At 38.7% G+C, this 57,671-nt stretch carries 56 protein-coding genes, 1 tRNA gene, 1 other RNA gene, 1 riboswitch and 1 other annotated feature (1 of these 60 running past the window's edge); of the genes, 40 read left to right on the top strand and 18 right to left on the bottom strand.

The window, feature by feature from the left end:
- The first annotated feature begins 398 nt into the window (after nt 1–398).
- The 3 genes from uvrB to PVK62_RS02815 all read left to right on the top strand — a co-directional run bounded on the left by uvrB (nt 399) and on the right by PVK62_RS02815 (nt 4,499).
- On the top strand, nt 399–2,429 hold the full coding sequence (uvrB, locus tag PVK62_RS02805; RefSeq protein WP_274443372.1) for an excinuclease ABC subunit UvrB: 2,031 nt from the start codon (nt 399–401) through the stop codon (nt 2,427–2,429).
- A 301-nt stretch (nt 2,430–2,730) separates the two neighbouring features.
- A complete protein-coding gene (luxO, locus tag PVK62_RS02810) occupies nt 2,731–4,152 on the top strand; it encodes a quorum-sensing sigma-54 dependent transcriptional regulator LuxO (RefSeq protein WP_274443371.1) in 1,422 nt (473 codons plus the stop codon).
- Nucleotides 4,153–4,166: 14 nt separating this feature from the next.
- Nucleotides 4,167–4,499, top strand: coding sequence for an Hpt domain-containing protein (locus tag PVK62_RS02815; protein WP_274443370.1), 333 nt, complete (start codon nt 4,167–4,169; stop codon nt 4,497–4,499).
- On the opposite strand, the gene yvcK is transcribed toward PVK62_RS02815, so the two are convergent.
- Nucleotides 4,492–5,370 carry a uridine diphosphate-N-acetylglucosamine-binding protein YvcK gene (gene yvcK, locus PVK62_RS02820; RefSeq protein WP_274443368.1) on the bottom strand — a complete coding sequence of 293 codons (879 nt, stop codon included), beginning with the start codon at nt 5,368–5,370 and terminating at the stop codon, nt 4,492–4,494. The genes PVK62_RS02815 and yvcK overlap by 8 nt on opposite strands.
- 255 nt (nt 5,371–5,625) lie before the next feature.
- Nucleotides 5,626–5,773, top strand: a riboswitch (molybdenum cofactor riboswitch).
- Between yvcK and moaA the strand changes: the two genes are divergently transcribed.
- From moaA to moaE, 4 genes are all read left to right on the top strand, one after another.
- Complete coding sequence (moaA, locus tag PVK62_RS02825) at nt 5,762–6,751, top strand: GTP 3',8-cyclase MoaA (protein WP_274443367.1); 990 nt, start codon at nt 5,762–5,764, stop codon at nt 6,749–6,751. Its footprint overlaps the riboswitch before it by 12 nt.
- 12 nt (nt 6,752–6,763) lie before the next feature.
- Nucleotides 6,764–7,243, top strand: coding sequence for a cyclic pyranopterin monophosphate synthase MoaC (moaC, locus tag PVK62_RS02830; protein ID WP_045101688.1), 480 nt, complete (start codon nt 6,764–6,766; stop codon nt 7,241–7,243).
- Nucleotides 7,240–7,485 carry a molybdopterin synthase sulfur carrier subunit gene (gene moaD, locus PVK62_RS02835; RefSeq protein ID WP_065591555.1) on the top strand — a complete coding sequence of 82 codons (246 nt, stop codon included), beginning with the start codon at nt 7,240–7,242 and terminating at the stop codon, nt 7,483–7,485. The genes moaC and moaD overlap by 4 nt, the downstream gene beginning before the upstream one ends.
- Before the next feature lies 1 nt (nt 7,486).
- Entirely contained in the window at nt 7,487–7,933 is a 447-nt protein-coding gene (gene moaE / locus PVK62_RS02840; protein ID WP_065591556.1) for a molybdopterin synthase catalytic subunit MoaE, read from the top strand.
- Between the two features lie 79 nt (nt 7,934–8,012).
- Here moaE and PVK62_RS02845 read toward each other — a convergent pair whose 3' ends face one another.
- The 5 genes from PVK62_RS02845 to cmoA all read right to left on the bottom strand — a co-directional run bounded on the left by PVK62_RS02845 (nt 8,013) and on the right by cmoA (nt 13,200).
- Complete coding sequence (locus PVK62_RS02845; protein ID WP_274443365.1) at nt 8,013–8,978, bottom strand: alpha-L-glutamate ligase-like protein; 966 nt, start codon at nt 8,976–8,978, stop codon at nt 8,013–8,015.
- Nucleotides 8,979–8,981: 3 nt separating this feature from the next.
- Nucleotides 8,982–10,490, bottom strand: coding sequence for an inactive transglutaminase family protein (locus tag PVK62_RS02850; protein ID WP_274443364.1), 1,509 nt, complete (start codon nt 10,488–10,490; stop codon nt 8,982–8,984).
- Between the two features lie 108 nt (nt 10,491–10,598).
- Complete coding sequence (locus PVK62_RS02855; protein ID WP_274443363.1) at nt 10,599–11,366, bottom strand: ATP-dependent zinc protease family protein; 768 nt, start codon at nt 11,364–11,366, stop codon at nt 10,599–10,601.
- 79 nt (nt 11,367–11,445) lie between these two features.
- Nucleotides 11,446–12,420 (bottom strand): tRNA 5-methoxyuridine(34)/uridine 5-oxyacetic acid(34) synthase CmoB, encoded by a 975-nt coding sequence (gene cmoB / locus PVK62_RS02860; RefSeq protein ID WP_274443361.1) that lies wholly within the window; start codon nt 12,418–12,420, stop codon nt 11,446–11,448.
- Between the two features lie 51 nt (nt 12,421–12,471).
- Complete coding sequence (cmoA, locus tag PVK62_RS02865; RefSeq protein WP_274443360.1) at nt 12,472–13,200, bottom strand: carboxy-S-adenosyl-L-methionine synthase CmoA; 729 nt, start codon at nt 13,198–13,200, stop codon at nt 12,472–12,474.
- Nucleotides 13,201–13,570: 370 nt separating this feature from the next.
- Between cmoA and aspS the strand changes: the two genes are divergently transcribed.
- The 16 genes from aspS (at nt 13,571) to nadA (ending at nt 28,026) form a co-directional block, all read left to right on the top strand.
- Nucleotides 13,571–15,346, top strand: coding sequence for an aspartate--tRNA ligase (gene aspS / locus PVK62_RS02870; protein ID WP_274443359.1), 1,776 nt, complete (start codon nt 13,571–13,573; stop codon nt 15,344–15,346).
- Between the two features lie 150 nt (nt 15,347–15,496).
- Nucleotides 15,497–16,018: a crossover junction endodeoxyribonuclease RuvC gene (gene ruvC, locus PVK62_RS02875; protein ID WP_045101697.1), complete on the top strand. Its 522-nt coding sequence runs from the start codon at nt 15,497–15,499 to the stop codon at nt 16,016–16,018.
- A gap of 91 nt (nt 16,019–16,109) precedes the next feature.
- Complete coding sequence (gene ruvA / locus PVK62_RS02880) at nt 16,110–16,733, top strand: Holliday junction branch migration protein RuvA (RefSeq protein ID WP_274443358.1); 624 nt, start codon at nt 16,110–16,112, stop codon at nt 16,731–16,733.
- A gap of 55 nt (nt 16,734–16,788) precedes the next feature.
- Entirely contained in the window at nt 16,789–17,802 is a 1,014-nt protein-coding gene (gene ruvB, locus PVK62_RS02885) for a Holliday junction branch migration DNA helicase RuvB (RefSeq protein ID WP_274443357.1), read from the top strand.
- A gap of 377 nt (nt 17,803–18,179) precedes the next feature.
- Nucleotides 18,180–19,766, top strand: coding sequence for a cytochrome ubiquinol oxidase subunit I (cydA, locus tag PVK62_RS02890; protein WP_274443429.1), 1,587 nt, complete (start codon nt 18,180–18,182; stop codon nt 19,764–19,766).
- A 17-nt stretch (nt 19,767–19,783) separates the two neighbouring features.
- Nucleotides 19,784–20,920 (top strand): cytochrome d ubiquinol oxidase subunit II, encoded by a 1,137-nt coding sequence (cydB, locus tag PVK62_RS02895; protein ID WP_274443356.1) that lies wholly within the window; start codon nt 19,784–19,786, stop codon nt 20,918–20,920.
- Nucleotides 20,921–20,932: 12 nt separating this feature from the next.
- Nucleotides 20,933–21,040 carry a cytochrome bd-I oxidase subunit CydX gene (cydX, locus tag PVK62_RS02900; RefSeq protein WP_012550467.1) on the top strand — a complete coding sequence of 36 codons (108 nt, stop codon included), beginning with the start codon at nt 20,933–20,935 and terminating at the stop codon, nt 21,038–21,040.
- On the top strand, nt 21,033–21,335 hold the full coding sequence (locus PVK62_RS02905; protein WP_274443355.1) for a cyd operon YbgE family protein: 303 nt from the start codon (nt 21,033–21,035) through the stop codon (nt 21,333–21,335). Before cydX ends, PVK62_RS02905 begins: the two co-directional genes overlap by 8 nt.
- A gap of 179 nt (nt 21,336–21,514) precedes the next feature.
- Nucleotides 21,515–21,925, top strand: a complete 411-nt coding sequence (gene ybgC / locus PVK62_RS02910) for a tol-pal system-associated acyl-CoA thioesterase (protein WP_274443354.1) — start codon at nt 21,515–21,517, stop codon at nt 21,923–21,925.
- A complete protein-coding gene (gene tolQ / locus PVK62_RS02915; RefSeq protein WP_122035425.1) occupies nt 21,915–22,598 on the top strand; it encodes a protein TolQ in 684 nt (227 codons plus the stop codon). The genes ybgC and tolQ overlap by 11 nt, the downstream gene beginning before the upstream one ends.
- A complete protein-coding gene (tolR, locus tag PVK62_RS02920) occupies nt 22,598–23,044 on the top strand; it encodes a protein TolR (protein WP_122035423.1) in 447 nt (148 codons plus the stop codon). Before tolQ ends, tolR begins: the two co-directional genes overlap by 1 nt.
- A 16-nt stretch (nt 23,045–23,060) precedes the next feature.
- A complete protein-coding gene (gene tolA / locus PVK62_RS02925) occupies nt 23,061–24,110 on the top strand; it encodes a cell envelope integrity protein TolA (RefSeq protein ID WP_274443353.1) in 1,050 nt (349 codons plus the stop codon).
- 10 nt (nt 24,111–24,120) lie between these two features.
- Nucleotides 24,121–25,473 carry a Tol-Pal system beta propeller repeat protein TolB gene (tolB, locus tag PVK62_RS02930; protein WP_274443352.1) on the top strand — a complete coding sequence of 451 codons (1,353 nt, stop codon included), beginning with the start codon at nt 24,121–24,123 and terminating at the stop codon, nt 25,471–25,473.
- A gap of 32 nt (nt 25,474–25,505) precedes the next feature.
- The gene (pal, locus tag PVK62_RS02935; protein WP_274443351.1) at nt 25,506–26,069 is read left to right on the top strand and encodes a peptidoglycan-associated lipoprotein Pal; all 564 of its coding nucleotides are present in this window, start codon (nt 25,506–25,508) and stop codon (nt 26,067–26,069) included.
- Nucleotides 26,070–26,094: 25 nt separating this feature from the next.
- A complete protein-coding gene (ybgF, locus tag PVK62_RS02940) occupies nt 26,095–26,865 on the top strand; it encodes a tol-pal system protein YbgF (RefSeq protein WP_274443349.1) in 771 nt (256 codons plus the stop codon).
- Nucleotides 26,866–26,976: 111 nt separating this feature from the next.
- A complete protein-coding gene (nadA, locus tag PVK62_RS02945; RefSeq protein ID WP_274443348.1) occupies nt 26,977–28,026 on the top strand; it encodes a quinolinate synthase NadA in 1,050 nt (349 codons plus the stop codon).
- A 65-nt stretch (nt 28,027–28,091) separates the two neighbouring features.
- Here nadA and PVK62_RS02950 read toward each other — a convergent pair whose 3' ends face one another.
- Nucleotides 28,092–28,682: a UPF0149 family protein gene (locus PVK62_RS02950; protein WP_274443347.1), complete on the bottom strand. Its 591-nt coding sequence runs from the start codon at nt 28,680–28,682 to the stop codon at nt 28,092–28,094.
- A gap of 331 nt (nt 28,683–29,013) precedes the next feature.
- Between PVK62_RS02950 and PVK62_RS02955 the strand changes: the two genes are divergently transcribed.
- The 5 genes from PVK62_RS02955 to PVK62_RS02975 all read left to right on the top strand — a co-directional run bounded on the left by PVK62_RS02955 (nt 29,014) and on the right by PVK62_RS02975 (nt 32,284).
- The gene (locus tag PVK62_RS02955) at nt 29,014–29,466 is read left to right on the top strand and encodes an L-alanine exporter AlaE (protein WP_274443346.1); all 453 of its coding nucleotides are present in this window, start codon (nt 29,014–29,016) and stop codon (nt 29,464–29,466) included.
- A 177-nt stretch (nt 29,467–29,643) separates the two neighbouring features.
- Nucleotides 29,644–29,731 (top strand) — tRNA-Ser (locus PVK62_RS02960).
- 159 nt (nt 29,732–29,890) lie between these two features.
- Entirely contained in the window at nt 29,891–30,277 is a 387-nt protein-coding gene (locus PVK62_RS02965; RefSeq protein ID WP_274443344.1) for a thiol-disulfide oxidoreductase DCC family protein, read from the top strand.
- A 141-nt stretch (nt 30,278–30,418) separates the two neighbouring features.
- On the top strand, nt 30,419–31,753 hold the full coding sequence (gene hflX / locus PVK62_RS02970) for a GTPase HflX (RefSeq protein ID WP_274443343.1): 1,335 nt from the start codon (nt 30,419–30,421) through the stop codon (nt 31,751–31,753).
- A gap of 105 nt (nt 31,754–31,858) precedes the next feature.
- Nucleotides 31,859–32,284 carry a GNAT family N-acetyltransferase gene (locus PVK62_RS02975; protein ID WP_274443342.1) on the top strand — a complete coding sequence of 142 codons (426 nt, stop codon included), beginning with the start codon at nt 31,859–31,861 and terminating at the stop codon, nt 32,282–32,284.
- A gap of 65 nt (nt 32,285–32,349) precedes the next feature.
- Here the strand turns inward: PVK62_RS02975 and PVK62_RS02980 are convergent, their stop codons facing one another.
- Entirely contained in the window at nt 32,350–32,667 is a 318-nt protein-coding gene (locus PVK62_RS02980; RefSeq protein ID WP_274443341.1) for a hypothetical protein, read from the bottom strand.
- Between the two features lie 63 nt (nt 32,668–32,730).
- A complete protein-coding gene (locus PVK62_RS02985; RefSeq protein ID WP_274443339.1) occupies nt 32,731–33,891 on the bottom strand; it encodes an MFS transporter in 1,161 nt (386 codons plus the stop codon).
- A 434-nt stretch (nt 33,892–34,325) separates the two neighbouring features.
- Between PVK62_RS02985 and PVK62_RS02990 the strand changes: the two genes are divergently transcribed.
- Nucleotides 34,326–34,469: a hypothetical protein gene (locus tag PVK62_RS02990; RefSeq protein WP_274443338.1), complete on the top strand. Its 144-nt coding sequence runs from the start codon at nt 34,326–34,328 to the stop codon at nt 34,467–34,469.
- 76 nt (nt 34,470–34,545) lie between these two features.
- On the opposite strand, the gene PVK62_RS02995 is transcribed toward PVK62_RS02990, so the two are convergent.
- The 3 genes from PVK62_RS02995 to PVK62_RS03005 all read right to left on the bottom strand — a co-directional run bounded on the left by PVK62_RS02995 (nt 34,546) and on the right by PVK62_RS03005 (nt 36,342).
- Nucleotides 34,546–35,400: a DMT family transporter gene (locus tag PVK62_RS02995; protein WP_274443337.1), complete on the bottom strand. Its 855-nt coding sequence runs from the start codon at nt 35,398–35,400 to the stop codon at nt 34,546–34,548.
- Between the two features lie 357 nt (nt 35,401–35,757).
- Nucleotides 35,758–36,120 (bottom strand): DUF333 domain-containing protein, encoded by a 363-nt coding sequence (locus PVK62_RS03000; protein WP_274443336.1) that lies wholly within the window; start codon nt 36,118–36,120, stop codon nt 35,758–35,760.
- Between the two features lie 30 nt (nt 36,121–36,150).
- The gene (locus PVK62_RS03005) at nt 36,151–36,342 is read right to left on the bottom strand and encodes a cystatin domain-containing protein (protein WP_274443335.1); all 192 of its coding nucleotides are present in this window, start codon (nt 36,340–36,342) and stop codon (nt 36,151–36,153) included.
- A gap of 16 nt (nt 36,343–36,358) precedes the next feature.
- Here PVK62_RS03005 and PVK62_RS03010 point away from each other — a divergent pair, with 16 nt between their 5' ends.
- Together PVK62_RS03010 and PVK62_RS03015 are read left to right on the top strand one after the other, a co-directional pair.
- Nucleotides 36,359–36,487, top strand: a complete 129-nt coding sequence (locus tag PVK62_RS03010) for a hypothetical protein (RefSeq protein ID WP_274443334.1) — start codon at nt 36,359–36,361, stop codon at nt 36,485–36,487.
- A 239-nt stretch (nt 36,488–36,726) separates the two neighbouring features.
- Entirely contained in the window at nt 36,727–39,210 is a 2,484-nt protein-coding gene (locus PVK62_RS03015) for a bifunctional diguanylate cyclase/phosphodiesterase (protein ID WP_274443333.1), read from the top strand.
- A 111-nt stretch (nt 39,211–39,321) separates the two neighbouring features.
- On the opposite strand, the gene PVK62_RS03020 is transcribed toward PVK62_RS03015, so the two are convergent.
- Both PVK62_RS03020 and ffs read right to left on the bottom strand, forming a co-directional pair.
- A complete protein-coding gene (locus PVK62_RS03020) occupies nt 39,322–42,192 on the bottom strand; it encodes a chitinase C-terminal domain-containing protein (RefSeq protein ID WP_274443332.1) in 2,871 nt (956 codons plus the stop codon).
- A 291-nt stretch (nt 42,193–42,483) separates the two neighbouring features.
- An RNA gene (ffs, locus tag PVK62_RS03025) (signal recognition particle sRNA small type) lies at nt 42,484–42,580 on the bottom strand.
- 369 nt (nt 42,581–42,949) lie between these two features.
- On the opposite strand from ffs, the gene PVK62_RS03030 reads away from it, so the two are divergent.
- Nucleotides 42,950–44,842 (top strand): sensor domain-containing diguanylate cyclase, encoded by a 1,893-nt coding sequence (locus tag PVK62_RS03030; protein ID WP_274449333.1) that lies wholly within the window; start codon nt 42,950–42,952, stop codon nt 44,840–44,842.
- Between the two features lie 54 nt (nt 44,843–44,896).
- Here PVK62_RS03030 and rsmS read toward each other — a convergent pair whose 3' ends face one another.
- From rsmS to dinG, 4 genes are all read right to left on the bottom strand, one after another.
- Nucleotides 44,897–45,052: a pleiotropic regulatory protein RsmS gene (rsmS, locus tag PVK62_RS03035; protein ID WP_443111755.1), complete on the bottom strand. Its 156-nt coding sequence runs from the start codon at nt 45,050–45,052 to the stop codon at nt 44,897–44,899.
- Nucleotides 45,053–45,092: 40 nt separating this feature from the next.
- On the bottom strand, nt 45,093–45,644 hold the full coding sequence (locus tag PVK62_RS03040; protein ID WP_274443330.1) for a primosomal replication protein: 552 nt from the start codon (nt 45,642–45,644) through the stop codon (nt 45,093–45,095).
- 14 nt (nt 45,645–45,658) lie between these two features.
- Nucleotides 45,659–46,429 carry a TSUP family transporter gene (locus PVK62_RS03045; protein WP_274443329.1) on the bottom strand — a complete coding sequence of 257 codons (771 nt, stop codon included), beginning with the start codon at nt 46,427–46,429 and terminating at the stop codon, nt 45,659–45,661.
- 104 nt (nt 46,430–46,533) lie between these two features.
- Nucleotides 46,534–48,618, bottom strand: a complete 2,085-nt coding sequence (dinG, locus tag PVK62_RS03050) for an ATP-dependent DNA helicase DinG (RefSeq protein ID WP_274443328.1) — start codon at nt 48,616–48,618, stop codon at nt 46,534–46,536.
- Between the two features lie 519 nt (nt 48,619–49,137).
- On the opposite strand from dinG, the gene PVK62_RS03055 reads away from it, so the two are divergent.
- The 8 genes from PVK62_RS03055 to hisH form a co-directional block, all read left to right on the top strand.
- Nucleotides 49,138–50,181: a porin gene (locus PVK62_RS03055; RefSeq protein ID WP_274443327.1), complete on the top strand. Its 1,044-nt coding sequence runs from the start codon at nt 49,138–49,140 to the stop codon at nt 50,179–50,181.
- A gap of 72 nt (nt 50,182–50,253) precedes the next feature.
- Entirely contained in the window at nt 50,254–50,877 is a 624-nt protein-coding gene (locus tag PVK62_RS03060; protein ID WP_274443326.1) for a DUF2057 family protein, read from the top strand.
- 484 nt (nt 50,878–51,361) lie between these two features.
- Complete coding sequence (locus PVK62_RS03065) at nt 51,362–52,366, top strand: porin (protein ID WP_274449334.1); 1,005 nt, start codon at nt 51,362–51,364, stop codon at nt 52,364–52,366.
- A 242-nt stretch (nt 52,367–52,608) separates the two neighbouring features.
- Nucleotides 52,609–52,735, top strand: a sequence feature (His leader region).
- A gap of 72 nt (nt 52,736–52,807) precedes the next feature.
- Entirely contained in the window at nt 52,808–53,704 is an 897-nt protein-coding gene (hisG, locus tag PVK62_RS03070; RefSeq protein ID WP_274443324.1) for an ATP phosphoribosyltransferase, read from the top strand.
- A 5-nt stretch (nt 53,705–53,709) separates the two neighbouring features.
- Entirely contained in the window at nt 53,710–55,029 is a 1,320-nt protein-coding gene (gene hisD / locus PVK62_RS03075) for a histidinol dehydrogenase (protein WP_274443323.1), read from the top strand.
- A 9-nt stretch (nt 55,030–55,038) separates the two neighbouring features.
- Complete coding sequence (gene hisC / locus PVK62_RS03080) at nt 55,039–56,079, top strand: histidinol-phosphate transaminase (protein ID WP_274443427.1); 1,041 nt, start codon at nt 55,039–55,041, stop codon at nt 56,077–56,079.
- A 63-nt stretch (nt 56,080–56,142) separates the two neighbouring features.
- Nucleotides 56,143–57,216 carry a bifunctional histidinol-phosphatase/imidazoleglycerol-phosphate dehydratase HisB gene (hisB, locus tag PVK62_RS03085; protein WP_274443322.1) on the top strand — a complete coding sequence of 358 codons (1,074 nt, stop codon included), beginning with the start codon at nt 56,143–56,145 and terminating at the stop codon, nt 57,214–57,216.
- Between the two features lie 8 nt (nt 57,217–57,224).
- Nucleotides 57,225–57,671 carry the 5' portion of an imidazole glycerol phosphate synthase subunit HisH gene (gene hisH, locus PVK62_RS03090; RefSeq protein ID WP_274443321.1) on the top strand. Its footprint extends 168 nt past the window's final position, so the window shows 447 of its 615 coding nt (coding positions 1–447); it begins with the start codon at nt 57,225–57,227; its stop codon lies beyond the right edge, outside the window.

A 57,671-nucleotide genomic window follows, 5' to 3' on the forward strand; every position in this document is an offset into this window, starting at 1 on the left:
ATGTTATCCCTAAATAGAGCAAAATTAATGAAAAATTCGTTGACATCACTCTTAGACTATATGTAGCAATGCTTGTGGGTAGTTATCCACTAAAACTGTGGATAAGTGTGTTAATGAAACTAGATTAACTCTCTTGAGGCCAATAGTCGCAATGCTTTTAGCATCATAAAAGTACTTATTTGAATGTTTAGTAGACAGTAAATCAATGTGTTATAGATTTAGTGTTGTTTGAATGTTCGATCTGTATGTTATTCGTTCATAAATAATAAAGAAAAGCAATACTGATTAATATTTGACCGTTTGTGAAGGGTGTTAACCATAACCGTTTCTATAAATGCAGGTTGTGATTAGATAGGGTATATTCATTTAAACGAATGAGCCTATGTGGAGTGCTTAAAATGGCCAATGCGTATGAATTAATATCGAATTATCAGCCTGCAGGTGATCAGCCAGAGGCAATTAAGAGATTGAGTGAAGGTTTGGATAATGGCTTAGCGCACCAAACGTTATTGGGGGTAACAGGATCTGGCAAAACGTTCACATTAGCCAATGTGATTGCTAAATCGGGTCGCCCGACGGTGATCATGGCTCATAATAAGACATTAGCAGCTCAGTTATACGGGGAAATGAAGGCTTTTTTCCCAAATAATGCCGTTGAATATTTTGTATCGTACTTTGATTATTATCAACCAGAAGCTTATGTACCGACCACAGATACTTTCATTGAAAAAGATTCGTCTGTAAATGAACATATCGAACAAATGCGTTTATCAGCAACCAAGGCCTTATTAGAGCGCAAAGATGCCATTATTATAGCGTCAGTATCTGCTATTTATGGCTTAGGCGACCCTAAAGCATACTTGAGTATGATGCTGCATCTACGCCGTGGAGATGTTGTTAATCAAAGAGATCTTTTACGCCGCTTGGCTGAATTACAATATAAACGTAATGACATGGCATTTGAACGTGGTACGTTTCGAGTTCGTGGAGAGGTATTGGATGTTTTTCCTGCAGAGTCCGAGTATGAAGCGATTCGAATTGAATTATTTGATGATGAAGTCGAGCGAATTAGTAAATTTGACCCATTAACGGGCTCTATTATTACGAAAGATATGCCTCGCTGTACGATTTATCCCAAAACACACTACGTGACACCAAGAGAGAAGGTGCTAGAAGCGATTGAGCAAATAAAGATCGATCTTGCTGAGCGTCAAAAAGAATTATTAGCCAATAATAAATTAGTAGAAGAGCAACGAATTACTCAACGAACACAATTTGATATTGAAATGATGAATGAGCTAGGCTTTTGTTCGGGAATTGAAAACTACTCTCGTTATTTAAGTGGTCGACCTCAAGGCGAAGCGCCACCAACCTTATTTGATTATCTTCCTGATGATGGTCTATTAATTATCGATGAATCGCATATTACCGTTTCTCAAATTGGAGCCATGTATAAGGGCGATCGCTCACGTAAAGAAAATTTGGTTGAGTATGGATTTCGATTACCTTCTGCTTTAGATAATCGTCCAATGCGTTTTGATGAATTTGAAGCGCTTGCACCACAAACCATCTATGTATCTGCAACGCCAGGTAAATATGAAATTGAAAAATCAGGTGGTGATATTGCGGAGCAAGTTGTTCGACCAACAGGATTACTTGACCCATTAATTGAAGTTCGCCCAGTTGATACGCAGGTGGATGATTTATTATCAGAGATCCGAATTCGAGTAAAAGTCGGTGAACGCGTTTTAGTGACCACATTAACTAAGAGAATGGCGGAAGATTTAACTGAGTATCTCGATGAGCATGGCGTTAAGGTTCGTTATTTACACTCAGATATTGATACGGTTGAACGTGTCGAAATCATTCGTGATTTACGTTTAGGTAAGTTTGATGTGTTAGTTGGTATTAACTTACTCCGTGAAGGTTTGGATATGCCAGAAGTGTCCTTGGTTGCGATTTTGGACGCAGATAAAGAGGGCTTTTTACGTTCAGAGCGATCGTTAATTCAAACAATCGGTCGTGCCGCTCGTAACTTAGAAGGTAAAGCGATTTTATATGCGAATAGAATTACAGGATCAATGGAAAAAGCAATTGGAGAAACAGAAAGAAGACGTGAAAAACAGATCTTACATAACAAAGCGTTAGGTATTGTACCAACAGCATTGAAAAAAGACGTTGCAGATATTCTAGAACTCGGTGATATGACCAAGAACAAACGTAAAGTGGTGGCACCTAAAATTAAGTTATCTGAAGTTGCAGAAGAGAGTGCTAACTATCGCACTATGACGCCACAGCAATTAGATAAAGAAGTTAAAAAATTAGAAACAAAAATGTATCAACATGCAAAAGATTTGGAGTTTGAATTGGCTGCGCAGGTAAGAGATGAAATAGAGACCTTAAGAGGTCAATTCATAACAAACAGTTAGTGATGGTTTTGTAAATTAAGGGGATTAGAAAAAAAAGAAGCCAACCGCAATATCCCGGTTGGCTTTATTGTTCATGTGAAAGTAAATTTCACTAACAACGTCAGTTGGCTAGGTGACCCTTTGGCTTAAAGGGTCACTATAGGTATAGCAGGTAGCGTGCCAACTTTCGAACTTAAGAAAATAGCCCTTTCAAGTCTAAAAAACAGACAAAACAGTTAAATATTTGCATTTTGCGAATTGTATTTTGCATTTTGCAATTGCATAATGCGAATATCGTGTTTGTTATTACTTATGGTCGTTCATGCAAAAGAAATATTTATTAATGGTCGAAGATACCGCCTCTGTCGCTGCTTTATATCGTTCATACCTAAATCCATTAGGTTTTGATATTGATGTAGTCGCTAAAGGTGTTGATGCTATTGAGAAAATTAAAGGGCGAAGACCTGATCTCGTTTTACTTGATTTACGTTTGCCTGATATGACTGGTTTTGAAGTATTAACCGAAATTCGAAAAACAAGTGTAGATATTCCAGTAATTTTAATGACCGCGCATGGTTCAATTGATGCTGCTGTTGAAGCGATGCAATTAGGTGCCCAAGACTTTCTAATTAAGCCATGTGAGGCTGACCGATTAAGGGTTACAGTAAATAACGCACTACGTCAGGCGCAGAAAAACTTAGGTAATAAAGAAGATAATCCGAATAAGCTAAACAAGCAGTATCAAGGTTTCATTGGCAGCAGCTCTCAAATGCATCAGGTGTATCGAACCATAGATTCTGCAGCACCAAGTAAGGCTACCGTGTTCATAACGGGAGAATCAGGTACGGGAAAAGAAGTGTGTGCAGAGGCTATTCATGCAGCAAGTAAGCGCTATGATGGTGCTTTTATCGCGATAAACTGTGCTGCAATACCGAAAGATTTGATTGAGAGTGAGTTGTTTGGTCATGTTAAAGGGGCATTTACTGGGGCCTCTGTTGATCGAAAAGGTGCGGCAGAACAGGCTGATGGAGGAACCCTTTTTTTAGATGAATTGTGTGAAATGGATTTGGATTTACAGACCAAACTATTACGTTTTATTCAAACAGGTACATTTCAAAAAGTGGGTTCTTCTAAAATGAGTCGGGTTGATGTGCGCTTTGTTTGTGCGACGAATAGAGATCCATGGCTCGAGGTTAAAGCGGGACGTTTTCGTGAAGATCTCTATTATAGATTGCATGTTATTCCTTTAATACTACCTCCGTTGCGTGAGCGCGGTAATGATATTATCGAAATAGCACACTCCATCCTAAGTCATTTTTCAAATGAAGAAGGACGTGAGTTTATTACGTTTAGTCCTGAAGTGGCTGACAGATTTTTGCATTATGATTGGCCTGGAAATGTCCGTGAACTACAAAATGTAATCCGTAATGTCGTGGTATTAAATCGCGGGAAGGAAGTACTTATATCGATGCTTCCTCCTCCATTGTCGATAGATAATAATCATGGTTCAAATATTGCATCATCAGAAGTAATGAGACATTCTGTCAAATTAGAAGATGAAAGTTCTGATGTCGTGGTTTTTAACCTAGAAAAAACAACGATTATACCATTATGGAAGTCTGAGAAAATGATCATTGAAGCAGCGATTGGATTATGTGATGGAAATATTCCCCAAGCCGCTAAGCAATTAGAGGTAAGTCCATCTACACTGTATAGAAAATTACAATCATGGAACGATAAATAGCAGAGGGTATTACCGTGAGCCAGTACATAAATCAAATAGCAGTGAATCAATTAATGCAAGAAGTCGGGGATGAGAATGTTCCTTTTCTTTTTGGTATTTTTTGTGACGAGTTAGATGACTTCATAAACTCGCTTACTGCTCACCCTGAAATTGAGAATATAAGAGAGATAAGTCATTGCTTAAAAAGCAGTGCGGGTAGCTTTGGTGCTGATAAATTAGCTAATATGGCTATTCATATTGAAGAAAAAGCAAAGCATAAACAGAAGGATTGGGTTGAGCGCAATATTTCTGAATTTGTCAATATTGCGCGTGGTACTGAGCTAGCGTATCGTCAAATGATCAATTAAGTAATTCTACAATAGCTTGTTTCAATTTATCTCTATCATGTCTCCAATCGTGATTTAATGAAGCAAGATCAGTGGTTTTACAATGGTATTCCTGTTGTAAAGCCACTAACTCTTTATCAGTTAAGATCACATCTACTTTTCTTCCTGAGCATGCACGCTCACACCAATCTAGCATCATTTTATGATCCATTTTACCAGCAGGACCAAATTCTTTTGATAGGTTATCAATAAAGACGACTTTTGCTTTTTTATTTGCCCCAATCGCCTTACCTAATCCTGGCAGAAGTAGTGGTGGCATAATACTGGTTAAAAAGCTTCCGGGCCCTAATAAAATCAAATCAGCCTTTTTAACCGCATCAATCGCTTCAAGGGTTGCAGGGACTTCAGGATCTAAGAAGAGTCGTAAAGGCAGTTCATCCATATCATCGATATTTGTCTCACCTGAAATCTTACGTAAATCAGTCGTTAGCGCTCCTAAATCAGAGGGATGCTCTGACATTGGAATGATATGGGTCTCTACTTTTAGCATGTTACGAATGAGATTAATCGCATCAAGCGGACGAACACTAAGATTATCTAACGCCGTTAACATCAAATTACCGAGGTTATGACCGTGAAGTTCACCTTGGCCTTTGAAACGGTATTCAAACATCATTGAGCTAATTGATGGATCGGTAATAAGTTGATTAATACAGTTACGAGTGTCTCCCCAAGCGATACCGCCTTGGCATTCTCGAATCCGACCTGTAGATCCACCATTATCTGTTGTGGCGACAATACCGGTAGCATGACTGCCAAAATCACTTAATGCAGCAAGAACACGTCCTAGGCCATGTCCGCCACCGATAGCAACAATTTTATGGTTACTCATAATATTTCTTATAGTGTAGTGGAATTAATAGCAGTGTGGTTGATCTGGAAAGTGACGACAAGTAGTGATTAGTGAAATGTTGAATTAATCACATTTTATAGGTTAAATAACAGCATAAAAATAACATCTAGCAAACAAAATGGAGAAATATCGACTAATTAGGAAAAAAATTGGAAAACCATAGAAATATTGAGTATTTTAATAAGAGCACCAACTTAGTCATTATCTGTTAATAAAATAATAGTGGATTAGGTTTGGTTGCCATAACTCCGAGCTTAAGCGGCTAAGTTGTTTTTAAGAAACACTCAATATGTAGCGTGAGCCAGTGACAATTCGGTCACAAGGGTTTGTTTGGAAATGAACAAGCCTCCCGTGTTTGGAAAGGTGTTCCGTGGCGAAACAATTTGAAGATAATTTTAATCGTAAGTTTTATTACTTACGGTTGTCGATTACAGACGTCTGTAATTTTAAATGTACTTATTGTTTACCAGATGGCTATAGGCCTGAAAATGGTAGACGTGAGTCCTTCCTAGAGCTTGATGAAATCAAACGTACTGTGAGTGCGTTTGCGCGTTGTGGTACGTCAAAAGTGCGCATCACAGGCGGAGAACCTAGCCTGCGTAAAGATTTTACTGAGATAATTCGTACTGTAGCCTCACAGCCAGGTATAACTAAAGTTGCTACCACGACAAATGGTTATCGTATGGAAAAGCATGTCGCTGAATGGCGAGAAGCAGGTCTTACGGATATTAATGTCAGTGTTGATAGTTTAAATCCCAATATGTTTTATCAGATCACAGGTGAAAATAAATTCGCCGATGTTATGGCTGGTATTGATAAGGCGATCGAAGTGGGCTTTAAGCAGGTAAAAGTGAATACTGTTCTACTTAAAGATCTTAATAGCACCGAATTACCTCTATTTTTAAAGTGGATTCAAACTCGCCCAATTCAATTACGTTTTATTGAATTGATGCAAACGGGTGAAATGAACGATCTATTTAAAAATCATCATCAGTCTGGTGTGTCTATTCGTAATCATTTAATTGCTAATAATTGGATACTAAAGCCACGTGGCGAAAGTGATGGTCCTGCTCAAGTCTTTACTCATCCAGATTATATGGGCGAGATTGGTTTGATCATGCCGTATGAAAAAGATTTCTGCCAGAGCTGTAACAGATTGCGTGTATCAGCAAAAGGCAAATTACATATGTGCTTGTTTGGTGATTATGGGGTTGATTTACGCGAACTATTGCAAGAAGACACACAGCAAGATGAATTAATTCAGCGTATTCAAACTCAGTTAGATAATAAAGCGGAAGGTCACTTTCTACATGATGGCCATGCAGGTATGACCCCACATTTAGCCTCTATTGGCGGATAATAAAGAAGAATTATGTCAAATTTTACTCATATTAATGCCTCTGGTGAGGCGAACATGGTTGATGTATCAGCTAAACAAGAAACGGTTCGTGAAGCGCGTGCAGAAGCATTTGTCCACATGGCTCCAGAAACCTTGAATCTGATTGTTTCTGGTTCTCACCATAAAGGTGATGTGTTTGCGACAGCACGTATCGCAGGAATTCAAGCGGCGAAGAAAACGTGGGATCTTATTCCACTGTGCCACCCATTACTGCTAACTAAAGTTGAAGTACAATTAGAAGCGATTGAAGCTGAAAATATGGTTCGTATCGAATCTGTATGTAAACTAGCGGGTAAAACCGGGGTCGAAATGGAAGCATTAACGGCCGCGTCTGTTGCTGCACTAACCATCTATGATATGTGTAAAGCCGTTCAAAAAGATATGGTTATTGGTCAAGTTCGTTTATTAGAAAAAACGGGCGGTAAATCTGGACACTTTAAGGCTGACGCATGATCACAGTATTATTTTTCGCTCAAACTAAAGAGCTAGTAGGCACTGGAAAATTGGAGCTTACAGGTGATTACGCAACTGCGGAAGCGATCCGTGAAGAGTTAAGTAAAAAAGAAGGTAAGTGGGATTTAGCGCTAGAAAAAGGTAAATTACTGGTTGCTATTAACCAAACGATTTCTAGCTTAGATTCAGCGGTTTCTGATGGTGATGAAGTTGCATTTTTTCCGCCAGTGACAGGTGGTTAATATGATTTCTGTTCAAGAGCATGATTTTAATGTTGGTGATGAATATCAATTATTAGCCGAAGGTACAGCAGCAGGGGCGGTTGTTACTTTTATTGGTAAAGTGCGAGATATGAATCTTGGTGATGATGTGACAGGGCTTTCTCTAGAGCATTACCCAGGAATGACGGAAAAGTCTCTGAATGATATCGTTGCTCAAGCAAAATCGCGTTGGCCATTGCTTAAAGTGAAAGTCATTCATCGTGTAGGTGATTTAGAGCTTGGTGATCAAATTGTGTTTGTTGGTGTATCAAGTGCCCATCGTGGGGCTGCGTTTGATTCATGCGAATTCATTATGGATTATTTAAAAACCAATGCACCATTCTGGAAAAAAGAACGAACAACCAAAGAAGTTCGTTGGGTTGAATCAAGAGATACGGATAAGTCAGCTGCGCAACGTTGGGAAAAGTAATTCTTTAATAGTAAAAGAATAAAAAAAGGGAAGAGAGCATATGCTGTCTTCCCTTTTTCGCTTCTGTATAGGTTTAGTATTATTTATTATAAATACCAAACTGCTCCATAGCATAAGCAACACGTGCTTCTGGTGTTGGGTAAGGGACGGTTTCTTCCAAGCTCTCAATATGTTTTAAGCGAGGCAGTAGCCCTGTGCCATTCGCTATTTGAATCGCTAAACCGGGGCGAGCATTAAGCTCAAGAACCATAGGGCCATATTTCTTATCTAGAACCATATCAGTACCCATATAGCCTAATCCTGTCATTTCCCATGCACTGGATGCAAGAGTTAGTAGTTTATGCCATTGTGGGACTTCTAAAGTACTTAATTGCTTACCAGTATCGGGGTGTTGTTCAATAGGTAAACCAAATTGGACAGCACGAACCGCTTTCCCCGTTCCGATATCAATACCAACACCAACCGCACCTTGATGTAAGTTGGCTTTGCCATCAGAGTTTGTGGTTGATAAACGCATCATTGCCATTACAGGGTAGCCCTTAAATACAATAATACGTACATCAGGTACACCTTCATAACTGAAGCCGTCAAACACATCATCAAACTCGATTAAGTTCTCAATCATGGCAACGTCATTTTTTCCACCAAGGGAGAAAAGACCAGCCAATGTATTGGTAATATGACGCTCAACATCTTGTCTGTTTGCTTCTGCGCCAGAAGGTTTGTAATACACACCGTCTTTATGAGAAGTAATAACCAAAATACCTTTACCGCCACTACCTTGGGCTGGCTTGATAACAAATCCAGGCCAATCTTTAACGATGTCGTGAATGTTTTTTACTTCAGCTTGGCTATCAATCACGCCGATAAGCTTAGGTACCGTAGCCCCAGCTTTTTCGGCAATAATCTTAGTTTTTAATTTATCATCAACTAATGGGTATTTACTGCGATCATTGTAACGGCCAATGTAGCTGCCGTTACGCTGGTTCATTCCCATAATCCCTTTCGCTTTTAGTTTTGCAGGAGACGTAAATCGACTAAACATAGGCTAGTCCTCCGCTAAAGGCTTAAAGCGACGAAGCTCACTTAAACGGTAACCCGTGTAATTACCTAGCATTAGAATTACCGCTAAGATAATTAATTGAACACCAATAAAGTTAAACGTTAAGTGCTGTACAAATGGGTTTGTCATTGCGATGTAGATTAATATTGCAGTCAGCAATGAACCACCACCTTGAGTTGCCACTTCTTTCCAACCTTCTTCTTCCCATAGGATAGACATACGTTCTACTGTCCAAGAAAGGATGATCATAGGGAAGAAAGTAATACTTAAGCCAGCAGTTAGACCAATCTTAAAGGCAACAATCGTAAAGATTGAAATGATCATAATGACGGTGATTATTACCGCGGAGATCCTGGCCACTAGAAGGAGGTTGAGCTTGGATAAATAGCTACGAATAACCAAACCTGTACCAACAATCAATAAGAAACCGACAATACCTGTGATGAGCTGAGTTTGTACAAAAGCGACGGCAATAAGTACAGGCATGAAAGTACCAGAAGTTTTTAAACCAATGATAACTCGCAAGAACACAACCATTAGTGCGCCAATTGGAATAAGCATGATGGTTTTAAACATCGATTGCTCTTCAAGAGGCAAGCTATGGATAGAGAAGTTTAGCAGGTTATCTGCTTCTACTTTTTTCTCGGTTGCAGCAGTCGGTGAGATATCTTGTGCAATCATTGAAAAGTTAATTTGGCTGTTCTTACCACCAACAACATCTAAGAGAGAGACATTCGTTTCATCCCAAAGTAGCAAGTTGTCTGGTTGACCTTGCTCACCTGTTGCAGGATTGAATAGGTGCCATTTCTCACCGTTCCATACTTCGACCATATGCTGAACAGATTGACGACGACGACCATCTTCTAACCAAAGTGACCCAACAATCTTATTATGAATTGCTTCATAACTTAATAATTTAGAGACGGCTTGAACTTTGGTTAAGTCATTAAGAAGTAAAGAAGCATTTTGATTATCAGGATCATTAAATTGCTTAATTAATTCACGAGTTAAGGTGATGTCATCAGAAGAACGAGCTCTTGCTTGATCCAATAATGAAATTGCAGCCGCTTCATGTGGACCTTCAAATGTAACGGCTTCAGGTTTATCAGATTTTGGTGGCTCAATGGTAGATTCGGCGTATGGGTCAACTAAAATTTGAGTTTTATAATACAGAGTCTGTGGGCCGTCAGCTTGGCGTATAGTCCATTCCGCGCGACGTCCGTGATCTGTTGTTAAATAAGCAATACCATAACCAGGAGAAGATGCGCTTTCATCGACAATAGTAAAACCGGTTTGATTTTGTGGTGCAGCCATAGATACCTTTACAGGTTTATTGACAGCATCAAATTGAATTCGGGCTTCTACATCCCAAACTTGGCTTCTTTCACCCGGAGTCCATGGCACTCCATATGAGTCATGGCGTAACCAGCTCAATGTAAGTCCTGCGACAATTAATAGTGAGATCAGAAAATAAAAAGGCACTCTTGATGGCATAACGTCCTCATTGTAATAGCGTATCGAAAAGATAATTATAATTGTAATTCAAGCGGTAATTTATGCTACTAACATGTTGAATAAGTTACCACTTATTTGAGGTGGGAGCTATTTTTTGCTTTGAACAAACTCTTTACTAACGTCAATAATAGCAATATCTTGAATAAACTCACGACCGAGTAAAACAGAATGGGTCATGTGAGAGCGATCAGCAAGCGTAAATTGAACTTTTTCATGGATTGCTCCAAGTTTGATCCATAGTTCAACGACTGGGCGGCGTTCTGCTTCTTCTGTGGTTGATTGACGAATCTTCACATTACGAATAACAGGAGCGGTAATCCATTCCAATTTGCCATCTTCTTGTGCATCTTGATTGATTAGATGGAAGCGTACCCATTGAGTACCATTTCGTTCAAATTCTTGAAGATCAACAGCATTGAGAGAGGAGGTTGTTGCTCCTGTATCAATACGAGCACTAAATTGTTGTTTAATATCGGCAATTTCAACATTTTCAATCGCACCTAAAATAAGTGTATCTTTTAGTGATTGAGTTTGCATAGAAACAGGAATAGGTGCTAGGCGAGTTTTTTTAGAGGTAGCTTGCTTTATGCTTACTTGAATTTTGGTTTGTTCAGTTCGAACCATTGATAGCTCTTCTGATACATTCGACAATTCTTTTTCTAATGTCGAAATATAGCCATTTTGCGTCTCAATTTTTGTTTTCATACCATCTAAACGAGTATTTAGATTAGTTTCCATGGACTTAATGGCAGCAACTGTTTCTGTATTATCTGAAGCGACAGGTGCGGCTTGTTGAGTCAGTGCGCAACCTGAAAGGCTTAAAATAGCAACCAATGGTAGAATTCGTTGGATCATTTTATGTTCCGTAGAGTTAAATTAACATGTGCATAGTAACGATAATAAATAGGGACTAATAGCCCCTAAATGTTAGCGTTTAGTCAGGTTTTCTTGCAATTAAGATCGCACGCTTAGGAGCAGGGTGGCCTTCAATTGTTTTTGTTGAGTCATTTGGATCTAGATATTCAGGTAATGAATTGTGTTTCATCCATTCTGTTGAACGCTGCTCGCCAGTAGTTGTGACACACTCATCTACAATTTTCACATCAACAAAGCCAACGCTTTCAAGCCAGACTTTTAATGCCCGAGCCGATGGGAAGAAATAGACATTGCGCATTTGCGCATAACGGTCAACTGGCATTAAAACGGCATTTTCATCCCCATCAATTACCAGCGTTTCTAATACTAATTCGCCACCAGCCACTAATTGATTTTTTAATTGAATTAGGTGATCTAATGGAGAGCGACGGTGATAAAGAACTCCCATACTAAATACCGTATCAAACGCATTTAATTCAGGAAGTTGTTCAATACCTAATGGTAATAGATGAGCACGTTGGTCATTCCCCATTAATTTACGGATAGCTTCAAACTGAATTAAAAATAGATGCGATGGATCGATGCCTACGCATAGGCGAGCTTCTTCACCAAGCATGCGCCACATATGATACCCGTTACCACAACCAACATCTAACACTGATCGATTTTTTAGTGGTGTAATGTGAGGCAGTAAACGATCCCACTTCCAGTCTGAGCGCCACTCTGTATCAATGTGGATATCGTGCACTGTAAAAGGCCCTTTGCGCCAAGGGTGGAAAGCTTGTAATAAGTTTTCTAATTTTTTACGCTGACCATCAGCTAAAGGGGTGTTATTTGATAACGTTACTGATGTTTTTAAATCAATGTTATCCGCACATCCATCAGGGATTTTTTTAAGTGCTTTAGTCCAGCGCTCAATATCACCATGCTCTGCATTTTGCCAATCAGTCAATTGCTGAGGAAGCGTATTCAACCATGGTTGAAGGATAGTATCTTGAGAGATAAGAGTATAAAAATTAGCAAAATTAATCATTGAAGTATCTTAAATTAATAAATAAGTAAAAAATAAAGGGCAATATTTTGATTATTTTATGGCAAACATAGAGCCGAAATTGAAGCATTGGAACCAGACTTCTGCACTCTTAAAACCAATATCATTAAAGCGTTGTTTATGAGTTTCAATGGTATCAGGCAGCATCACATGTTCGATAGCACTGCGTTTTTGACTGATCTCTAGTTCACTGTAGCCGTTTGCACGTTTGAAATCATGGTGCAGGTCGATAAGTAACTCGTTCGCACTTTCATCTTCAAATATGTATTTCTCAGATAAAATAAGAATACCGCCTGGACGTAAACCAGTATAAATTTTTTCAAGTAAAGCTCGGCGATCGATTGGCGCTAAAAACTGCAAGGTGAAGTTAAGGACTACAACAGATGCATCTTGAATATCAACATCTCGAATATCTGCTTCAATAATGGTCACTGGTGTGTCAGAGCGATACGCGTTAATAAGTAAACGACAACGTTCAACCATGGCTGAAGAGTTATCCACGCCAATAATTTGGCAACCTTCTTGATTAATATGACGGCGCATAGAGAGGGTTGCAGCCCCTAGTGAACACCCTAAATCGTACACATTTGAATGAGGTTTCGCATAACGTTCAGCCAGCATTCCAATCGCGGAAATAATATTACTATAGCCTGGGATGGAGCGCTGGATCATATCAGGAAAAACTTCAGCAACACGCTCATCAAACGTGAAGTCACCAATTTTATCAATTGGGGCGGAAAATATTGTGTCAGGGTTAGCCATGGGGTTCTCACAAAGGCAATGTTTACATCCATACTTACATCATACAATTCTAGGTAAATATTGGTGTACTGCTTACCTAGAATAGCATTTTTCTGCGCGCTCCTGCGCATTTAGGTCGCTATTGTAGTTAATTCTTATCTTAATGTCTTTAGGGCTGTGAACATTGAAAGTGAACTTTTTTTTCACCTTGCTATGTCGTTAAAGGGATTTTCCTTTATAATGCTGCTATATTTTTGCGTTTCGCTTATTAATTCAGCAAGCTAGCTGTTTTATTCGTCATTTTAGCAAACGTAAATCGGTTTATGAAAAATGCAGTGAGTCTTTTTACTGTATTTACTATTGATATCTATATTAGATTGGGAAAATCATCATGCGCACCCATTACTGTGGTAACCTGAACAAGTCCCTTGCAGGGCAAACTGTAGAACTTTGCGGCTGGGTAAACCGCCGCCGTGATTTAGGCGGTCTTATCTTTATTGATATGCGAGATCGTGAAGGTATCGTTCAGGTAGTTGTTGATCCAGATATGAAAGATATCTTTTCAATTGCTAACCAACTGCGTAATGAGTTCTGTATCAAATTTACTGGTGAAGTACGTGTTCGTCCTGACAGCCAAGTAAATAAAGACATGGCGACGGGTGAAGTTGAACTTTACGCAACAGGTCTTGAGATCATCAACCGTTCTGAAGCGCTTCCACTGGATTTCAACCAAACGAACTCAGAAGAACAACGCCTGAAGTACCGCTACATTGATTTACGTCGTCCAGAAATGAGTGACCGCATCAAGTTACGTGCTCGCGCATCTAGCTTCGTTCGTCGTTTCTTAGATGAGAACTTGTTCTTAGATATCGAAACACCAGTACTAACAAAAGCAACACCAGAAGGTGCTCGTGATTACCTAGTACCAAGCCGTGTTCATAAAGGCAGCTTTTATGCGCTTCCACAATCACCACAGTTGTTTAAGCAACTTCTGATGATGTCTGGTTTTGACCGTTACTACCAAATCGTTAAATGTTTCCGTGATGAAGATTTACGTGCTGACCGTCAACCTGAATTTACCCAAATCGATATCGAAACGTCGTTCCTTTCATCAACTCAAGTTCGTGAAATCACAGAGCGTCTAGTTCATGATATGTGGAAAGAGCTATTAGATGTTGAACTTGGTCAATTCCCAATCATGCCATTCTCTGAAGCGATCCGTCGTTTTGGTTCTGATAAGCCAGATCTACGTAACCCACTAGAATTAGTTGACGTTGCTGATCTTCTTAAAGACGTTGAATTCCAAGTATTCTCTGGCCCTGCTAACGATGAAAAAGGCCGTGTAGCGGTTATTCGAGTTCCTGGTGGCGCATCGCTTTCTCGTAAGCAAATTGATGAATACGGTAAGTTCGTAGGTATCTACGGTGCGAAAGGTCTAGCTTGGATGAAAGTGAACGATCGTGCTGCTGGCTTTGACGGTGTTCAATCACCTGTTGCTAAGTTCCTAAGCGAAGATATCGTAAACAGCATTTTAGAGCGTACTGAAGCTGAAACGGGCGACATCATTCTATTTGGTGCGGATAAAGCAGGCATCGTTGCAGAAGCAATGGGCGCTTTACGTATTAAATTAGGTGATGATCTTGAGCTTACAGATAAGAAAGCTTGGGCTCCACTTTGGGTTATTGATTTCCCAATGTTTGAAGAAGATGGTGAAGGTAACTTGCACGCAATGCATCACCCATTCACCTCTCCTTTAGGCGTTACAGCTGAAGAGCTTAAAGCAAACCCAGCAGCCGCTAATTCTGATGCGTACGACATGGTTATCAATGGCTATGAAGTGGGTGGTGGTTCTGTTCGTATCCACAATGCTGAAATGCAAACGGCAGTATTCAGTATTCTAGGTATTGAAGAGAAAGAGCAACAAGAGAAATTCGGTTTCTTACTTGAAGCGCTTAAATACGGTACACCGCCACACGCAGGTCTTGCATTCGGTCTTGACCGTTTAGCTATGCTTCTTTGTGGAACTGAAAACATCCGTGATGTTATTGCATTCCCGAAAACAACAGCAGCTGCGTGTTTACTAACGAACGCACCAAGTCTTGCTAATCCTGAGTCTCTTACAGAGCTATCGATTGCAGTAAAACTTGCAGAGAAAAAAGACGCTTAATTAAGGTTTCTTTATTCTTAAAAATGCCCGCATTATGCGGGCATTTTTGTATCTACTCTATTTAAAACGAAATAAGCAAGTACTAGTAATACCTTGAGTTTATGGGGATACCTCGCTAATATACATGTATAAATAATCAGTGGTTTTACTATGTCTATCATTTTAGGGATCGATCCCGGCTCTCGTATTACTGGCTACGGCGTTATTCGTCAAAATGGCCGACACCTGCAATATTTAGGCAGCGGTTGTATCCGTATGTCAGAAAAAGAACTTCCTGGTCGTTTGAAGCAAATATACGCAGGCGTTTCTGAAATTATTACCCAGTTTCAGCCCGATGTATTCGCCATCGAACAAGTTTTTATGTCTAAAAATGCAGATTCAGCCTTAAAACTTGGTCAAGCGAGAGGCAGTGCAATTGTTGCCGCAGTAAATGCAGATTTACCGGTTTATGAATACGCCGCAAGATTAATTAAGCAAGCAGTAACAGGAACGGGTGGAGCAGATAAAGCACAAGTTCAACATATGGTAATGAGTATGCTGAAACTTCCTGCAAAACCACAAGCCGATGCAGCCGATGGACTAGGGGTTGCCATTTGTCATGCTAATACCAATAAAACCTTAATAGCCTTGGCTGGCAAAGCAACGAGTGCCCGACGTGGGAGATATCGCTAGGCACGATTAAATTATCATTTCTTTTACTGGATATCTATCCAGTTCTTTATTACTATTCGATATAGTTAATTTATTTTAAAGAGTATCTATTGTGATCGGACGCCTTCGTGGAAATCTATTAGAAAAACAGCCACCAGAATTATTAATTGAAGTAAGTGGCATTGGTTATGAAGTTCAAATGCCAATGAGTTGTTTTTATGAGTTACCAGAGATTGGCACTGAAGCGATCATCTATATTCACTATGTAGTACGTGAAGATGCTCAATTGTTATATGGCTTTAATACTAAAAAAGAACGAGCTTTATTTAGAGAAGTGATTAAAGCGAATGGTGTTGGTCCTAAACTTGGCCTTGCTATTTTATCTGGAATGACAGCATCCCAATTTGTACAAAGTGTCGAGCGTGAAGATATTTCAACATTAGTGAAATTACCTGGTGTAGGAAAGAAAACAGCAGAGCGTCTAGTTGTTGAAATGAAAGACCGCCTTAAAGGATGGGGAGCTGGTGATTTATTTACTCCTGCGACTGATGCTGCGCCAATGGACGATGGTTCTAACCTAATTTCTTCACCTCAAAGTGCACAAGATGAAGCGGTAAGTGCATTGATATCTCTTGGTTATAAGCCGGTACAGGCGTCTAAAATTGTTTCTCAAGTAGCAAAACCTGATATGACAAGCGAAGCATTAATTCGTGAATCATTGAAATCGATGATCTAATTATTTTCATTATTCTTTATTACTATTTATTTATTGAATCGCTGAGTGCCTTTTTATGATTGAAGCTGATCGCCTTATTGCTGCCGATAACCCTGTTTTTCGTGAAGAAGAAGTCATCGATCGAGCGATACGACCTAAGAAACTAGAAGACTATCGAGGTCAAGACCATGTTCGCAGCCAGATGGAGATTTTCATTAAAGCAGCACAAATGCGCAATGAACCCCTCGATCATCTATTAATTTTTGGTCCTCCAGGTTTAGGTAAGACAACACTCGCGAATATTGTAGCTAATGAAATGGAAGTCAATATTCGTACTACTTCAGGCCCTGTTCTTGAAAAAGCAGGAGACCTAGCTGCACTTCTAACAAACTTAGAAGAAAACGACATTTTATTTATTGATGAGATCCATCGATTAAGCCCAGTTGTTGAAGAAATATTGTACCCAGCAATGGAAGATTACCAGTTAGATATTATGATTGGTGAAGGCCCAGCAGCTCGCTCGATTAAAATCGACTTACCCCCTTTTACTCTTATCGGTGCAACGACAAGGGCGGGTTCATTAACGTCTCCATTACGTGATCGCTTTGGTATTGTGCAACGATTAGAGTATTACAAAGTCGATGATCTTCAATATATTGTTCAACGTAGTGCAGATTGCCTGAATTTATCGATGGAATCTGAAGGCGCGCTTGAAGTTGCTCGTCGTGCTCGTGGTACTCCGCGTATTGCTAACCGATTATTGCGTCGAGTACGAGATTATGCGGATGTAATGAGCGACAGTCATATCTCGTCGGAGATTGCAGATAAAGCGTTGAACATGCTTGATGTTGATGTCCGTGGTTTTGATTACATGGATAGAAAGCTTTTATTAGCGATCATGGAAAAATTTGATGGCGGGCCGGTTGGTCTTGATAATATTGCAGCAGCGATTGGTGAAGAAAGAGATACGATTGAAGATGTGATTGAGCCGTATTTAATTCAGCAAGGTTATCTTCAACGAACCCCAAGAGGGCGTATTGTCTCAGATCGAGCTTATCTTCATTTTGGAATTGATAGACCTGATAAATAGACCATCGCTAGGTATTCATATTTTGTAATAACCTATTAATAAACAACTCAATAAATTGAAAGCGGATGATTAAAATCATCCGCTTTTTCGTATAAAAAATGTGAAAAGTGTGAAAAGTAGCCAGTTATGTAAGTTTGGGTGTAATTAACTTACAAAAAATGGACAAACCTTTTGAAAGAAACTGCTTTTACTATTAATATTAGCGAGTTCTATATTAGGTTGGCCTTAACATCAAGCTAACGTTTTTTATACAATCATGTAACGTTTTATGGTTATTAATACGGTTATAAATATTAAAACCAATGCATAAAGTGTTACGCTCACCCAAAAGTGTGGAAGCACTGTGTCATTCAGCCTGACACAAAGGAGTTCTCATGATCTTTGATGTAGTGGAGTTATCGCGATTGCAGTTTGCAATGACAGCGATGTATCACTTCCTATTCGTTCCCCTGACTTTAGGTATGGCCTTCTTACTGGCTATCATGGAGTCTTTATATGTAATGACAGACAAGCAAATTTACAAGGACATGACAAAGTTCTGGGGTAAATTGTTTGGTATTAACTTCGCATTAGGCGTAGCTACAGGTCTAACGATGGAGTTCCAGTTTGGTACAAACTGGTCTTATTATTCTCACTATGTTGGTGATATTTTCGGGGCTCCTCTTGCCATCGAAGCACTAATGGCCTTCTTCTTAGAATCTACTTTTGTTGGTTTATTCTTCTTTGGTTGGGATCGTTTATCAAAACGTCAGCACCTTACTGTAACTTGGTTAGTGGCGTTAGGTTCAAACTTCTCAGCACTTTGGATTCTAGTAGCAAATGGCTGGATGCAAAACCCAGTTGGCGCAGAATTTAACTTTGAAACCATGCGTATGGAAATGGTGAGCTTTGCTGAAGTTGTGTTAAACCCAGTAGCTCAAGTTAAGTTCGTACATACAGTAGCATCAGGCTACACCTGTGGTGCAATGTTCGTGCTTGGCATCAGCTCTTACTACCTATTAAAAGGTCGTGATGTTGCATTTGCTCGCCGTTCATTCGCTATTGCTGCCTCATTTGGTATGGCATCAATTCTGTCTGTAATGGTACTTGGTGATGAATCTGGTTATGAGCTAGGTGAAGTTCAACAAGTTAAGCTAGCAGCCATTGAAGCGGAATGGCACACAGAAGAAGCACCTGCTGCATTTACTGTGTTTGGTTTACCAAATCAAGAATCAATGGAAACGGATTACGCAGTTAAGATCCCATATGTAATGGGAATTATTGCTACGCGTTCATTAGATAAGCAAGTAACAGGTCTACGTGATTTAAAAGAACAGCACGAAGTACGTATCCGTAATGGTATGGTTGCTTATGAATTGCTAGAGAAATTACGTAATGGTGATAAAACACCTGAAAACATCGCTGCATTTGATGATGTTAAACATGATCTAGGTTATGGCTTATTGCTTAAGCGTTATACGGATAATGTTGTCGATGCAACAGAAGAGCAAATTAAAGCTGCTACGGATGATTCAATCCCAACAGTTTGGCCACTATTCTTCTCTTTCCGTATTATGGTTGCTTGTGGTGTAGCAATGCTACTTATCTTCGGTTTTGCCTTTGTTCAGACGTGTCGTCAAAAGATCGGTCAAAAATCATGGTTACTTAAAGCTGCCTTATTTGGTATGCCGCTACCATGGATCGCAATTGAAGCCGGTTGGTTTGTCGCAGAATATGGTCGTCAACCATGGGCTGTTGGTGAAATATTACCAGTAAATGTTGCAGCGTCAGCATTGACGGTATCTGAGATTTTAATCTCGATGGCAATGATCATTGGTCTGTATACGATATTCTTGATTGCTGAAGTTTACCTAATGGTGAAATTCGCACGCAAAGGTCCTAGCAGCTTGAAAACTGGCCGTTATCACTTTGAGCAAGATGGTCAAGATTCAGAAGCGAAATTATCTCGCCAAGTAGAAGCATAACAACGGAGATTTGAGTAATGTTTGATTACGAAGTATTGCGATTTGTTTGGTGGGCATTGATCGGTGTATTACTGATTGGTTTCGCCGTAACAGATGGCTTTGATATGGGGGTAGGTGCATTAGTACCTATCATCGGTAAAACAGATACAGAACGTCGAGTGATGATTAACTCCATCGCACCTCACTGGGATGGTAACCAAGTATGGTTAATCACTGCTGGTGGTGCTCTATTTGCTGCATGGCCATTAGTTTACGCTGCATCATTCTCAGGTTTTTACCTAGCAATGATCGTAACATTGGCAGCACTATGGTTCCGACCAGTAGGCTTTGATTACCGTTCTAAAATTGAAGATAAGCGCTGGCGTTCAGCATGGGATGCTGCAATCTTCATTGGTAGCTTTGTTCCACCAGTGATCTTTGGTGTTGCGTTTGGTAATTTACTTCAAGGTGTACCATTCGAGTTAAACAACCTAATGATGCTGAGTTATCATGGTGGTTTCTTGGCGTTGTTAAACCCATTTGCATTGCTTTGTGGTTTAGTAAGCTCAGCAATGTTCATCACTCAAGGTGCAACATGGCTACAGATGAAAACAACAGAGGAGCTTCATACTCGTTCTCGTAATGTTGCGATGATTTGTAGTGTTGCTGTTATTGTTCTGTTTGTTATCGCTGGTTTCTGGGCTCAAAGTATCGAAGGTTATGTCATTACCACGGTTCTTGATCACAATGCAGCCTCTGATCCACTAAATAAAGAAGTGGTTCGTGAAGTCGGTGCGCTATTCAATAATTATAATGAATATCCACTGCTTTGGATTGCTCCAGCACTCGCTGTGATTATGCCTATCGTTACAATTATAGCTTCTCGTGTAAATATGGGTGGTTTAGCGTTCTTAAGCTCTAGCTTGACGAATGCGGGTGTTATTTTAACGTCTGGTTTCGCATTGTTCCCATTCGTAATGCCATCGAGCTTTAATCCAGATCATGGTTTAACTATGTGGGATGCGACATCAAGTGAATTGACGCTGCGATTAATGACTTATGTTGCAATCGTAATGGTGCCAATTATTCTTGCTTATACCATTTGGACGTACTACAAAATGTTTGGTCGTCTTGATTCTAAATTCATTGAAGAGAACAAAACGTCTCTTTACTAAGGAGTATTTATTATGTGGTATTTCGCATGGATCCTAGGCGTGCTGCTAGCATGTTCATTTGCAATCATTAATGCTCTTTGGTTAGAGCATTCAGAAATGATGGACAAAGACAGTGAGTAATTTCACTGACAAAATAGATAATGTTCAACGCCCAATTAATCATATAATCGTACGATTATTATTGGTAGGGGTGGCTATTTTTCACATGGCAATGCTGATGTGGGAGCCAACAGTATATTCGGAACAAATTGGTGGCTTTGGTGGGTTATTAGCACCTAGTTTGATTTATTCAGTATGTACGGCGTTCATTTTTGCGGTTGGCTTTATTCCGCAAAAATGGATTTGGAAATTGTTATTTAGTCCGTATTTTTCAATAACAATCTTAAGCTACTTTAGTTATCTCTATTTTATATAGTGGATTATATGCGATAAGATTTGTACATTAGAACGCCATACTTAGCGGTTTGTTACTTTTCTAGTGATAAACCGCTTTTTTTGGGCGATTTTTTCCACAAAAATAGATTTCATATGGTGACCGAATTCAATTTTAAGTTATAGTTAACGTCTGATTTTTCAATAAAAAGAGAAAACGTCATGGATAAAAACGCATTTAAATGGCCTATTACCATTTATTATGAAGATACTGATGCAGGTGGCGTTGTTTATCATTCAAATTATCTGAAGTTTTTTGAACGTGCTCGAACAGAACTATTACGTCATCACGGTGTCTCTCAACACGTGCTGTTAGAAAAATCAGTTGGATTTGTCGTTAAAAACGTAAATATTGATTTTATGCAAGGTGCTCGTTTAGATGAGCAACTTATTGTAGAAACATTCATAACAGAAATCAAAAAGGTGTCATTAACCTTTTGTCAGTTATTGGTTAATTCTGAAGGTAAGGTATTGTGCAAAGCTACAGTTAAGGTAGCCTGTATTGATAATGCTAAGATGAAGCCAACAGCGATACCACTATTTATATTATCGGAGATATCTTGTGACAGGTGAACTATCAATTCTCGATCTATTTTTGCAAGCTAGTTTATTAGTTAAGGTCGTGATGCTTATCCTATTAAGCTTGTCTGTAATGTCATGGGCGATGATTTTTAAACGCTCAAAAGTCCTATCAGTAGCACGTACTGATTCTGAACGTTTTGAAAATAAATTTTGGTCAGGTATGGATCTGTCTCAATTATTTAATGAAGTAAAGGTTCGTAAAGACAGAATTAGTGGCACAGAGAAGATCTTTTATTCTGGTTTTAATGAATTTGCACGTTTATCTCGAGTGAGTAACTCATCAGACGCCGTGATGGATGGTACATCTCGAGCGATGCGTGTAACCGTATCTCGCGAAGTTGATCACTTAGAAACGAATTTACCATTTCTAGCAACGGTTGGTTCAATCACCCCTTACATTGGTCTATTTGGTACGGTTTGGGGTATCATGCACTCATTTATTGCTTTAGGTTCAGTAAAGCAAGCGACACTTTCGATGGTTGCTCCTGGTATTGCTGAAGCACTAGTTGCCACTGCAATGGGCTTATTTGCTGCAATCCCAGCGGTTATTGCTTATAACCGTCTTAGCGTGAAAGTGGGTAAGTTAGAGCATAACTACGCGGCATTTATGGATGAATTTTCGAGTATCTTACATCGTCAAGCAATGGCAAGTCAGGAGAAGTAATGTCTGGCTACCAACCTAAAAAAAGAAAATTAACCGCAGAGATCAACGTTGTTCCTTATATTGATGTGATGTTGGTGTTATTGATTATCTTCATGGTAACCGCTCCGTTTGTCACTCAAGGTGTTGATGTTGAATTGCCAGAAATGACAAATACCAAATCAGCACAAGCGATGGCAGGGGAAGATCCAAATGCAACATTTATTATTGTTGAGATTGATAAAGACGGTAATTTGGGGCTAAGCGTTGATAATAAAGATGTTCGACGACCAATGTCGATGCAGGAAATGATCACTAACGTTAAAGCAGAATTAAGTATTAAACCGAACTCACCGGTTGCGGTTGGTGGTGATGCAAGCACGCCATATTCAGAGATAGTGCTTGTTCTTGACGAGCTAAGTCGAGCAGGGGTGAGTAAAGTTGGGTTACTTACTGATCTTAAGGAATAGAAGTGAATCATAGACGATGAAGTCGGATAATAATTACACCTTTGCTATTGGTATTTCTGTTGGATTGCATCTACTGCTTGTTGTAGTGCTTATTTTCAGCAGCGGCTTCGCGATGGATGAAAAACCAAAAATTAATACAATTCAAGCGGTAGTGATAGATCAAAACACCATTGCAAAGCAAGCGTCTCAAATTCGTCAAGATAGAGAAAGAGCAGAACGTGCTGAAAATGAGCGGTTAAAAAGATTGAAACAACAGGCTGCTCAATTAGAAAAAAATCGTAAAGCTGAAGAGGAGCGTATTCGTGACCTTAAAGCTCAGCAAGTTAAAGAGAAAAAAGCCGCTCGACAAGCTGAAGAAGAACGCAAAAAAGCGGTAGCAGAAGCGAAAAAGCAAAAAGAACGAGCTGTTGCTGCGGAAGCGGAACGAAAACGTAAAGCGGATGCCGCTGCAAAAGCGGAAGTTGCTAAGCAGGCTAAAATTAAAGCTGATAAAGAAAAAGCCACAAAAGAGGCGGCAAAGAAAGCGCAATTAGAAAAAGAACGGGCTGCGAAAGCTGAAGCAGATCGTAAGGCAAAAGAAAAAGCGGCAAAAGTTGAAGCCGAAAGAAAGGCCAAAGCTGAAGCTGATCGTGTGGCGAAAGCTAAAGTTGCCGCTGAAAAAGCACGCCAAGAAAAGGCTAGAGCAGCTAAAGCAGACGCTGAACGTAAGCAAAAAGAAGCCGCATTAAATGATATTTTTGCTGGTTTAGAAGATGAAACCGTTCAAAATAGCTCGGCAAAGCAGCAGCATATTGATGATGAACTTAATCGATATAGTGCTATTTATACTCAGATGATTCAACAGAACTTATTAACAGATGAGACTTATATTGGTAAAAGTTGTCGTGTGAAAATTAAATTAGCGTCATCAGGATTACTGCTTTCTGTAACAACATTGAGTGGTGATGCTCAAGTTTGTCGAGCAGCAAAAACCGCCGTAACAAAAGTAAATGTATTCCCAATGTCAAATGATGCTGATATTGCAGCTAAACTTACAAATATAAACCTTACCGTTCAACCAGAATAAGGAAGAGCAAGTGCTTAAACGATGGATGTTAACTCTTTTTATCGCCTGTTTAGGGTTTACTCAGGTAGCAAGAGCAGAATTAGAACTTGTCATTACTGAAGGTGTTGATTCAGCAAGACCAATAGGCATTGTGCCTTTCAAATGGCATGGTGAAGGCAAGTTACCACAAGATATTTCAGCCATCATTTCGTCTGATTTACAGCGCAGTGGTAAATTTAATCCTTTAGCCACCAATAAGATGCCTCAAACACCCTATAAAGATTCGGATATTAATTACGAAGCTTGGACTAAAATGGGTGTAGATGCGATTGTTACTGGTGAAATAAAGCTAAATGCTGAAGGTAAGTATGAAGTAACTTATAAGTTAATTGATGTTGTTCGAGGTCAATTAACCAAAGGAAATTCTAAAGCGTTAAATAGCGAAGGTAAGTTGGTATCAACTCAAGATCATGTTTTAGTAAACAAAGTTGCTACTTTATCTAAAAAACAATTACGTAAGTATGCACACCGTATTTCAGATGTTGTTTATGAAAAACTGACGGGCGAAAGAGGCGCTTTTTTAACTCGTATCGCTTATGTTGTCGTGAACGATAAAGTACAGTATCCATATCAGTTGCGAATTGCCGATTATGATGGTTATAACGAGCGTTTGGTATTGAAATCAAAACAGCCAATTATGTCACCTGCATGGTCTCCTGATGGTAAAAAATTAGCTTATGTGAGTTTTGAAAATAGAAAATCACAAATTTTTATTATGAATATCTATACGGGTAAGAGAGAATTAATTGCTTCATACCCTCGTCATAATGGAGCTCCTCGTTTTTCACATGATGGTAAAGAACTAGCAATAGTCTTATCCAAAGCAGGTAGTTTGAATGTTTACATCATCAATTTACAGACGAAGAAAATGCGTCAAATTACTCGCGGAAGATCGAATAATACGGAACCTTTTTGGTCTCCTGATGATAAGTCTTTAATATTTACTTCAGATCGGGGTGGTAAACCTCAGATTTATAGAGTAAATTTAGAAGATGGTTCAACAAAACGTTTAACCTGGCAAGGCAGTCAAAATCTTGGTGGGCAGATTACTCCAGACGGTAAATTTATCGTTATGGTTAATCGCTCAGAGACTGGATTTAATCTAGCAAAACAAGATTTAGAAACTGGTGCCGTCCAGGTCTTAACCAAGACACTACTGGATGAGTCACCTAGTATTGCGCCAAATGGCGGCATGGTGATTTACAGTTCCATTTATAGAAAACAGAATGTACTTTCAATGGTTTCTATAGATGGCCGTTTTAAAGCTCGCTTACCAGCGACAAACGGACGTGTAAGGGCACCAGCGTGGTCGCCATTTTTATAGCTACTAAATATTTAGGAAATAAGGAAAATATAATGCAACTAAATAAACTTCTTAAGAGTCTTTTAATCGCACTTCCAGTGGTTGCTCTTTCTGCTTGTAGTTCTAGCGACAGCGCAACTGACAGTACTGCTGGCCAAGAATCAACAAACGGCGTAGAAACTCAAGCAACGGGTGCTGAAGGTCAAATTGATACTGCTGTTGTGACTTCTATTGAAGTTGATGAAGTAATGAATGAAGCTAAAGTTCGCGCTCAAGCTGAGCAAGAGCTTCGTAAAGTTCAAACAGTTTACTTCGCATTTGATAACTCAACTATCTCTTCTGAGTACCAAGATTTGCTTGCTGCACACGCTGCTTTCTTAAGCGTAGATCCTGCAATCAAAGTAACAGTTGAAGGTCATGCGGATGAGCGTGGTACTCCTGAGTACAACATCGCACTGGGCGAGCGTCGTGCTAAAGCAGTTTCTAAATACCTACAAGCTCTAGGTGTTTCTGCTGACCAAATCTCTATCGTAAGCTACGGTGAAGAGAAGCCACTAGTACTAGGTCAAACTGCTGAAGATTATGCTAAAAACCGTCGCGCTGTATTAGTATACTAATCGACAGTTTATAAGGCAGACTTATATGAAATACAGTAACCTTAAGCGAATTATTCCGCTTACGTTGCTGGCGAGTGCGGCGACCCTTGTGGTCGCCGCTCCTGCTCCAGTCACCGATTTAAATGCAACAGCTACCTCTTCTGCTCCAGCATCTTCTACAAGCATTGAGCGTCTAGAACGCTTAATTAAAAGCCGCAATCAAATTCAACTGCAGTTACAACAACAACTTGATGGCTTATCAGAAGAATTGTCGGAAATGCGCGGTATGGTTGAACGTAATAGCTACGAGCTTGATCAAATGCTAGAGCGTCAGCGCCAGCTATACATTGAAATCGACACACTGAGAACAGCAAAGCCAGTTCCAGACGCGACACCAACAGAAGGCTCGGGTGATACTGGTGCTTCAGGTTCTTATGCGGCTGATACGAATGAAAATGAAGCTTACCAAAATGCGGTAGATCTTATTTTAAAGAAAAAAGACTACGCAGGAGCAACAAAAGCATTCCAAGAGTTTGTCGTTGCTTATCCTGATTCGGTATATAACTCAAATGCTCATTACTGGTTAGGCCAACTTTACTTTGCACAAAAGAATGACATCGAAGCGGCAAAAAGTTTTGCTAAAGTCGTTAGTTATTCTGATTCAAATAAACGTGCAGATGCATTATTAAAGTTAGGCGAGCTTGCTAAACGAAATAACAATAAAGCTGCTGCTCAAAAATATTATCAAAAAGTGATTTCTGAATATCCAGATAGCACCACGGCGAAAACAGCTGATAATCAGTTAAAATCGTTATAAATAGAAACTAAAAAGGGGCCGAAACGCTCCTTTTTTATTACCTCTAACTTGCTGCTTATAGCATAAGGCGTATAATATCTAGATTATTTTAAGATATTAATGAGCTGAGCAATGGGCCACATTTTAGACCACGTCGATACGGTATATCCTTTTCCTCCAAAACCTATCAAATTAAGCGCTGATGAGAAAATGCAGTACATCGCGAAAATTAAGCAGCTGCTTAGCGATAAAAATGCGGTATTAATTGCTCATTATTATACTGATCCTGAGATCCAAGCGTTAGCTGAAGAGACGGGTGGCTTTGTAGGTGATTCACTTGAAATGGCCAAATTTGGTAATCGCCATGACGCGAAGACACTGGTTATTGCTGGTGTTCGTTTTATGGGTGAATCTGCAAAGATTTTAACGCCTGAAAAAACCATCTTAATGCCAACACTAGAAGCCGAATGCTCGCTTGATCTAGGCTGTCCTGCTGATAAATTTACAGAGTTCTGTGATGCTCATCCTGAACACACTGTTGTTGTTTATGCCAATACCTCAGCAGCAGTAAAAGCTCGTGCTGATTGGGTCGTAACGTCAAGTATCGCTCTCGAAATTGTTGAACACCTTGATGATGAAGATAAGAAAATCATCTGGGGACCAGATCGTCATTTAGGTTCATACATTGCGAACAAAACTGGCGCAGATATGCTGTTATGGCAAGGCGAATGCATTGTTCATGATGAGTTTTCGGCAAAAGCACTAAAAGATGCGAAAGCACTTCACCCAGATGCCGCAGTTTTAGTTCACCCAGAGTCGCCAGCAAGTGTGGTTGAATTGGCTGATGCGGTAGGGTCTACAAGCCAGTTAATTAAAGCTGCCAAAGAGTTACCACAACAGAAAATGATCGTAGCAACCGATAAAGGCATCTTCTTTAAAATGCAGCAAATGGTGCCAGAAAAAGAACTGTTAGAGGCTCCAACTGCCGGTGCTGGTGCAACGTGCCGTAGCTGTGCTCATTGTCCGTGGATGGCGATGAATGGCCTTGTAGCGATTGAGAAGGCGCTTAATGAAGGTGGTGCAGAGCATGAAATCTTTGTTGATGAAGAAACACGTCTAAAATCACTTATTCCATTAAATCGCATGCTAGATTTTGCAGAGCAACTAAACGCGAATAAGTAATGCTTTATATCGTTAAATAAGAATGGCGACCAACGTGGTCGCCATTTTTGTTATTGGGTTTTCCTTTATTCGTCGCGACTTGCTTCCGCTTCTGCAAGTTCAAAACCACGCATGGTTAAGCCTGATAACATCATAGGAACCGCTTTGTAAATTTCCACAAATTCATCTAAACCCTCAATGCCTTGCTCTTTAAGCGTAGATAGAGCGGTTTCAGGATCAAAAAGCATGCTGATAGAAAGTAATACGCCGCCTAATAGAGCATTGTTTTCACTCTCTTCTGGCATTAGCGTTTCCCAATCGTCACGAGTTAATTGCCAGCCTTGCAATAAACCCTCAGAGAACTGACGAGTTTGTGCAGTTACAATCTCTTCATCATCAAGTTGACATGCTTCAGGCCATTGCCACTGGCCAGATAAAAAGGCTTCGCGATACTCATTCCATAGGTTAACTACAGTATTAGCATACGTTTCTAAATCTTCTGCTGTGGTAAAAGGAGACACCTCTTCGCCACCCCACAAAAACGCTAGCCATTCATTAGGGTTAATAAGATTTGGAGCCGCAGCCATAGCAGCAATAAAACCTTGTGTTTGTGCCTCTGTAAGCAGTTTATTTTCTAATTCAGGGTTTGAAAGAATTGCCGTAAGTGATAAAGACATAATGTTCTCATTCCATTCAAGTTTTCATTATTGTATCAAGAACTTTCAATATTGTCTGAATAGAAATTTATGCTTAGTTTCTTGTCTTAATACGCTGTCTCTTTGTGAAGCTAACTCATAAAATGTAACAAATAGCAAATTAAGCTGATTTCAGGTTAAAAAGTAGTTGTAAATTTACTACACTGGCTCAACTTCGAGATCTAATTCTAATAACATTGTGATTAAATGGCGATAATTACTAGCTAGATCTATTCAGCTAGTTCTATCGACTGCTATCACACTAGTCGGCAGTTTATTAACCTGGTTTATTATAGTTGGAGTGAGAAAGTTAATGTCTAAGAAAGGACCATTTTGTATCCGAAATGCAGCGGCGGATACATTTGCAATGGTGGTTTTTTGTTTTATTACGGGCATGTTTATTGAAATTTTAGTTTCAGGGATGACATTTGAGCAGTCACTAGCATCAAGGACTCTCTCAATACCAGTTAACATAGCAATTGCTTGGCCTTACGGGGTATTTCGTGACTTTATGTTGCGTCAAGGTGCTCGTATATCGCCGAGAAAATTGATGAAAAATATTGCAGATTTAGTGGCGTATGTGACATTTCAATCACCAGCTTATGCAATGATTTTATTGGTTGTGGGTGCAACACCAGAACAAATCATTACAGCGGTTTCAAGTAATGTTGTTGTTTCATGTGTTATGGGCGTGTTTTACGGCTACTTCTTGGATGCATGTCGTAAAGCATTTAAAGTTCCTGGTTACTACACATCACAAACGTAAGTATAAACTTTTATGTTATAGATAGAGCCAGCATATAATTATGTTGGCTTTTTTGTTTATAACACGAGCAAGGCGCGTAAAAATAAAGCAAACAATTGAGATAATGCAAGAAACTCCTTGACCATGTCGGCTTAAATCATTAAATTAGCGCTCGTTGTCTCGAAAGAGCAATGATTCGGTGAGTTGTCCGAGTGGCTGAAGGAGCACGCCTGGAAAGTGTGTGTACGGCAACGTACCGAGAGTTCGAATCTCTCACTCACCGCCACATTCTAAGCCCTAGCAGAAATGCTGGGGCTTTTTCGTATCTGTAGCTTACACTTTATTCTAATTCATTTTTTCTGCACAATTATCTGTAAATTCCTTTCTTGATCTAAAAAGTCATTTCTAACGTATTCCTTATGTAAATCCAAAATTAGAGGTTCATATGTATCAGTTGACCATTTTTTATGATGGAACTTGTCCATTGTGTGCAAAAGAGATGAATGCGCTTAAGCAACAAGACAAAAACAATGCGATAAAAACCATTGATATTTATAGTGAAGACTTTTCTGAATATCCTAATATTGACCCAAAGGCTGCAAATACGATTTTACATGCATTAAACCAACACGGTGAGCTGATCCTCGGGTTAGATGTCACGTACTTTGCATGGAAACTCGTGGGTAAAGGTTGGCTTTATGCTCCGCTTCGGTGGCCGGGAATTAAAGTACTTGCCGATTGGTGCTATTTACATTTTGCTAAAAATCGCTATCGAGTGTCCTATTGGCTAACGGGGTCTTCTCGTTGCACTAAAACCAGTTGCTCAAAATAGTTTGTGAAGTGCTCTTTCACTAACCAAAAAATTATTGTTTATTTAATTTCTATTTACCTACCAAGCTTCTTCATAACAGCGTAGGATTAGACTAACTTTAGCTAAAATCAGGCTTGCACCTAGGTGCTCTAAGATAAAATCATGAAATTAACTGAAAAACCGTTACTTAATAATGCTTTACTCATTTCTATTTGTACTCCACAGTTTAAAGGTGAGGAAGCAAAAGCCTCTTTAGCTGAACTTGCTCGCTTGGTAACAACGCTAGGCTTTAAAGTAGTGGGAACTCAGTCTCAAAACCAAAGCTCCACACAAAAAATGAGCGTTTTAGGTGCAGGGAAACTGGCTGAAATCGCGCACATTACGGGTAATCAAGGCGAGAATGATGACGCTGATACCGAAGATTTTTTTGATGAAACAGACTTTGACGATATTCCATCAGAAAACCTTCCATTTGGTAGTGCTGATGTAGTGGTTTTTGATTGCGATTTAACGCCGTCACAATTGCGAAATGTTGAAAATCAGCTTGGTGTTCAAGTTTATGATCGTACTGGTATTATCATCGAGATCTTCAGCCGTCATGCTCGTACTCGTACCGCTCGTCTTCAAGTTGAAATGGCTCGCCTAAACTATGTCGCCCCACGATTGAGAGAATCTTCGATTGGTGATAATGAACGCCAAATGGGTAAAGGTGCCGGTGAAACAACGCTAGAGCTTGATCGTCGTAAAGTGCGTGATCAATTGGCTGAGTTACGCCGAGAGCTAGCAAGTGTTCAGGATGAGCTTAAAGGTCGTCGAGCTCAGCGATCAGAACTGTTTTGTGTAGCACTAGTGGGTTATACCAATGCTGGTAAATCCTCAATGATGCGAGCTTTGACAGGCAGTGAAGTGCTTGTTGAAAATAAACTGTTTGCAACGCTGGATACGACGGTACGTGCGTTGTATCCAGAGACACAGCCTCGTATTCTAGTATCAGATACTGTTGGATTTATTAAAAAGCTTCCTCACGATTTAGTGGCGTCTTTTCATTCAACCTTAGCAGAAGCGCACGATGCTTCATTATTACTTTATGTGGTGGATGCGTCAGATCCAACGTTCAGATCTCAACTTGATGTTGTGCATGAAGTGCTTGCTGAAGTGGGCGTTGACGACATTGATAAATTGTTAGTGTTAAATAAATCAGATCAACTGACACCAGAGCAACAACAAGAACTGATGGAAGAGTTTCCAGATGCAATGATGACATCAACTCGTAATCCGCTTGATGTCGCTAAGCTGCATAAATATATTGTTAACGCTTCTGAGCAAGGAATGATCGAAGAAGAATTGATCATTCCTTATACCGCTAAAGGTATTATCGGAGAAATTCGTTCAAGCATGAGTGTGACTAAAGAAGACTATGATTATGAACATATTAAGTTAACGGTACGCTCAAGTGCGATTGATTTAGCAAGATTAAAGAAGTTAATGTCTAAGTAATTTTTAGCCATTATTTAAAATAAAAAACCAAGATAGAAATGTCTTGGTTTTTTGTTAGGTATCATTCCTTTTTTTGAACGAAGTAAATACATTGAGAGTGTGAAGATGTTTGAGGTTAAAAACGTAAATTATACTGGTGACAATAAACAAGTGATTCACGAAGTGCGTGATACTGTGTTTATTCAAGAACAAAGTATAGATCCTGACATTGAGTTTGACGGATTAGATCAATCAGCAGTACATGCAATTGTTTATAGTAACGCTCAGCCAGTTGGTACCGGCCGTATTTTAGACGATGGGCATATTGGTCGTATTGCTATTTTGAAAGCATTTCGAGGTCAGGGGCTAGGATCTAAGATTGTTTTATCATTGATTGATGAAGCAATAAATAAAGGCTATCCACGTGTGTATTTAGGATCTCAAAAACACGCAATAGACTTTTATACTAAATTAGGTTTTGAACCATTTGGTAATGAATTTATGGAAGCGGGCATTCCACATTTATCAATGGAAAAACAGCTTAATAGGTAAGGTTATATACAAAAAAGGCGCAGTGTCATTAAACACCGCGCCTTTCATTAAATTTCTGTGATTATTTAGTAATCGCCGTCGCTTGGTTCAATAAAGAATTCACCATCAACCGTTTCTGTAATTTCTAGGATTTTTACAATTTCGCCATTAATGGTGATATTGGCTAAACGAACAGGATCTTCATCATACGGGTGAAAAGGTGCCATTTGTAGTTCGATACGGTACTCTTCATCATCAGCGCCTTGGAACCAGCCTTCACCAAATTCTAGCTCTATCTCATCACCTTCTTCAGGGCAAGTATGATAAGCCGAAACAAGTAGGGCACCTTCAAAATTAAGGGTCATCGTATCACCCCATTCTACAACGTATTGAGCATCTTCCATTGTTTATTACCTTTAGCGATTGTGGTGCGCATTGTAACGCGCACCCTTGGTAAATCCTACTGCTTATTCACCTGCAACCATTGGGCGGTGTTGGCGCATACTTGCTAATAACATATAAATAGCCGTTGCTAATAAAATGGCAAATAAGTAACTCATCAAACCTTCAGTCGTATTCATTAAAGTATTTGCAAGCACTGGACCGCATACTGAGCCAATGCTGTAGCTAAATAGCATTACTTGTGTTGCTGATACGATATAAGATTCATCTAGTGTATCGCAGCCTAAAGAAATCGCGATAGGATAAATAGCAAACGCAGCCATACCAAGTAGAACCAGCGCCGTAGCAAGAACAGGAGTACTATTGCTCAATGTGGTTAAACCAATCGAGAAAACGCCTAAAATACAAAATAGAGCCATTAGCAGTGTTTTACCTAAGTGCTTAGATAAGTAAGACACAAGAGGCTGAACCGCCATTCCACCAAGAACAATCAATGCCATTAAGCTACCAATTTGCGTGGTGTTAATATTTCGATGTTTCAGTTCTAAAGGCATTAAGCCATATACCGCACCAAGCAATAAACCAGAAACCACACAGCCCATGATTGATGCTTTGTTTAGTTTTAAAATTTGCTTTAGGTTTAACACATTGTGATGCTGTACTTGTGGTTGTGCGCCTTTACCAAATAGTAAACAAGCAATAGCTATCATGATTAAGCCAATAATCATGTAGTAAGGCAGTAAGCCTTCAATACCGATAAAGCCGATACCAAGTTGACCTAATGACGAACCACCATAAAGCGCTCCCATGTATAAACCTAAGCGTTTTGGACGGCTTTCAGCATCGCCAATTAATAGCCAAGACTCAACAACAACAAACACGCCTGCTACCGCAATACCAGCCACAAAACGAGCTGTCATCCATACCCATTCAACAGGCATGGTAGGAAGAATAACAATTGTTGCCGCAAGTAATACTAAAAATAATACAAAAGCATTCTTATGCCCAAGACGAGCAACAAACGGTTCAATAAGACCTGCACCAACAAGAAGGCCGGCATAAAATGCACTGGCTAACCAACTGGCGTATTTCGCCTCAATCCCATACTGGCTTAGCATCAATGGAATAAGGCTCATTAAATAGCCAGATGCGATAGCAAATAAAGAAAGTGCAATCACAGGGATAAGTAGAGCAGGTTGTGATTGAGTTGATGTTGTTGTGTTCACCGCAGTGCCTCAAAAAAAGTAATAGAAGTAAGTAGGTTTTCCGCGACTATGAGGCTAATAAGTACCCAAGTAAAACGAGTAATTTTATTGGTAAGGATAAATTTTTTTTATCAATAAATGGTGTGCGAGAAAATAATGGATTATATAAAAATGTGATAAATGATATGGGTGGAAATAGGGATAATAAACCAGTACTAGCATTGGCTGGCTTTTTAAAATGTCTAATGTATCCGACATGAATGCATTGCTGTTTCATAAGCAAAAAATGATATTTTTATCTTTTTTATTGGTTATCTTTTTGTTTTTATTTGTGTTTTTTCTTTGGTGTCCCGCAGCGGAAAATCGTACATTATGTTGCCACTGTTTTTATTTCAGCCATTGTATTTTATGTTCTTTTTTTGGGTGGGGTAAATACAGATTAAGGATTAACAGCGATGGAACTGATTGGTGAGCTGGCGCAGAAAACAGAAGCACATCGTTTTTGTGATTGTTTATTAAACACAGGAGACTGGTTGTGGATTTCAGCGTTAAGTCGTGGGGGTATTGCGAACACTCTTTTGTGTTGTGCTAAGAAATAAGGATTATTTATACTAATGGATAGCGACTAATTGTCGATACCCATTTTTAATCTATTTTGAGGGTAGTTAGAAACTATTATTGATGACGCTTCTTTTCTAACTGCTGATTCACAAGTAAAGCAATAAGGATTAATCCGCCACCTAAGCTTAAACGCAAAATATCCGCATCGTGATTCCAGATAAGCAAGTTCACTAAAATTCCTGCTGGAATAAGTAAGTTATTCATTACCGCTAACACACCGACATTAACTAACGTAGCGCCTTTATTCCACATAAAGTAACCAAGACCAGAAGCAATCGTGCCTAAGTAAACGAGAATGCCCCATTGTGTCGTTGTTGTAGGTAGTTTTTCACTGTTACCAAAAATAGCGTAGCAAACAGTAGCTACAATTAATGCGCCAATAAAGAAAAATCCAAAAACATTCTTTTGTTCAATAGCTTGATCTTTCATTAAGCGTTTATAGCACACTTGTCCAGTAGCAAAGCATAAATTAGCCCCTTGAACCATGGCAAACCCAAGTAGGAAATTAGAATCAAGACCGTTATAGCGAATGGTGATAGCCCCTAAAGTTGCGATCACAGCACTGATCATAAAGTGAGGATGAAACTTCCCTTCAAAGGCATCATTTAACAAAGTGATATAAATAGGTGTCATAACCGTGAACAGTAAGACTTCAGGTACAGTTAGGTATAAGAATGACTGGTAATAAAAAATGTACATTAAACCAAGTTGAATAGCACCAATTAGCATAAGCTTGATGGCAATAGGTGCGGAGACTTGTTTAGGGCGTAAAAATGGAATAAAAATCAAAGTGGCTAAGCCAATACGCATCAGTACTGAGAACCAAGCATCAACTTGTCCTGCGAGGTAAACCCCAATCAAACTAAAAGAGAAAGCCCAAAGAAGGGTAATTGAGAGTAAATATGACATGAGTAATCCATTAATAAAATCAGTGGTAGCATTCTAAATGAGATTTACTATCAGTAAAGAAAAAGATAAGAAAAACAGAGTGTCATAGATCATGAATTACCTCACTGAGATGTATGTTTTACTACATAGATATCTATCGAGGTGACTGGGAAATCATAGTGAGTTTGGGTCAAGTTTAGCGTTTACAGTGTCCCTGTTGAGTGTTGTGGTCGCGTGCTCATACTTTAACAGGTCGCTAGCTTTCTGGAGGGCATTGCTCTTGGCGGTTAGCTCAGGCTAGACCGCCAAGATAGGGAACATAGCATAGCTAAGAGTAATGCAAATTGGCCTACTTTATTGGCACAATAAAAGTCACTTTTACTGGTTACTTTTGTAAAAGTCCCATGCATTAACAACTTCACCTGTTTTGAGTGTGCAATCACTGTTCTCTAAATTGTAAGAACCTTGTTGCTCAATGCAGTAAACGGCAGCTGGGTTTGCTTTTCCGACTGGTTTTGTCATTTCTTGTTTATGACTGCGGTAGTATTCCCACCCATTAACTATATCGCCATTTCCCAGAGTACAATTACCTGAGTCTAAATCATAAACTCCACGCTCAGCACAAAATTCAGCTGCAGGGTTCGCCATATATACTTTCGCTGATTGTTCTTCTGTTTCTGAAGAGCTACAAGCTGCAAGAGAAAGCAGTAAGCTAAGAGTAATTACTATTTTTTTAAACATAAGAGCTCCGGAATTGAAAAATGAAAAGAATTATTGGCAATTTTGAGTCGTTGTAAATTTATCGTTGAAACTTCTAAATATACGCGTATTCCAATTTTGGTCATCATTCAATTTAAAGTCAATCGCATAATTTGTACCAGCGACAACTTGTGTGTTTACTGCGAGTATTTTTTCAAGTTTGGCTGACGTATTCATCATACCTAAAACGTGTTTAATTACCACTTTAACTTCTGGAGTAATGGTTGATGTTGTCCAGCCTCCTGCTAAATGGTTATCTGGGTTGCAATATGAGTGGATATTTTTGGAAGATATTGCTGGTGTTTGTATTGGTAGTGCTGAGCACCTCGTAATGAATAATGACAGCTAAATTCATGGTGGCTCTATGTGTATATGAGCAGCTTTTAATTAACCTAAGATTCGGTTAACTATTAATAACCATATATTTAATATTTTCCCTTTGTCTTCTTAAAAGTGCTATTATGCGGAGAAGATCACGGAATTTGAAAAAAAACCTCATTAAGCCAAGGTTTTATTTGATGGTTATGTGTCTTTAATGTTGCCGGCATGGAGTGCTAGTTGTTGTAATGTAAATAAAAGTGGTTGTTTATGCTCCTTAAGTCAGACAAAAAATTATTGACCCTTATCTCTGTGTTACCTACAGCTCTTATTAGTTTGTTTACTTTGATTTTAAGTACAATTGTTATTCATGAGAATGAAATAAAGAAAAACTCAGTAATTGAATTGTTGTATCAAGATTCAATTATTAAAGAAAAGGAAAGAGTAAAACAACAAGTCGATTATATTTATAATCAAATTATTGTTGAAGAAAAATTAGCTGAAGAAAAAATAAGAGGGGTTCTTAAAGAAAGAGTAGAGGAATCATTTAATGCATTATCTCTTATTTATAATCAAAATAAATATAAGTCTAACAATGATATTATCAAGCTGATTTCATGTATTCTTCGTAAAACGCGATTTAATAATGGAAGGGGTTACTTCTTTATTTATAATATGGAAGGGAAAAACTTAATGCATCCAATTAAATCAGAGATAGAAGGTAAAAATAATATTCATTATACGGATGCTGATGGAAAATTTTTAATAGAAGATTATATTCAGTCTATTAAAAATAATGGCGGAGGATTCAATAAGTGGCGAGAGGATAATCCAAATCAAGAGAGCGAATATTTAAAAAAAATTAGCTACATTAAATATTTTGAGCCATTAGATATATTTGTTGGGTCTGTTGAATACGTCGATAATATAAAAAAAGATGTTCAAGATAAATTGTTATCGTGGATAAGTGATATAAGATATGGTAATAATGGTTATATTCTTATTTTAGATAAGAGTGGTAATATATTATCGCACTATGATAAAGATAGAATAAATACAAATATCTATGACAATGATGAAATTATAGAAAAAGAGTTTATCGACGAGTTAGATGAAAGGTTAAATAATAAAGATAGTATTTTTTCTAGATATTTAAATTATTTTAATAGTGTAGTTAATAACGATAAGACAAAGTTAAGCTACATTAGAAAATACGATGACTGGGATTGGTATATAAGTGCTGGAGTATATACTAAAGAGCAGAAAGAACTGATATCAAGCAAAGAAAATATATTGATTGAAAAAAATCAGCAAGAATTAATGCAAATATTAATGGTAATGTTAATTTTAGCTTTTAGTTTGGCTCTATTATCACTAACGATTAGTAAATATGTAGGTCGTAGATTTACTAAATTTCAAATGAGAATTAGCAATGATTTTAATGTTCTCGAAAAGACAAAAAATAAAATGCAACATATGGCTTTGCATGATTCTTTAACACAGTTGCCAAATCGATTCATGCTTGAATCAAAAATTGAAGAGGAAATTGTTAAAGTCAAAAAAAACCAAAAAAAATTGGCTTTAATGTTTGTTGATTTAGATAACTTCAAAAAAGTAAATGATCATTATGGACATGATGTTGGCGACATGCTGTTAAAGAAAATAAGTGCGCGATTTACTCATATTATTAAAGATAACAATATGGTGGCACGATTTGGTGGTGATGAGTTTATTTTTTTCTTTTCTAATTTGAATTCAAAAGAAGAGGCAGAAATAGCGGTTAATAAAATTCAAAACATCTTCAACGATGAAATGATTATTTGTGGTAAAGAAATAACAACAGGTTGCAGTATTGGTATTGCTATGTATCCTGATGATGCTGATAATTTCTCTGATTTAATTGGTAAAGCAGATATTGCATTATTTAAATTAAAAGGAGGGCAGAAAGGAAGCTCATTATTTTTTGATAAAACCATTAATGAAGAGGTAAATTATCAATTTACCCTCGAAAATGAACTCAGAAATGCATTAGACAATGATGAGATATCACTGGTATATCAACCGCAAATAGAGGTGAAAACCGGGAAAATATATGGTGTTGAAGTGTTATCTCGTTGGGATAATAAAACATTAGGCGTTGTGTCACCGGTGCAATTTATATCCGTCGCAGAAGAAACAGGCATGATTGATGACATTGGTGATTTTGTTTTAAAAAAATCATGTGAAGATATACAAAAAGTAATGCCTAATGGAGAAAATGCCATTATGCTCTCAGTTAATATATCTCCAAAGCAGTTGATTAAAAAGGATTTTGTTGAAAGAATTATGAATATTGTATGTAAATCTGGGATTGATATATCGAGAATTACATTAGAAATAACTGAAAATATATTAATTAGTGATCTTGATGCAGCGGCTCCAATTTTATTAGCACTAAAAAAACTTGGGTTTGGGATATCATTAGATGACTTTGGAACAGGTTATTCATCGTTAAGTTATCTGAATAATTTGCCGATAACTGAAATTAAAATTGACCGTTCTTTTGTTAATAGTTTATTTACAAATAATCAAAGTGAAACTTTAATTAAGGCTATTATTGCTATTGGTTCTTCGTGTCAAATGACTGTGGTAGCAGAAGGTGCTGAAACCAAAGAGCAGTTAGATAAATTAAAGGAATACAAGTGTGATTTAGTGCAAGGATATTATTTAGATAAACCGCTTTTAATCAAGGAATTACAAGATAAGTATTCGTAGTCTATTTATTATAGATAAAAAAGAGCAGTGAAATAAATCACTGCTCTTTTTATGTACGTCAAGCAGGGAGAGCGGGAGTCTCCTCCTCGATTACCTGTCGTTAATCATGAATTATAAGTTACACACTTTTGTCCAGCTACCATCATTGCCCGGTGTTGCTGCAGTCCACCAATTTGCTTGATAGATAACGCTGTTATGAATCACTTTATCATTAGTATTTGCATGACTTGGATTACCAGCCCAATCTTTTTGTGGAAGATCTGGATAAGTGACTAGACCTGTGGCATCACAACTGGCATCTGGCGTACTGCCATTATTACCACCAGAGTTTAAATCCGCTAGTGGTAGATCTGGTTGCTCAAACTTAAAGGCATAATCAACATTATTGATTGTCACTGTGTAGTTTGCAGGGCCTGAAATCGGTAGATAATAAACCATATCTAATTCATATACCCCGCCAGCAGGTAATGCTTTCCATGCAGGAAGAGTAAAGGCTACTCGGTGCATGGTGCCATCAAAACCACCGATATTGTTTGCACGAGTATGACCAGAGGCGATTACTTGTAAACCACCACCTGATTGATCTTTTGCATTATCAGGTGCAGATACTGGGATATCGAATTGGAACTCTGTTCCTCCTGGAATATCTTGTCCTGTATTATTGGTAAAGTTGATTTTTGGATTAATTGGGTAGTTTTGGTCACCCACTTTAAATCCACCTACGCTTACCGCAATATCAACAGTTTCAGATGGGATTGCTCCAGTCGCGACGGTATTACCATATGGCGTTGCAGATTTAAATTTCTCATAAATTGCTTTAGTCATGGTATTACCCATGTGGTACTCACCATTGCCCGTCTGACAAGCTGCTTCTGTTGCATCAACAGACGTTCGGTTACCATTCGCATCTAGAACATAACAGTTGTAATCACCTGCCAGTTCCCAGAACATGATGCCACCAATTTCTTGGTCAATAACATAGTCAGCTTTGACATTAATAGAATCTTTATCTTCGGTAGATAAGAAGACTTTTTTCTCAGCATTCCATAACCATGGTGCTACAGCGACGCTATCGTAATGATGAGTATAAGTACCGACTAACTGATCGGCAGGATCATTCGCAGGATCTAAACCGTAGATACTTGCGTAAGAACCAAAGATACCTTCTTGAAGGTTTTTAGCATGCCACATAGGGTTAGAACCTGCGCCCATTTCTTGGCCGTATGAGTTCTTATCGTGCCACATGTTATCGATACCTAATGCACCGTAACCACAATTGTTTTTCTCACCTTCGCCTGTTCCTGCATCACATTGAGCTTGATCTGGTAATGGAGCGCGACCCCATAGACCATTCTCACCACCAGTAACACCTTGCCAACCACGAGTATAATAAGGAACACCAATATTGATACGGCCAGCAGGCATTGAACCACGGAAGTAATGATAAGCCCAGTCAGTATTTAGATAACCAATACCACCGTAAGCAGCTGTGCCATATACATTCCATTGAGCTAATTCTGAATCTTTACCTGTATCATACAAGGCCGCATTGTGACCTACGTGATCATTCCATGCACCGTGTAAGTCATAAGACATGATGTTTACATAATCTAAGTATTGAGTAACATCAAAGGTTTCCATACCACGTAGTAAATAACCTGAAGATGGCGCTGCGATAGTTAGCATATAATACTGGCCATCTTGTGCAGAGATAACATCTAGTTTTTCACGAAGTGTTTTCATTAATACTTGATATGATGCCCATAAATATTGACGACGAGGTTCCATGAATGCTTTATCGTCAGGGTTACCAGCACCGGCCATAGAAGTCGGGTATTCGTAATCAATATCTAAACCATCAAACTTGTATTTACGCATCATTTCAACAGCAGATGCGGCAAACTTTTCAATACCTGCGTGATTGATGCTACCATCGGCATTGGTTGTCATAGTATAGAAACCACCATCAGCAACACGATTACCATCTGCGCCAAAGTGACCGCCAGTTTCAGCCCAACCGCCAATAGAGATTAAGGTTTTAACTCCATGTTTTTCTTTTGCAGTAGCGAGAGCCCCAAAATGACCTTTAAAGCCGAGTGTTGGATCAATCTCAACACCAGTCCATTCTTTGCCTGTTGCCGCGTTATTTGGATCGGTAACATCACCCACATTAACTTTGCCATCAGAGCCAATACTTACAAATGCATAGTTGATGTGGGTTAGTTGCCCCCAAGGAATGTCTTTTACGAGATAGCTATTTTGTTCATCGCCACCATCTCTCCAACTGGTAAAATAACCAATAACACGGCGAGGGTGATCTGCTCCCATTAACTCACGACCTTCTTTATCATAAGTTGTACAGTAGGGGACAGTAACACCTTCAGTTTGATATAAACCATCAGGACGACAGTTATCAGCAACAGGAAGTGAGCTAGTGACAGTCAATGTCAATGCGGTTGAATTAGTTGAAGCTCCTAAGTTATCTGTTGCCTTTGCATAAACAGAGAGAGAACCTGCGGCCGTTGTTTCATATTGTAAAGTATAAGGTGCGGTAGCGGTTGTTCCGACAAGAGCGTTGTTAATATAGAAATCAACGTTGTCTATATTGCCATCAGAGTCTGTCGCGTTAGCGGTTAATGTAACAACATCACCTGTTGTTATTTTATCTGTTGAGCTAGGAGACGTTAAATCAACGGTTGGAGCGACATTAGCGGCTTCATCAGAACAAACGCCTAAATCTTGCCATGCGCCCCATTCGCCAGCAGTCACAGGGTCGTTATTTTGGGTCCAATACTTTGCTTTATAGGCATTACTGCCTTGTTTTACTTCTTCTCCACCGTTATAAACTTTGCCAGCATCCCATGTTTCAAGAGGAGTACAATCTACCGCTGCTTGAGAATTAAATGCCATTAAACAAGAAAGGGTAAGTGTAGAGAGGGTAAATTTATAATTATGTTTTCTTTTTAACTTTGAATGTTCCATTTCATATCCTTAAAGGTAATTCAAAACATCAATCTACTTTTTAATTGATGTAAAATTAGATTAGGATAGAAATAAGAATATGCGAGATTGGGTTTATAAATTAAAGAGTCACTCGCAATAAATGTAATTCTAGTAAGATCGATTACATTTATTTTTGTAGCAATGTTGTAAATATAGAATAGATAACAGTAAAGTGACAGCTTAATAAGGTTAGGTGACAATGAGTTATTTGATTATAAAGCTTTAGATAGCAAAACGCCGCTAATAAAAGCGGCGTTTTAACATAGGTGGAAGCCCCAGCCACATCCCGGCACACACGTCACTCGCTGCGGCTGCTTCCTTCCGGATCTGACCGAGTTCACGAGTTAGTGTTGCGAGAGGACCAGGGCCTCCATAGATTCTGTTGTTCCTTAGAACGAGAGATATTATTGTACATGCGTATTAATAATGCAAGAAGAAATCATAAAAAAGAAGTTAAGTGATTAATAAGTAAACTAGAATGATTGAAAGTGTGGTGTTATCAGTCAAATGAGTATCTTAAAGTTGATATAGATATACCAAATACCACAACAACGACTCACGGCTATCATCAAAAATAAGCTAATGGAAAGCGTATCTTTCTTGTGTCACATAAATGACGTCAATAATAAAGTAATGAAAATCAATGTATTCATAATAACTATTAGAGCATGATCACTAATATTTATTATTTATTTGATAGAATAAATAATAAAAGTTGGCTGAATTGAATAGTAGTATGATTTACAAACAGATTAAATATTTCCTGATCACTATCTTCCTGATAGGGATCACGCCTGTCTTTTATTTTTTAGGAGCATATCAATCAGAATTGGACTCTATTCAATTTCAAAGGCAGAATGCGGCTAAGCATCAGATTAACTATAGTCAAAAAGAGGTTTACTCTATAGCTTCACAGTTGGGCACGTCATTAAAATTATTATCAGACAATCGAGTATTACTGCAATTTATTCAAAAACCATCACTGAAAAATAGAGAATTACTCGAATCTCTGTGGGCGCTTACCGTAACTAATTATTCTTACATTTCTCAAGTGCGTTTTATTGGGGTGGATGGCAAAGAAATCTCTCGTATTAATGAAGATAATAATAAGGCCACAGTAACCCCAAGTAACGAACTTCAAGATAAATCTAATCGAGACTATTTTATTTATGCACAAACACTTAAAGCGAATACGCTAGGTTTTTTTGGTATCGATCTAGAAATTGAACATGGAAAGATAGTGATTCCTCCAAAACCGTCATTACGCATATTTACACCGATTGAAATAGATAATGAGCGTAAAGGTTATCTCTTTTTTAATTTAGATATATATGAAATTGTAGCTAGAGTAGAAGCCTCATTAGAGGCTGGCTACCAATTAGAATTTATTAATGAAGAAGGGTATTACCTTGCCTCTCAAGATAAATACAAAACGCTAGGACACCTGATTTCTGAGCGAGATAGCTATAATGTTCTCATTGAGACACCTGAGTTATGGCGGAAAATGAAAACTCAAAATGTGGGAGAGTTTTATGATAATCAATTCTTTTATTCATTTTCAAAAATAAAGCTAGACGGTGATGTTGGCAGTAGTTCGCTATACTTAATATTAACCAGTGATAATAGTTTAGAAATAACAAACTTAGATCATAAGCTGACGTTTATTATTTATGAATCCATTATGGCAATGATTTTCATTATTACTATTTCTATCGTCATTGCTCGATATATTGCTAAACATAGAACGACGAGTCTTGAAAGTCAGTTAGCATTAGCCGCATTGAATGGTATGTCAGCGATAGTTATTACCGATAAAAATAATCGCATTATTAAAGTAAATGAAGAGTTTACGCGCTTAAGTGGGTGGAGAGAGGAAGACGTTATCGGAAGAACGCCTTCTATGTTCCAATCAGGGAAGCATAATAAAGATTTTTACTCAGTAATGTGGCAAACGATTCAGTCTGAAGGGTTATGGGAAGGTGAGATTATCAATAAGCGAAAAGATGGTAATCTATTAACAAAGATATTACGTATTCAAGCAATTTGTAATCATGATAGTAAAAAAGAATATTTCATCGCCTCATTTTTTGATATTACAGAGAGAAAAGAGCTAGAAAATCGTCTGCGAGAGTTGAGTGAAAAAGATTCGTTAACCCAGTGTTGGAATCGACGTAGGTTTGAATGTGAACTTTCAAATATTATAGCGAATGATTCATTTCCTAAAGAAATAGAGTCGTCATGTTTAGCGATTATCGATATTGATTATTTTAAGAGAATTAATGATAAATATGGTCATGATATTGGTGATAAAGTGATTACTGAGGTTGGTAGGATTTTAGGAGAAGAAAGTCGTCACAATGATTTTGTCGCGCGTATTGGTGGGGAAGAGTTTGCGATCATCTTACCTAACACTCAATTACAAGAAGCTGAAATTATATTAAATAGATTGAGAATCGCTGTTAACTTATATATTGATATTAAAGTGACGATTAGTGGTGGTATAACCGATATCTGCAACAGCAGAGAAGCCAGTTATAAACGTGCCGATCTTGCGTTATACGAATCAAAAACGGCAGGGCGAGATCAAATCTCTTGTTTTAGTTCAGATGAAATGGCACAAATAGCCTAACCATGTTTAATTGTCTATAGATATCGTTAGTTTTACATCTTGAGAATATGGACGTTATTTATTCTTATAATCATTAAGTACAATTTCTAACGCTTTAATTACCGTTTCTTTTTCTACTTCGTTATTTTCTAGTAGATAAATTAAATCGACAGCAAGTTTAATTTCATCCGGAGCGTTATCTAAAGGACTAGGATTGGCATTTTGCTCTATTTCAATGCTGGTTTCTATTTCTTGCTTATCTGCGTTATTGTTAGTCATGTTGTTCTCGGTATGTGATTTGTTGTTCTAACCGTTTCATCGCTTCTTGGCAGCGCTGTAGGCGTTTTTCTGTTGTTAGCAGGGTTCTTTGTAATTCTTGTTGTTGTGAGAAAGAGTGGCAGTTATTTACTGCGTTTTCTTGTTCTCGCACCATTTGATTTAATCGACGATCCCATTCTTGATGCTGAGCTAAATCTTGGTACATATCACTAATTGGTTTTTTATAGCTGCCTTTAGGTCGCGGTTCATTAGAACGAATACGTTGAGTTGCAACTTCACGTTGAATGGCTTCGATTTGAGCCACTAACATTTTTGTTAGATATTCTGCACGCTGAGCGGTGAGGATATTGGCCTTTTCTTCACGTTGAATAGAGGCCAGTGTTGATTTAGTTTCGTTAATACAAGGAATAAGGTATCGGCTTCGACAGCCAAAGAGCCTCTCATCAAATAAGGGTAAGCGCTGTTCACCACGGCGACGATCGATCTCTGCTGCTGTTTTACTTAACTGTTCAAGCATAATTTCAATGGAACTGAAGTTTGTCATATTACTCTCTTAATCTAGAACCATGCATTTAGCGCGAGTTTAGCCGCTAAAATACAGACAACAGTTACAAACACTGGGCGAATAAATTTAGAACCAAATCGGATAGCAGAATGTGCGCCAATAAAAGCACCAACCATTAAACATACCCCCATGGTTAACCCCAGAGCCCAGTTAATATGACCAAGAATGGCAAAGGTAATTAGTGAGGTAAAATTACTGGTGAAGTTCATCGCTTTTGCTAAGCCTGAAGCCAATAATATATTAAGGCGGTACATTGCCATGCTACTTACTGTCCAAAATGCGCCCGTACCAGGGCCTGCAACACCATCATAAAATCCAAGAGTTAACCCCTGAATAATTTGCTGTTTTTTTAGTTTAGGCGTTTCTTCTGGCAGATGGTTTTGTTCAGAGGTTACACTTTTTGGCCAAATGGTATATAGAGCAGCTCCCAGGATAATAAGAGGTAGCCCTTTTTCTAACCATTCGGTAGCAATGTAGTTAACTAATAACGTTCCGAAAGTTGCCCCAATGAGCGTTGATATAAAAGAGGCTTTCCAAAAACTAGGGTCAAATAACTTCTTTTTAAAATAGGTAAGTGCCGCCGTTGATGAGGCGAATGTTGCCGCTAATTTATTTGTCCCTAGAGCAATATGGGGTGGCAGTCCAATAGACAATAACGCGGGTACGGTTAGCATTCCGCCGCCGCCAGCAACAGCATCAATAAATCCAGCAATAAAAGCAACCAACCCTAAAACGATTAAGGTACTTGGTTCAAGAAATTCCATATAGGCTCTTAGTTATTATTAGTATCGGTAGAATCGCACTCTGAATGTGCGACAGTTAGTAGAAACAACGTATAAATATAATGCTTTTTAGCAAATAAGAACGTTTACTCTATCACTCTCTTGAAAGGAGGTAATGCATCTAAAAGCGCTTTGCCATAACGTTTAGTTATAACGCGGCGATCAAACAGCACAACTCTACCAGAATCTTCCTCTTTACGCAGTAAGCGTCCAACAGATTGGATCAATTTTTTACTCGCTTCTGGAACGCTGATCTGCATAAATGGATTCCCCCCACGGCTTTCAATATATTCAGAATGCGCTTCTTCTACCGGAGAGGTCGGAACACCAAATGGGATCTTAGTGATAATTAAATTGGTTAACAGATTTCCGGGCAAATCCAAGCCTTCTGAAAAGCTACCTGTACCAAATAAGATACTGATTTTATTGGCCTCACAAAGCTTCTTATGCTTTTTTAGGATCTCTTGACGAGACTCTTGCCCTTGAATTAATAAACTCCAACCGTGTTTCTTGGCTATTTTTTCAATGCCTTCTGCCACCTTGTTCATTTGCCAATAAGAAGAGAACAAAACCAGACTTGAGGTTTGATCAGCAAGATAAAAAGGCAACTCTTCAATTAACAGATCTGTAAAGCCGGGCGCTGATGGCTCCATTGGTAGTTTTGGAATAACCAATTGTGCATTTTCTTGATAATTAAACGGAGAAGCCAAAGAGAGAAAACGAACGCCATCTTCCGGTTTCTCTGAAATACCCGCTTGTCTACAAAAGAATGAGTAACTATTTAGGGCACGCATAGTCGCTGAAACAATAACCGCACCTGCCGCACGACTCCAAAGGTTTTGATCTAACTGCCAGCCTACTTCTAGTGGAGAGACATTAATGACAACGTCACTTTCTCTGTCTTTGCTTTTTTCTAACCAACGAGCGAGAGGTGCTCCTTTATCACTGTTTGGTTTTGCCATTAAGAACCAGACTTGCGCTAAGTTTTCTAATCGTTGCAGATAGAAGCCGGTTTCAGTTAATACAGGTTCCGCCATTCTTGGGGCGAGTTCGCCATCCTTCATGCGTTCAGAAATTAAATCACTGATTTTAGCTAAGGCTTGATTAGCTTTAGTTGAGAGATCTTTCAAATCTTTAGCTTGATCGGCAAGCCAAGTTGGGATTTCACCATGCTCAAAACGGTAAATGCCATCGTCATTAAATAACGTTGGGTCAAATTGCTTACTTAGTTGATTTAAAGAGGGAATAAGCTCTTGTAGATTTTCGTGCAATGTATTTTGAAAGCGATTCACTCGTTTCTGATCGGCAAGATTACAGAATTTACTGACCGATTTGTTTAAAGACTCTAACCAAGAAGCGGTTCCTTTCAAATTTGCGGCAGCAGAAGAGTGCTCACGTGCCACATTAGGCAAGTGATGTGCTTCATCGAATATATAGATGGTTTGCTCAGGCTCAGAGAGAACCACGCCACCGCCCAAATCAATATCAGCCATAACAAGACTGTGATTTGCGATGACCACATCGGCTTTATCTAGATGTTCACGCGCTTTTTGGAATGGGCAGTCACGGTGCATTGGTAATCCGTTATGACAGCTGTATTTATCTGAGACAATAGTTTGCCATATAGAAGATGGAATGGTTGTGGGCCAGCTATCGCTATCTCCATCCCATTTTCCTTCAGAAAGCGCGTTATGCATTCTTCTCAAAAGATCTAAATCTTTCTTTTTAGGTTTTTCAGTAAACAAAGCGGCTTGTTTATCTTCTTCGTGATTGGTTTCTACCAATAGCGCCAGTTTATGGCTACAGCAATAACGCTGCCTTCCTTTTGCAATAATAAAAGAGAAGGGAAGCGGTGAGATCCGACGATAAAAAGGCAAGTCTTTATGACCCAGTTGCTCTTGCAGCGCGACGGTTGCCGTAGAAATAACCACTTTCTTATTATTCAGTTTGGCAAAAGGAATAACACTCAGTAGATAAGCTAAGGATTTGCCAATCCCAGTACCTGCTTCTGCCACAATCATGCGATGCGTATCACTGTATTCACCCGCAAGTGATTTAGCGATTTCTGCTACTAAATAGTTCTGTGCACGGCGAGGTATAAAGCCTGGCAATTGATCTTGTAGTGTTTTATAGCTTTCGCGAATGCAATCAGTAACCGCTTTGTTCAGCATGATGAGCTCTATTGAAGATGAAAAAACCATTGTAGCACGTGCTGTGGAGTGTGATCTCCTGCAAAGAATAGATTCTTATGTATTTGAAGTGTGACACAGATCACAATATAGAGGTGATGAATATAAAAAATCTAAATGTTAATTTTTAGATTGCGTTAAATTCATATAATTGCATTTTTATTAGATTATTATTCTTGTTTATTACAGATATTTTATTTTTATTGGTGAATTATCCTTTTTTTATACTGTATATATATTTACATTGGATTTCATTTTTATGTGTGTAATGAGTCGAATAAATCACATTGTGTCTGTAAGTTGTTGTATTTGTTGTTTTTATGTTTTTTTATAACTGGTATTTGTAGGCGTTGACATGAGTGTCAGGATTTTGCAAAGTAGTCAACGAGTTCAGAAGTGCTGATTAATCACACTGTTAGATGTGATGTTCGGTACAGAATAAAAATACAAGGAACCGGAAATCGGATTTCCAAATCTTTTAAGAAAAGGCAGTGGATTATTATGAAAAAGACTCTAGTAGCGTTATCAGTTTTAGCAGCATCAGCTGGTTCGGCGCAAGCATTTGAACTTTACAATCAGGATGGGACTACGGTAGCTGTAAAAGGTGAAGTTGATGTTTACTTACAAACATCAGAAGTCGACGTTAAAGATAACAGCAAAGATTCAACGGAAGATGTGCATATTTATACGTGGGCTTATACTCAAATCGATTTTGATCATAAAATTAATGATTCTGTAACTGCTTTTGGTTCTTTTGAAATCGAAGGTGATGGTAATTCAGCTGCTAAATTTGATGATGTAGTCGCGGGTTTTAAAGGTGATTTTGGTAAATTATCTTTAGGTGAAACGGGTTCTTCTTATGGTGCTCTAGAGAAAGCTGAAGTATCAAATGAACAAGCAGAATTTGATGTTGTATACAACTCAACAGAATCTAAGGGTAAAGGTCTTCGTTATGAAATTACTGTTCTTGACAGTTTAGCTCTTTCTGCTGATGTACAAACAGTTGCTGATGAAAAAGATGAAAATAACTATGCGGTATCTGCGGACTACACTTTTGACGATTTTTCTGTAGCAGGTGCGTATCTTAAATCGGGTACAACAGGTAAAGGTACCGGAAGTGAAATTAAAGGTGGTGATGCATTCGGTATATCTGCGTCTGCAGATATTGCTAACTTATATATAGCGGGTACGTTCACTTCTTACCATGGCCAAGGTGGTATCAATGTTTCTGGTGGTAACAATGATACAGGGACAATCAATATTGGTAACCACGAAGGTACTTCGATGGGCTTAGCTCTTGCGTACACAATGAATGATGCTCGTATTTATGGTGCTTACCATATGATTGATGCTGATAAAGATATGACAGGTAATAAGATTGATGGTGAAGGTACTAATTACTACGTTGGTGTTGATTACGCTGTAATTTCAAATTTAACGGCTTATGTTGAATACGGACAAGCTGAATTAAGTGGTAAAGATATCGTTGATGCAGATAACGGTTCTGTATCTAATGTAACGGCTGGTATCTACCTAAGCTTCTAATATTAGTCAATTCATCTGATATAATAAAGCCAGTGAATTTTCACTGGTTTTTTTGTATTAAAAGGATTTTAAATGAAATACATAGCAATATTGGCATTAACGCTTAGTAGTTCTTTTTCTGCTAATGCGGCATTATTAGACGTTGGTAATGGAATTGAAATTTCTGTTATTAATGGTGAAAAGGTTAAAGATGCAAATTCTTATGAACTGATTAAAGGCCAGAATCAGCTAGCGATACAGTTTTCTGGCAGTTTAAATAAATCTGGGAAAAGGGCGCATTTCTCAACCGTTCCATATTTAGTTGTTGTTGATGTTAAAGAGAATGATCTGAGCGTAGAGCTAGTATCAAAAAAATATAATGTTATAGATAAAAAAGTAAGTAGTGCTCAGCCTGTTTTTCAATTTATTACAGATAATGAGCCACTAAATAGTAAGCAAGTAATTTTACCTCCAGCTGATAGCTTTTTACCTTATGGGAATATTCATGAACTTGTAACTACATACAATAATGAAAGGGGATTAGTATTTGATAGCGGTAAGATCCGAGAGTTAAAAAAAGAATTAGCATCGGTTACTGAAAACACAAAATTGGAAAATAGAGAGTCGGAAAACGCCTTACAGCTTAAACTTTGGTATAGTCGAGCGAATGAAGAAGAGCGCAAGGCCTTTCAAAAGTGGATCATAGATCACAATTAATTTTTAGTCTTTCTTATAAATCCTGTCTTTTTATTCCGCTATTTGAAAAAAAATTAGCGGAATAAGCACTTTTTTTGCCTTATTTATCCCCCTCTATTTCTATTTATAAATGTTAAAGCTTAGCTCTGTGTGGTTATTGTGCATTTAGTTTTATTTATGTTTTATATCCTTTAATTACCAATGCTTATCGCGAGGTCTTGTGTTCTTTCTTGTGTTGTTATTTATGTAAATTTATATTTTTGAGTTTGAGTTTGATCACGCTTTTCGCGTTTTACTTATAACCCACAGTGTTTAGTCTCTTTATTATTTTTTACTTTCCTTGACTTTGCGCGTTGACACAATGAGGAATCTTTAGCAAAGTAGCGTCTAGAAACTAGAAACGCTAACAAGTCGCACGTTAGATGCAGCTGTAGTGTTTTTAAAATAAAGGGAACCGGAAATCGGATTTCCAATCTTTCTAAGAAAAGGCAGTGGACTTAATATTATGAAAAAGACTCTTTTAGCGCTTGCAATCGCAAGTATCTCAGCATCAGCATTTGCTGTTGATACAAGAAGTGAAAATAGCCGTAACGAAGAAATGTTCGCATTTGATTCAATGCACAAAGATCAATTCTCTGTTTCTGGTTCTGTTGGTGTAGGTGGTTACTACGATACTGCTTCTAAAGCACTTTATGATGATTGGGCAACTGGTCTAACTCTAGCAGTTAACTACCGTAACAACCGTGTTGTTGGTTACTTCGAAAGTGATTTTATGCTTAACTATTCAACAGACCCTGATGCTCAAGCTGCATCTTCTACAGATAAGCACTCAGGCCCTGCAACTGATGTTGATAAAGCATGGTTAGGTTTTGACACTGGTTACGGTATTGCGTCTTTCGGTTGGGAAAATGATACGGCTCTTGATGCAATTGATGGTGCTGGCGACAACACATACGAGTTTGGTGCTTCTGCAGGTGATGCATCTGACGCATTCAACGTAGTTAAATTCCAAGGCTCTACAAGTGGTTTCGCATACGGTGTTTCTTACTTTGAAACTAAAGATAACCACAAAGCTTCTGATACAGGTGTGAATGGATACGTTGGTATCGAGCAAGAAATCTTCAACGTATACGCTGGTTACGAAACTCGTGATTCAGATTACGATGTATACACTGTAACTGGTAACGTTAAGTTAGGTGCTGTTAAATTAGGTGCTAATTTCTGGATCGAAGAAACAGATACTAAGCTTCTAGACAAAACTAATACTGGTTACTATGTATCTGCTGGTTATGCGGTATCTGAAGATTTAACTTTAGCTGCTGGTTATGCTGCTAATACAGTAGAAAATAAAAATCTTAAAGATGAAGATGAGTCTTACATGAACGTTGCTGCTATGTACACACTAGCAAAAAATATGGACATGGGTATCGATATTAAGCAACATCTAGAAGTTCCTCATGATGGCGATAAAGAAACGTTCGTATTCGCAGCTGGTTACTACTACTTCTAATCTCTTGATTTAAAGTAAACCAAATTATTAAACCAGTCATTACGACTGGTTTTTTTTTGTCTCAATAAAATGGATAGTTGGGTAGGTTTTTTAACTTTCGCCGAGTTTAAAATTTTCTTTAAAAAAATGATCTTTTTTGTTGAAATAAAACCACAGTTTGATAATGTATTTACAAGGTTAAAAACAAAATCAATTTGTTGCTAAAGGTTTATAATTATGTGCATTCAAGGTCTGAACATTCATCATCATCACCATCATCCTGAGTAGTCTTTCGGGAGGATATGCATATCCGGGGAGGCAATTAGAATTTCCTTCCGGTGAATACAATTTCAAACCCTCGGAAGGTAAAACTTCTGAGGGTTTTTTTGTTTTATGACCAAAGAATTGAGCAATTGATAGTTAACAAAAAATTTAGAATTACATTTTTACAAGGAAGAAATTATGTCAGCACAACGTCTACGCATCGCGATTCAAAAGAAAGGTCGTTTATCTAAAGAGTGCCAAGAGCTATTTAAACGCTGTGGCATGAAATTTAACATCTCGGGTGAGCGTCTGGTTGTTCATTCTGAAAACATGCCAATAGATCTGTTATTAGTTCGTGATGACGATATTCCAAGCCTAATTATGGATGGTGTGGTTGATTTAGGTGTAATTGGTGAAAATGAATTAGAGGAAGTTCGTCTAGAGCGTAAAGCGTTGGGTGAGCCTTCAGCATTTACCGCTCTGCGTCGTTTAGACTTTGGTGGTTGTCGTTTATCTATCGCTATCGATAAAGATGAAACGTACAACGGGCCACAAGATCTCGCAGGTAAACGTATTGCAACGACTTACCCACAACTGCTTAAAAGCTTTATGGATGAGCAAGGCATTCCATTCTCTACTTGTATTCTAAACGGCTCTGTTGAAGTCGCTCCACGTGCAGGCCTCTCTGATGCCATTGCAGATCTAGTATCAACAGGTGCAACGCTTGAAGCCAATGGCTTAAAAGAAGTTGAAGTGATTTTCCGCTCTAAAGCGACGCTAATTCAACGTCAAGGTGAGTTTGATGCAGATAAAGCCGCGCTAATTGAAAAGCTACTGACACGCATGCAAGGCTGTATTCAAGCCAAAGAATCTAAGTACATCATGCTACACGCACCAACAGATAAATTAGAAGCGATTAAATCATTACTTCCAGGAGCAGAAGATCCAACAGTACTTCCGCTATCAAGTGATGGTGCAAAAGTAGCGGTTCACCTAGTCAGTACTGAAAATCTATTCTGGGAAACAATGGAACAGCTAAAAGCACTGGGTGCGAGCTCTATTCTTGTTCTTCCAATTGAGAAGATGATGGAGTAACCATTATGAAAACCCTAGTTTGGCAATCACTTAGTGACTCACAGCAAGATACCGTCTTACAGCGTCCTGCTATTACCGAAGGTGCAAATATTACCGCTGCGGTAACTAGCGTGATTAATACCGTAAAACAAGACGGTGATGCTGGTGTGTTAGCGTTGACTGAAAAGTTTGATGGTGTGAAAACTGAATCAATTCGAGTTTCTAATTCTGAGATTGAAGCGGCAAGTGAGCGTCTGTCTGAAGAGATGAAAGCAGCGCTACAACAAGCGTACAGTAACATCTCAACGTTTCACAAAGCACAAAAACCACAGCCGTTAAAAGTAGAGACGCAACCGGGTGTAGTGTGTGAACAAATTACGATGCCGATCAACAAAGTCGGTCTGTATATTCCAGGTGGCAGTGCTCCGTTACCTTCAACGGTATTAATGTTAGGTATTCCTGCTCAAATCGCGGGTTGTCATAAAGTGGTTCTATGTTCACCACCGCCAATTGCAGATGAAATTTTATACGTTGCAAAACTATGTAAAATTGATGAAGTGTATAACATTGGTGGCGCTCAAGCGGTTGCAGCTATGGCTTACGGTACAAAATCAGTGTCTAAAGTCGACAAGATCTTTGGCCCTGGTAATGCGTATGTGACGGAAGCTAAACGCCAAGTATCCAATGATTTCCGTGGTGCGGCGATCGATATGCCTGCTGGCCCATCTGAAGTGTTAGTTATTGCGGATGAAACGGCAGATCCAGACTTTATTGCCGCCGATCTTTTAAGCCAAGCTGAGCACGGTCCTGATTCACAAGTGGTTCTTGTCACACCATCTCCGATTATCGCAGATCAAGTGGCTGATGCAGTAGAGAAACAGCTAAAAGAGCTGACTCGTGCTGACATTGCACGCCAAGCGCTAGGTTCAAGTTTATTGATTATTGCAGAGTCTCTAACTCAATGCGTTTCAATCTCAAATTTCTATGGTCCTGAGCACTTAATTGTTCAAACCAAAAATCCACGCGAATTGCTGCCGCTTCTTGATAATGCAGGTTCAATCTTTTTAGGGGATTACTCACCAGAATCCGCAGGGGATTACGCTTCAGGCACCAATCATGTACTACCAACCTATGGTTATACAAAAACTTACTCAAGTTTAGGGTTAGCTGATTTTTCTAAACGCATGACAGTACAAGAACTCACTGCGGATGGTTTAAAAGGGTTAGCGCCTACAGTGGTAACAATGGCGGATGCAGAAGGACTTGATGCACACAAACGAGCGGTTACAATCAGAATTGAAAAATTAGCTAAGTTAGACGCTAATAAGCTAGATACGAATCAATAGGAATTCATGATGGAAAAGTTAGCCAGAAAACAAGTGCAAGCATTAACGCCTTATCTCTCAGCCCGTCGCATTGGCGGCACAGGGGATGTGTGGTTAAACGCTAATGAATCCCCATTTGATAATGAATACAAATTCAATTTTGCACGCCTTAACCGTTACAGTGAATGTCAGCCACCAGAGTTGCTCAATGCTTATGCCACTTATGCAAAAGTAAAACCAGAGCAAGTGCTAACGTCACGCGGTGCTGATGAAGGCATTGAGTTATTAGTTCGTACGTTCTGTGAGCCAAATGAAGACGCAATTCTATATTGTCCACCCACTTATGGCATGTATTCAATCAGCGCTGAAACCATTGGTGTAGAGACTAAAACGGTGCCACTTACTTCTGATTGGCAGCTAGATCTTCCTGCAATAGAAGCAAGCTTAGAAAACGTCAAAGTTGTGTTTGTGTGTAGTCCAAATAACCCAACGGGCAACATTGTTAATCGTAAAGACATTCTTTCACTGCTTGAGATGACAAAAGATCGTGCCATTGTCGTAATGGATGAAGCTTACATCGATTTTTGTATGGAGAAGTCTACGGTCGATTTACTGGCTGATTATCCACACCTAGCTATCTTGCGTACGTTGTCAAAAGCCTTTGCATTGGCTGGCTTACGTTGTGGTTTTACATTAGCAAATGAAGAACTGATTAATGTATTACTTAAAGTGATTGCGCCATATCCAGTGCCAGTGCCTGTGGCTGAAATTGCGACTCAAGCCTTATCAGAAGCTGGTTTAGCTCGCATGAAATACCAAATGCTTGATTTAAGTGCTAACCGTGCTTATTTACACGCAGGATTAATGGTATTGAATGGTGTTACTGTGCATGAAGGTTGGGGTAACTACTTATTAGTGCAGTTCTCTGATGGCGATGCAATATTTAAAGCAGCATGGGATCACGGCATTATTTTACGTAACTCTCCAATTAAAGATTGTGTGCGTATCAGTGTGGGTAACCGCGAAGAGTGTGAGAAAACACTTGGATTTATTCGTAACCAATTAGTGTAATTTTACCCCCAAGCTTAGGAATAAGGCTTGGGGCTTATTAAGAAGAATTAAAAGGACGTTCCTGTGAGCAAACAGCAAAAGATTTTATTTATCGACCGCGATGGCACCTTAATTGTTGAGCCGCCTGTTGATTTTCAAGTAGACCGTTTAGATAAGCTAAAATTTGAGCCTCTGGTTATTCCATCTCTACTTTCTCTTCAAGATGCTGGTTATCGTTTAGTGATGGTAACCAACCAAGATGGTTTAGGGACAGATAGCTACCCACAAGATGAGTTTGATGCGCCACACACTATGATGATGGCGTTTTTTGAATCTCAAGGCGTTAAATTTGACGATGTTCTTATCTGTCCTCACTTTGAAGAAGATAACTGCTCATGCCGCAAGCCAAAGTTAGGTATGGTTAAAGAATACCTTCAAGGCGGAAAAGTCGATTTTCAACACTCAGTCGTGATTGGTGACCGCCAAACGGATCTTCAACTAGCAGAGAACATGGCAATTCGCGGTATTCAATACCATCCTGAGACAATGAACTGGCCTGCGATCTTAAAAGATCTGACCGTAAATGCACGCACTGCAGAAGTGATCCGCACAACTAAAGAAACGGACATTAAAGTGTTTGTTAATTTGGATGAGCAGGGCGGAAATGAGATCAGTACTGGTCTTGGTTTCTTTGATCACATGCTTGATCAAATTGCTACGCACGGTGGCTTCCAAATGAAGATCAATGTAGAGGGCGACTTACACATTGATGATCACCACACCATTGAAGATACGGCTCTTGCGCTGGGCGAAGCCTTAAAAGAAGCCTTAGGTGACAAACGTGGCATTGGTCGCTTTGGTTTTAGTTTACCAATGGATGAGTGTTTAGCTCAATGTGCGTTAGATTTATCCGGTCGACCATATCTGAAGTTTGATGCCAAATTTAGTCGTGACCAAGTGGGTGATTTATCAACAGAAATGGTGGTTCACTTCTTCCGTTCATTAACCGATACCCTTGCTTGTACATTACACCTTTCTTCTGCCGGTCATAATGATCACCACATTATTGAAAGCCTATTTAAAGCGTTTGGTCGTACATTACGCCAAGCGATTAAAGTGGAAGGTAATGAACTGCCAAGCTCAAAAGGCGTATTGTAGGAGTGACTATGACAAAGCAAAATGTCGTTATTATTGATACAGGTTGTTCTAACGTATCGTCAGTGAGATTTGCGATTGAGCGTTTGGGTTATGACGTTACGATAAGCCGTGATCCGCAAGTGGTATTAGCGGCAGATAAGCTGTTTTTACCGGGTGTTGGCACAGCAAGTGAAGCGATGAAAAACTTAGCTGAGCGTGATCTCATTGAGTTGGTTAAACAAGTTGAAAAGCCGCTGTTGGGTATCTGTTTAGGTATGCAACTTTTGGGCAAGCTTTCCGAAGAGAAAGGCCAAAAGGCAGATCAAATTGTGGATTGTTTAGGTTTGTGTGATGGCGAAGTTCGTAAACTACAAACGGGTGATTTACCACTGCCTCACATGGGATGGAACACCATTAAACCTATTGAAGGTAATCCGCTGTTTAAAGACATTCCAGAAAATAGTTACTTTTACTTT

It is taken from the genome of Aliivibrio sp. S3MY1 (assembly GCF_028765575.1).
In the GTDB taxonomy this organism is placed as follows: domain Bacteria; phylum Pseudomonadota; class Gammaproteobacteria; order Enterobacterales; family Vibrionaceae; genus Aliivibrio.

Bases quoted from the DNA above. Each gene is read 5' to 3' on its own strand.
- uvrB (WP_274443372.1), top strand. From the start codon at position 399: ATGGCCAATGCGTATGAATTAATATCGAATTATCAGCCTGCAGGTGAT.
- luxO (WP_274443371.1), top strand. From the start codon at position 2,731: ATGCAAAAGAAATATTTATTAATGGTCGAAGATACCGCCTCTGTCGCT.
- yvcK (WP_274443368.1), bottom strand. From the start codon at position 5,370: ATGAGTAACCATAAAATTGTTGCTATCGGTGGCGGACATGGCCTAGGA.
- moaC (WP_045101688.1), top strand. From the start codon at position 6,764: ATGTCAAATTTTACTCATATTAATGCCTCTGGTGAGGCGAACATGGTT.
- moaD (WP_065591555.1), top strand. From the start codon at position 7,240: ATGATCACAGTATTATTTTTCGCTCAAACTAAAGAGCTAGTAGGCACT.
- moaE (WP_065591556.1), top strand. From the start codon at position 7,487: ATGATTTCTGTTCAAGAGCATGATTTTAATGTTGGTGATGAATATCAA.
- PVK62_RS02845 (WP_274443365.1), bottom strand. From the start codon at position 8,978: ATGTTTAGTCGATTTACGTCTCCTGCAAAACTAAAAGCGAAAGGGATT.
- PVK62_RS02850 (WP_274443364.1), bottom strand. From the start codon at position 10,490: ATGCCATCAAGAGTGCCTTTTTATTTTCTGATCTCACTATTAATTGTC.
- PVK62_RS02855 (WP_274443363.1), bottom strand. From the start codon at position 11,366: ATGATCCAACGAATTCTACCATTGGTTGCTATTTTAAGCCTTTCAGGT.
- cmoB (WP_274443361.1), bottom strand. From the start codon at position 12,420: ATGATTAATTTTGCTAATTTTTATACTCTTATCTCTCAAGATACTATC.
- cmoA (WP_274443360.1), bottom strand. From the start codon at position 13,200: ATGGCTAACCCTGACACAATATTTTCCGCCCCAATTGATAAAATTGGT.
- aspS (WP_274443359.1), top strand. From the start codon at position 13,571: ATGCGCACCCATTACTGTGGTAACCTGAACAAGTCCCTTGCAGGGCAA.
- ruvC (WP_045101697.1), top strand. From the start codon at position 15,497: ATGTCTATCATTTTAGGGATCGATCCCGGCTCTCGTATTACTGGCTAC.
- ruvB (WP_274443357.1), top strand. From the start codon at position 16,789: ATGATTGAAGCTGATCGCCTTATTGCTGCCGATAACCCTGTTTTTCGT.
- cydB (WP_274443356.1), top strand. From the start codon at position 19,784: ATGTTTGATTACGAAGTATTGCGATTTGTTTGGTGGGCATTGATCGGT.
- cydX (WP_012550467.1), top strand. From the start codon at position 20,933: ATGTGGTATTTCGCATGGATCCTAGGCGTGCTGCTAGCATGTTCATTT.
- ybgC (WP_274443354.1), top strand. From the start codon at position 21,515: ATGGATAAAAACGCATTTAAATGGCCTATTACCATTTATTATGAAGAT.
- tolR (WP_122035423.1), top strand. From the start codon at position 22,598: ATGTCTGGCTACCAACCTAAAAAAAGAAAATTAACCGCAGAGATCAAC.
- tolA (WP_274443353.1), top strand. From the start codon at position 23,061: ATGAAGTCGGATAATAATTACACCTTTGCTATTGGTATTTCTGTTGGA.
- pal (WP_274443351.1), top strand. From the start codon at position 25,506: ATGCAACTAAATAAACTTCTTAAGAGTCTTTTAATCGCACTTCCAGTG.
- ybgF (WP_274443349.1), top strand. From the start codon at position 26,095: ATGAAATACAGTAACCTTAAGCGAATTATTCCGCTTACGTTGCTGGCG.
- nadA (WP_274443348.1), top strand. From the start codon at position 26,977: ATGGGCCACATTTTAGACCACGTCGATACGGTATATCCTTTTCCTCCA.
- PVK62_RS02950 (WP_274443347.1), bottom strand. From the start codon at position 28,682: ATGTCTTTATCACTTACGGCAATTCTTTCAAACCCTGAATTAGAAAAT.
- PVK62_RS02955 (WP_274443346.1), top strand. From the start codon at position 29,014: ATGTCTAAGAAAGGACCATTTTGTATCCGAAATGCAGCGGCGGATACA.
- PVK62_RS02965 (WP_274443344.1), top strand. From the start codon at position 29,891: ATGTATCAGTTGACCATTTTTTATGATGGAACTTGTCCATTGTGTGCA.
- hflX (WP_274443343.1), top strand. From the start codon at position 30,419: ATGAAATTAACTGAAAAACCGTTACTTAATAATGCTTTACTCATTTCT.
- PVK62_RS02975 (WP_274443342.1), top strand. From the start codon at position 31,859: ATGTTTGAGGTTAAAAACGTAAATTATACTGGTGACAATAAACAAGTG.
- PVK62_RS02980 (WP_274443341.1), bottom strand. From the start codon at position 32,667: ATGGAAGATGCTCAATACGTTGTAGAATGGGGTGATACGATGACCCTT.
- PVK62_RS02990 (WP_274443338.1), top strand. From the start codon at position 34,326: ATGGAACTGATTGGTGAGCTGGCGCAGAAAACAGAAGCACATCGTTTT.
- PVK62_RS02995 (WP_274443337.1), bottom strand. From the start codon at position 35,400: ATGTCATATTTACTCTCAATTACCCTTCTTTGGGCTTTCTCTTTTAGT.
- PVK62_RS03000 (WP_274443336.1), bottom strand. From the start codon at position 36,120: ATGTTTAAAAAAATAGTAATTACTCTTAGCTTACTGCTTTCTCTTGCA.
- PVK62_RS03010 (WP_274443334.1), top strand. From the start codon at position 36,359: ATGGTTGATGTTGTCCAGCCTCCTGCTAAATGGTTATCTGGGTTGCAA.
- PVK62_RS03015 (WP_274443333.1), top strand. From the start codon at position 36,727: ATGCTCCTTAAGTCAGACAAAAAATTATTGACCCTTATCTCTGTGTTA.
- PVK62_RS03020 (WP_274443332.1), bottom strand. From the start codon at position 42,192: ATGGAACATTCAAAGTTAAAAAGAAAACATAATTATAAATTTACCCTC.
- PVK62_RS03030 (WP_274449333.1), top strand. From the start codon at position 42,950: ATGATTTACAAACAGATTAAATATTTCCTGATCACTATCTTCCTGATA.
- PVK62_RS03040 (WP_274443330.1), bottom strand. From the start codon at position 45,644: ATGACAAACTTCAGTTCCATTGAAATTATGCTTGAACAGTTAAGTAAA.
- PVK62_RS03045 (WP_274443329.1), bottom strand. From the start codon at position 46,429: ATGGAATTTCTTGAACCAAGTACCTTAATCGTTTTAGGGTTGGTTGCT.
- dinG (WP_274443328.1), bottom strand. From the start codon at position 48,618: ATGCTGAACAAAGCGGTTACTGATTGCATTCGCGAAAGCTATAAAACA.
- PVK62_RS03055 (WP_274443327.1), top strand. From the start codon at position 49,138: ATGAAAAAGACTCTAGTAGCGTTATCAGTTTTAGCAGCATCAGCTGGT.
- PVK62_RS03060 (WP_274443326.1), top strand. From the start codon at position 50,254: ATGAAATACATAGCAATATTGGCATTAACGCTTAGTAGTTCTTTTTCT.
- PVK62_RS03065 (WP_274449334.1), top strand. From the start codon at position 51,362: ATGAAAAAGACTCTTTTAGCGCTTGCAATCGCAAGTATCTCAGCATCA.
- hisG (WP_274443324.1), top strand. From the start codon at position 52,808: ATGTCAGCACAACGTCTACGCATCGCGATTCAAAAGAAAGGTCGTTTA.
- hisD (WP_274443323.1), top strand. From the start codon at position 53,710: ATGAAAACCCTAGTTTGGCAATCACTTAGTGACTCACAGCAAGATACC.
- hisC (WP_274443427.1), top strand. From the start codon at position 55,039: ATGGAAAAGTTAGCCAGAAAACAAGTGCAAGCATTAACGCCTTATCTC.